Origin of the sequence: Nonomuraea sp. NPDC052129 (assembly GCF_040680095.1) — a bacterium.
Lineage (GTDB): Bacteria > Actinomycetota > Actinomycetes > Streptosporangiales > Streptosporangiaceae > Nonomuraea.
Window position 1 is genome coordinate 57,672 of sequence record NZ_JBFAVX010000034.1, and the last position, 57,671, is coordinate 115,342.

The 57,671-nt window shown below is 69.4% G+C and carries 41 protein-coding genes (2 of these 41 cut by a window edge); 25 read left to right on the forward strand and 16 right to left on the reverse strand.

Features of this window, described 5'->3' with window-relative positions:
• Positions 1–1,085 carry the 3' portion of an ROK family protein gene (locus AB0L53_RS46580; protein WP_364009340.1) on the forward strand. It extends 238 nt beyond the left edge of the window, so only the last 1,085 of its 1,323 coding nucleotides appear in the window; its start codon lies beyond the left edge, outside the window; the stop codon is at positions 1,083–1,085.
• On the opposite strand, the gene AB0L53_RS46585 is transcribed toward AB0L53_RS46580, so the two are convergent.
• Both AB0L53_RS46585 and AB0L53_RS46590 read right to left on the reverse strand, forming a co-directional pair.
• Positions 1,058–2,275 (reverse strand): ROK family transcriptional regulator, encoded by a 1,218-nt coding sequence (locus tag AB0L53_RS46585; protein WP_364009343.1) that lies wholly within the window; start codon positions 2,273–2,275, stop codon positions 1,058–1,060. The two genes, AB0L53_RS46580 and AB0L53_RS46585, sit on opposite strands and share 28 nt — an antisense overlap.
• Positions 2,276–2,398: 123 nt before the next feature.
• Entirely contained in the window at positions 2,399–4,393 is a 1,995-nt protein-coding gene (locus AB0L53_RS46590) for a hypothetical protein (protein WP_364009346.1), read from the reverse strand.
• Positions 4,394–4,643: 250 nt separating this feature from the next.
• Here AB0L53_RS46590 and AB0L53_RS46595 point away from each other — a divergent pair, with 250 nt between their 5' ends.
• The 4 genes from AB0L53_RS46595 (at position 4,644) to AB0L53_RS46610 (ending at position 7,649) form a co-directional block, all read left to right on the forward strand.
• Positions 4,644–5,183, forward strand: a complete 540-nt coding sequence (locus AB0L53_RS46595) for a hypothetical protein (RefSeq protein ID WP_364009348.1) — start codon at positions 4,644–4,646, stop codon at positions 5,181–5,183.
• A 74-nt stretch (positions 5,184–5,257) separates the two neighbouring features.
• Complete coding sequence (locus AB0L53_RS46600) at positions 5,258–5,353, forward strand: hypothetical protein (RefSeq protein WP_364009351.1); 96 nt, start codon at positions 5,258–5,260, stop codon at positions 5,351–5,353.
• A gap of 470 nt (positions 5,354–5,823) precedes the next feature.
• Positions 5,824–6,387, forward strand: a complete 564-nt coding sequence (locus AB0L53_RS46605; protein WP_364009353.1) for a GNAT family protein — start codon at positions 5,824–5,826, stop codon at positions 6,385–6,387.
• Between the two features lie 707 nt (positions 6,388–7,094).
• Positions 7,095–7,649 carry a hypothetical protein gene (locus AB0L53_RS46610; RefSeq protein ID WP_364009355.1) on the forward strand — a complete coding sequence of 185 codons (555 nt, stop codon included), beginning with the start codon at positions 7,095–7,097 and terminating at the stop codon, positions 7,647–7,649.
• Positions 7,650–8,607: 958 nt separating this feature from the next.
• On the opposite strand, the gene AB0L53_RS46615 is transcribed toward AB0L53_RS46610, so the two are convergent.
• Together AB0L53_RS46615 and AB0L53_RS46620 are read right to left on the reverse strand one after the other, a co-directional pair.
• Positions 8,608–9,024: an ATP-binding protein gene (locus AB0L53_RS46615; RefSeq protein ID WP_364009358.1), complete on the reverse strand. Its 417-nt coding sequence runs from the start codon at positions 9,022–9,024 to the stop codon at positions 8,608–8,610.
• Positions 9,025–9,139: 115 nt separating this feature from the next.
• Complete coding sequence (locus AB0L53_RS46620; protein ID WP_364009361.1) at positions 9,140–9,451, reverse strand: STAS domain-containing protein; 312 nt, start codon at positions 9,449–9,451, stop codon at positions 9,140–9,142.
• 192 nt (positions 9,452–9,643) lie between these two features.
• Between AB0L53_RS46620 and AB0L53_RS46625 the strand changes: the two genes are divergently transcribed.
• The 6 genes from AB0L53_RS46625 (at position 9,644) to AB0L53_RS46650 (ending at position 18,351) form a co-directional block, all read left to right on the forward strand.
• Positions 9,644–10,708 carry a LacI family DNA-binding transcriptional regulator gene (locus AB0L53_RS46625; protein ID WP_364009364.1) on the forward strand — a complete coding sequence of 355 codons (1,065 nt, stop codon included), beginning with the start codon at positions 9,644–9,646 and terminating at the stop codon, positions 10,706–10,708.
• Positions 10,709–10,913: 205 nt separating this feature from the next.
• Positions 10,914–13,079 carry a CBM35 domain-containing protein gene (locus AB0L53_RS46630; protein ID WP_364009367.1) on the forward strand — a complete coding sequence of 722 codons (2,166 nt, stop codon included), beginning with the start codon at positions 10,914–10,916 and terminating at the stop codon, positions 13,077–13,079.
• Between the two features lie 40 nt (positions 13,080–13,119).
• Positions 13,120–15,216 carry a glycoside hydrolase family 36 protein gene (locus AB0L53_RS46635; protein WP_364009370.1) on the forward strand — a complete coding sequence of 699 codons (2,097 nt, stop codon included), beginning with the start codon at positions 13,120–13,122 and terminating at the stop codon, positions 15,214–15,216.
• A gap of 28 nt (positions 15,217–15,244) precedes the next feature.
• On the forward strand, positions 15,245–16,567 hold the full coding sequence (locus AB0L53_RS46640; protein ID WP_364009373.1) for an ABC transporter substrate-binding protein: 1,323 nt from the start codon (positions 15,245–15,247) through the stop codon (positions 16,565–16,567).
• Positions 16,568–16,571: 4 nt separating this feature from the next.
• Positions 16,572–17,450: a sugar ABC transporter permease gene (locus AB0L53_RS46645; protein ID WP_364009376.1), complete on the forward strand. Its 879-nt coding sequence runs from the start codon at positions 16,572–16,574 to the stop codon at positions 17,448–17,450.
• A gap of 28 nt (positions 17,451–17,478) precedes the next feature.
• Positions 17,479–18,351: a carbohydrate ABC transporter permease gene (locus AB0L53_RS46650; RefSeq protein WP_364009379.1), complete on the forward strand. Its 873-nt coding sequence runs from the start codon at positions 17,479–17,481 to the stop codon at positions 18,349–18,351.
• A gap of 55 nt (positions 18,352–18,406) precedes the next feature.
• Here AB0L53_RS46650 and AB0L53_RS46655 read toward each other — a convergent pair whose 3' ends face one another.
• Together AB0L53_RS46655 and AB0L53_RS46660 are read right to left on the reverse strand one after the other, a co-directional pair.
• Complete coding sequence (locus AB0L53_RS46655) at positions 18,407–18,649, reverse strand: hypothetical protein (protein WP_364009381.1); 243 nt, start codon at positions 18,647–18,649, stop codon at positions 18,407–18,409.
• A gap of 230 nt (positions 18,650–18,879) precedes the next feature.
• Positions 18,880–21,402 (reverse strand): hypothetical protein, encoded by a 2,523-nt coding sequence (locus AB0L53_RS46660; RefSeq protein WP_364009384.1) that lies wholly within the window; start codon positions 21,400–21,402, stop codon positions 18,880–18,882.
• 242 nt (positions 21,403–21,644) lie between these two features.
• Here AB0L53_RS46660 and AB0L53_RS46665 point away from each other — a divergent pair, with 242 nt between their 5' ends.
• Positions 21,645–23,924 (forward strand): tetratricopeptide repeat protein, encoded by a 2,280-nt coding sequence (locus AB0L53_RS46665; RefSeq protein WP_364009387.1) that lies wholly within the window; start codon positions 21,645–21,647, stop codon positions 23,922–23,924.
• Here the strand turns inward: AB0L53_RS46665 and AB0L53_RS46670 are convergent.
• The 7 genes from AB0L53_RS46670 to AB0L53_RS46700 form a co-directional block, all read right to left on the reverse strand.
• Entirely contained in the window at positions 23,874–28,166 is a 4,293-nt protein-coding gene (locus AB0L53_RS46670) for a TIR domain-containing protein (protein WP_364009390.1), read from the reverse strand. The two genes, AB0L53_RS46665 and AB0L53_RS46670, sit on opposite strands and share 51 nt — an antisense overlap.
• 145 nt (positions 28,167–28,311) lie before the next feature.
• Positions 28,312–28,569 carry a hypothetical protein gene (locus AB0L53_RS46675; protein WP_364009393.1) on the reverse strand — a complete coding sequence of 86 codons (258 nt, stop codon included), beginning with the start codon at positions 28,567–28,569 and terminating at the stop codon, positions 28,312–28,314.
• Between the two features lie 23 nt (positions 28,570–28,592).
• Complete coding sequence (locus AB0L53_RS46680; protein WP_364009396.1) at positions 28,593–28,781, reverse strand: hypothetical protein; 189 nt, start codon at positions 28,779–28,781, stop codon at positions 28,593–28,595.
• 93 nt (positions 28,782–28,874) lie between these two features.
• Complete coding sequence (locus AB0L53_RS46685; protein WP_364009399.1) at positions 28,875–30,911, reverse strand: sugar-binding domain-containing protein; 2,037 nt, start codon at positions 30,909–30,911, stop codon at positions 28,875–28,877.
• A 36-nt stretch (positions 30,912–30,947) separates the two neighbouring features.
• Positions 30,948–31,790: a carbohydrate ABC transporter permease gene (locus tag AB0L53_RS46690; RefSeq protein WP_357952753.1), complete on the reverse strand. Its 843-nt coding sequence runs from the start codon at positions 31,788–31,790 to the stop codon at positions 30,948–30,950.
• Positions 31,787–32,701 (reverse strand): sugar ABC transporter permease, encoded by a 915-nt coding sequence (locus tag AB0L53_RS46695; protein ID WP_364009402.1) that lies wholly within the window; start codon positions 32,699–32,701, stop codon positions 31,787–31,789. Before AB0L53_RS46695 ends, AB0L53_RS46690 begins: the two co-directional genes overlap by 4 nt.
• The gene (locus tag AB0L53_RS46700; protein ID WP_364009405.1) at positions 32,701–34,062 is read right to left on the reverse strand and encodes an extracellular solute-binding protein; all 1,362 of its coding nucleotides are present in this window, start codon (positions 34,060–34,062) and stop codon (positions 32,701–32,703) included. Before AB0L53_RS46700 ends, AB0L53_RS46695 begins: the two co-directional genes overlap by 1 nt.
• 127 nt (positions 34,063–34,189) lie before the next feature.
• Here AB0L53_RS46700 and AB0L53_RS46705 point away from each other — a divergent pair, with 127 nt between their 5' ends.
• From AB0L53_RS46705 to AB0L53_RS46755, 11 genes are all read left to right on the forward strand, one after another.
• On the forward strand, positions 34,190–35,200 hold the full coding sequence (locus tag AB0L53_RS46705) for a LacI family DNA-binding transcriptional regulator (protein WP_364009408.1): 1,011 nt from the start codon (positions 34,190–34,192) through the stop codon (positions 35,198–35,200).
• A 483-nt stretch (positions 35,201–35,683) separates the two neighbouring features.
• A complete protein-coding gene (locus AB0L53_RS46710) occupies positions 35,684–36,046 on the forward strand; it encodes a hypothetical protein (RefSeq protein WP_364009411.1) in 363 nt (120 codons plus the stop codon).
• A 26-nt stretch (positions 36,047–36,072) separates the two neighbouring features.
• Entirely contained in the window at positions 36,073–37,767 is a 1,695-nt protein-coding gene (locus AB0L53_RS46715; protein WP_364009414.1) for a S8 family serine peptidase, read from the forward strand.
• 19 nt (positions 37,768–37,786) lie between these two features.
• The gene (locus tag AB0L53_RS46720) at positions 37,787–38,041 is read left to right on the forward strand and encodes a hypothetical protein (protein WP_364009417.1); all 255 of its coding nucleotides are present in this window, start codon (positions 37,787–37,789) and stop codon (positions 38,039–38,041) included.
• Positions 38,042–38,204: 163 nt separating this feature from the next.
• On the forward strand, positions 38,205–39,116 hold the full coding sequence (locus AB0L53_RS46725; RefSeq protein WP_364009420.1) for a hypothetical protein: 912 nt from the start codon (positions 38,205–38,207) through the stop codon (positions 39,114–39,116).
• 154 nt (positions 39,117–39,270) lie between these two features.
• Positions 39,271–41,568 carry a TIM-barrel domain-containing protein gene (locus AB0L53_RS46730; RefSeq protein WP_364009423.1) on the forward strand — a complete coding sequence of 766 codons (2,298 nt, stop codon included), beginning with the start codon at positions 39,271–39,273 and terminating at the stop codon, positions 41,566–41,568.
• Positions 41,565–42,872 (forward strand): extracellular solute-binding protein, encoded by a 1,308-nt coding sequence (locus tag AB0L53_RS46735; protein ID WP_364009426.1) that lies wholly within the window; start codon positions 41,565–41,567, stop codon positions 42,870–42,872. The genes AB0L53_RS46730 and AB0L53_RS46735 overlap by 4 nt, the downstream gene beginning before the upstream one ends.
• Positions 42,862–43,734: a sugar ABC transporter permease gene (locus AB0L53_RS46740; RefSeq protein WP_364009429.1), complete on the forward strand. Its 873-nt coding sequence runs from the start codon at positions 42,862–42,864 to the stop codon at positions 43,732–43,734. The genes AB0L53_RS46735 and AB0L53_RS46740 overlap by 11 nt, the downstream gene beginning before the upstream one ends.
• A complete protein-coding gene (locus AB0L53_RS46745) occupies positions 43,731–44,543 on the forward strand; it encodes a carbohydrate ABC transporter permease (protein ID WP_364009432.1) in 813 nt (270 codons plus the stop codon). Before AB0L53_RS46740 ends, AB0L53_RS46745 begins: the two co-directional genes overlap by 4 nt.
• 10 nt (positions 44,544–44,553) lie before the next feature.
• On the forward strand, positions 44,554–47,487 hold the full coding sequence (locus AB0L53_RS46750; protein ID WP_364009435.1) for a glycoside hydrolase family 3 C-terminal domain-containing protein: 2,934 nt from the start codon (positions 44,554–44,556) through the stop codon (positions 47,485–47,487).
• A gap of 177 nt (positions 47,488–47,664) precedes the next feature.
• The gene (locus tag AB0L53_RS46755) at positions 47,665–50,370 is read left to right on the forward strand and encodes a cellulose binding domain-containing protein (protein WP_364009438.1); all 2,706 of its coding nucleotides are present in this window, start codon (positions 47,665–47,667) and stop codon (positions 50,368–50,370) included.
• Positions 50,371–50,440: 70 nt separating this feature from the next.
• Here AB0L53_RS46755 and AB0L53_RS46760 read toward each other — a convergent pair whose 3' ends face one another.
• From AB0L53_RS46760 to AB0L53_RS46770, 3 genes are read right to left on the reverse strand one after another with little or no spacing between them, the layout of a single operon-like run.
• Positions 50,441–51,331: a carbohydrate ABC transporter permease gene (locus AB0L53_RS46760; protein ID WP_364009441.1), complete on the reverse strand. Its 891-nt coding sequence runs from the start codon at positions 51,329–51,331 to the stop codon at positions 50,441–50,443.
• 2 nt (positions 51,332–51,333) lie between these two features.
• Positions 51,334–52,356 carry an ABC transporter permease subunit gene (locus AB0L53_RS46765; protein ID WP_364009444.1) on the reverse strand — a complete coding sequence of 341 codons (1,023 nt, stop codon included), beginning with the start codon at positions 52,354–52,356 and terminating at the stop codon, positions 51,334–51,336.
• A complete protein-coding gene (locus tag AB0L53_RS46770; protein ID WP_364009447.1) occupies positions 52,343–53,998 on the reverse strand; it encodes an extracellular solute-binding protein in 1,656 nt (551 codons plus the stop codon). The genes AB0L53_RS46765 and AB0L53_RS46770 overlap by 14 nt, the downstream gene beginning before the upstream one ends.
• 294 nt (positions 53,999–54,292) lie before the next feature.
• Between AB0L53_RS46770 and AB0L53_RS46775 the strand changes: the two genes are divergently transcribed.
• Together AB0L53_RS46775 and AB0L53_RS46780 are read left to right on the forward strand one after the other, a co-directional pair.
• Positions 54,293–55,477 carry an ROK family transcriptional regulator gene (locus AB0L53_RS46775; RefSeq protein ID WP_357952772.1) on the forward strand — a complete coding sequence of 395 codons (1,185 nt, stop codon included), beginning with the start codon at positions 54,293–54,295 and terminating at the stop codon, positions 55,475–55,477.
• Between the two features lie 161 nt (positions 55,478–55,638).
• Positions 55,639–57,671: the 5' portion of a glycoside hydrolase family 3 C-terminal domain-containing protein gene (locus tag AB0L53_RS46780; RefSeq protein ID WP_364009451.1), read on the forward strand. 835 nt of this gene lie beyond the right edge of the window; the window shows 2,033 of its 2,868 coding nt (coding positions 1–2,033); it begins with the start codon at positions 55,639–55,641; its stop codon lies off the right edge, out of view.

Below are 57,671 nucleotides of genomic sequence, written 5' to 3' on the forward strand. Positions count from 1 at the left end.
GCGAGCTGGCCGTCATCACAGGAGGAGACACCGGCCGTCCACGAGTACCGGTCGCGCTCGACACCTCCTACCACCGCTTCATCGGCCTGCACATCGGACTGCGGCGGACCACCGGTGGCCTGCTCGATCTCGCGGGCAACGTCGTCATGGAACATGCCGTCACGCACCGCCGGCTGACCCGCTCCGGCATCCTCGCCGAGGCGCGGGACCTGCACACCGAGCTGGAAGCGGCCGCCGGAGGAGCCGACCGGATGCTCGGCACCGGCATCGTGACGGGTGGACGCGTCGACCCGGGCCGGGGCGTCGTCGTCGAGCACCCGCTGCTGGGCTGGAGAGACGTGCCGCTCGTGACCGAGATCGGGCCGGCCGGTCATCCCGTCCTGGTGGACGGCAGCGTTCGTGGCCTGGCCCTGGCCGAGACCTACCTCGGCGCCGCCCGCGACACGAGCTCCTCGGTCTTCCTCTTCATCGGCAACATCGTCGGTGCCGGGCTCATGATCGACGGCCGGCTGAGGAAGGGCCACGACGCCGCGGCCGGCACCATCGACCATCTGTCGCTCGGCACCGACACGCCCGGCGAGCGGTGCCGCTGCGGCCGTCACGACTGCCTCGCGGCCCTGGTCAGCGACGTCGCCGTCCTGGCGAAGGCGCGCGGTGCCGGTATCGTACGACCACACGCTTCGTTCGAGTCGCTGGTCAAGAAGTCACGGACCGGTGACCCGGCAGCGACCGACCTCCTCCGGACCCGCGCCGAACTGGCCGGAGTGGCCGCGGCCACGCTCCTCGACCTGCTCGACCCCGACCTCCTCGTGCTCGGCGGCGGCCTGCTCCAGACGCCGGAGCACCTCGGCGCCCTACGCTCCGCCGCTGCCCGCCGGCTCACCCGTCCGCACGCGGCGGACCGCATCGTACCGACCGGTCTGGGTGCGGGCTCCCTCGTACGTGGATCGGCCAGTCTCGTCCTGCACGCCTTCTTCACCGACCCGGTCGGCATGCTGCCGCCCGCTCATTCGGCCGGAGCCGGGCGGCCCTCCCGGACCGGCGCGGCGAGCGATGACTATGGCCGGGCAAGCGGATCGGCGTAGAAGGCGTCGAGCACCGGTGTAGCCGCGCCCTGGACGAGACCTGACGGCCCGACCAGGACCGCGGGCTGAATCGGGGTCGGCTCGCGCCCGCCGACCACTCGCTCGCGAGCCGTCGACACGACCTGCTCGAACCGTTCCGTGGACGAGACGACCTCGCCGCCGCCGATGATCGCGAGATCCGGATCATGGACATCGATCAGTGCGGCCACGGTCGTGCCGACACGCGCGGCGCGCAGTTCGAGCATCCGGCGTACCGTGCGTTCCTGGGAGATCTTGACGAGGTCGTCGATGGTGGTGCCGGCCGGCAACAGCCCGCGCTGCTGCGCCTCGAGCGTGAGCGCGGCGTCGCTGGCCACCGCCCACAAGCAGTCACGGCGCCCGCACGTGCATGGGACGGCGGACCGGGAACCGGAGCTGACGTGGTCGATGAGCCCAGCCGCGTCGTGCTGACCGCGCGCGATGTCCCCGTGCACCACGTGCGCGCACCCGATGACGTTGCCGACGAAGACATAAAGAACGTTCCGCGCGCCGGTGGCTGCCGCGAGCCGGGCCTCGGCCAGTGCCAGCGCCCGGACGGTGGACTCGACTCGTGGCACCGGAAGGCCGTCGACCCGGAGCCCCTCGGAAAAGGCCACATCGTGCCAGCCCAGCCCCTCGAAGGCGCGGACGGCGCCGGACTCGGGCGGCACCCAGCCACCCGTGCAGGCGCCGTAGCCCACCACGTCCTCACGTCGTACGCCGGACTGCTCGACCATCTCACACACCAGACGGGTGGCGGTCGACAGCACGGTCCGGGGCGCGGCGCTGCCGTGTTTGCGGGACCGCAGCGCGACCACCTGGCCGGCCAGATCGACGAGTCCGACGGTGACCCGCTGCAGCCCGACGTGCACGCCCACGAATCGATGACGGTGCAGATTGAGCGTGATGGGCCGGCGTGGCCGGCCCCGCCCCCGCGCCTGCGCCGACGCCGGCTCGGTCTGCGGGGCCTCCGCGATGTACTCGGCGCGCTCCAGCTCGATGATGATCTTGGTGATGGCGGCGGCGCTGAGTCCCACGCCGGACGCGATCTCCGAGCGAGACACCGCCCCGCGGGCCCGGATCTCGGACAGGACCGCGGCGGCGTTACCGCGTCGCAGGCTGTCGAGCTGCTGGCCCAGCTGGCGGCCCTGCAGCGCCGTTCGCGTCGTCACGAGGCTCCCTCCTGCGCCGGCCGCTGATTCCGTTGATCCTATGTGCGTGCCGGAGCCTGGGACACGGAGGTCCGGACGGCCGGCGCTCGGGCCGGCCGCCCTGATCTCAGGAACCGGACGAGTTCAGGAACCGCAGGTTCGCCCGTGCCCGGTGAACCGCAGCAGCGTCACGCTGTGCGGCTCGAACTCGTGGCTCAGCACGCCATGGCCGGCCTTTTCCCGTGAGGTGCGCACGCTGATGTCGTGCGGATGGTCGGGGGCGTTGTTCGACTCGACCGAGGCGCCGTTCACCGTCGAGACGCTCACCGGGCCGGTGACGCCCTCGCTGGGCAGCGCGACGTCGGCCGATACGGCGTGCTCGGCGTCACGGTTGACGACCATGGTCCGGATGACTCCGCCGGCGCACGCGGACACCACGCGAAGCGCGGGGTACGTCCCCGCCGGCGCCGTGAGGACCGGGTTGCCGGTCACGGTGCTCTTGACGACGTGGCCACCGGCCATCGTGGCGTACAGCCCCAGCATGTCGGCCCGGCCCGTCATGAGGAAGCCGGGCGGGCTTCCGAACAGATTGGCCGGGTCCGGCGATCCGTCGTCCGAAGGCAGGTCGGCGGTGTTGGAGTTGATCGACACCCTGACGTCGTTCTCCATCTGGCCGGCGACCTGCGCGGCCAGGTACAGGACGTGAGCGAGCCGTGCCTCGTAGGCGGGCGCGGGCGTGTTGAGCGTGCCGTACTCGGTGACGAGCAGGTCCGGCCGGGTGGCGGTGTCGGGGAAGTAGCGCGCCATCCGGTCGCGCAGGTCACGCAGGTCGGCGTCCCGCTTCGCGGTCGCGACCTGCAGATTGCCGTAGCGTGTGAGCGTGCCGTCCGCCGGGGGCGTGCTGTAGGAGTGCGTGCCCAGACAGTCGTACGGGCGCGATCCCATCGCCTCGACGAACTCCGGGCGGCCCCAGCCGGAGCAGACCTCGATCGAGGGATCGACCGACTTCATCGCCTTACGGAAAGCGACGTAGCCTTGGTGGACGCCGCTGGTGTACTCGATCGACAGGGATGCGCCCGCGGGTGGAACGGCTCCGTGGTTACCGTCGCCGAAGTGGATGATCCCGTCGACCTTGTCGACGGCGTAGACATGCGCGTCAGGTGCCTGCCCGGCGAGAGTCGCGACCCGCTGCCAGGGGCTGCCCGCGACGCGGAGCACGGGCTCGGTGATCGGCCCGTCGCCGACGCCCGCGGCTCCTTCGTCGTCACCGGGCAGTGCGATGGGAGCGAATCTGACCCGATACTCCTGGTTCGGCGCACCCGTGCCCTGGCGGCGGGTCGCCAGGTCGCAGCCGAGGAACAGACCGTCGTTGGCCTGGTAGGCGGCGTCCTTCGCGGTCTGCCGCTGCCAGCCGCCCTCGATGAACTGCTGAAGGCGCGCCGCCGCCTCCCCTGACCACCAGTAGTGCTGGCCGACGAGGTACGGCTCGTTCCCGAACTCCCAGTAGTGGATGCCGTAGGGCTTGGGGTGACCATTGCGTGCGCGTACGTCGCCCCAGTCCACGCCGCCGTTCGGGTTCGTCGCCTTGCCATCGGCGGGAGCGTTCATGTACTCGACGAAATCGGCGGCGCCGGCGGCGGACTGATTGATCGCCGAGACCATCATCATCGTCTCACCGCCGATGGAGTGGACGTACTTCTCGTTCTCATCGGGACCGAAGCGGCTGTCGGTCGAAGCGAAGCGGCCGTTCGCGAAGCCGCCTGACGTCTGGCACTTCCGCCGGCTCTGCGGGCCGATCGCCCGCCTGAAGTCGAAGAGGTTCGCGACCGTGCCACCGGGATAACGGAGCATGTCGAGGCCCGCCTGCTTGCTCAGCCGGACGATCCCGTCGGCCGGCCGCCCGGCGGCGGAGTTCCAGATCCCCTTGCCGTCGTCCGGCCACCGCTGGTTGGCGCCGACGATCGCCGCGGGGACCTTTCCGACCTGGCGGCCGTCCGTCGTCACGTAGCGCTCCTGGGAGACGGTGATCCTCGTCGGCGCCGCGCCCGCCTGAGAGGCCGGTCGCGCCAGAGCCGGGGACGGCGGAAGCCCGGCCACGCCGGCCAGCGCGATGAGCCCGGCCGTCGCCAACAGGCGCACCGATCGTTGTGGTCGCCCCTGAGGTCTCGCTCGTCTCACGGGACTGTCTCCGAGATGCCGGAACATGTATTTCTCCTCTTGCCGACTCTGCTGCACGGAGGCGGATCAGTCGACGTCAGCCTGGCACCGACGGTCCGACCTTAGAGTATTTATTCAATAGTGTGAAGTAAATAGATGCCGTAATCGCATCGCCGCCGATGAGGAGCGCACGGCGCGAGTTGCGCAGCTTGACCCCCGACCCCGGCAAGCAGTGCAGGGCGACGTCCTACTTGTACCGACAAACCGCAGACACCAGGCGGGCATCGGTGCCCTCTGCCTGGCCGCCCAGAGCTGGGTTGCCGCCGTCTGGATCACCCGCGACGGCCTGCACGCCGCCCCATCCAGCGGCTTGGACCTCAGCGACGCCCCACGCATGATCGGCTGGGCGACGCAAGCGGCCATGGCGGTGCTGGTGCTGCTGGTCGTCCTGCACGCCATACGGGACTGCGTACGCGCCCGCACCGTCACCGCCGCAGCCGCTCTGGCCGCCGGATACCTGCTCGCGGCCTGGACCGATGTGCTGGTCAACGGCCCGGCGGCGCTGCTGCTCTGCCGCCACCGCCAAGGTCACCTCACCATCCTCAGCCCTCACCCCGCACGGCACGGCATGGTGACCCTGCTGGCCGGTGTCGGCATCGTCACCGCCATGATCCTGGCCTTCTCCGCCGCCACAGCCGCCCTGTCGCTCCACGGCGGCCCTCCGCCACCTGACCTGCCCTCCTACCTGCGCCTGCCGACCGGCGGCGCCTGATGTGTGAATGCCGTACGACACCTTCGGCGGGCGGTGCATGCGCCGGCACGCTGTATCAGCGCTATGACAAAGGTATGGAGGACCAGCTCGGTGCGCTCGGCCTGGTGCTGAATTGCGTCACGCTGTGGAACACCTTCTACATGGACCGGCCCTGGAACGGCTCAGACTGAGGGCTACTCGCTGGCCGGCGAAGACATTGCCCGGCTGTCGCCGTTCGTCCGCCGGCACGGCAACGTGATTGGCACCTACTCCTTCGCCCCGCCCGACCTCGGTTTCAGCCGACGTCCGGCCGCTGCGTAACCCCGATGAGCCCGACTGGGAGGAGGACGTCCTGTAGATCACCCTTCGTCGGTGGCTTGGCGATCGTTAGAGCAGCAGCCGGTCGCCGGGCTCCAGCTGATATTGCGCAGCCGGGACCTCCGCGGCCGGACCGAACCCCATCGGCGGGTCCGGCGTGCTGGCGCCCAGGAGCACCTGGACTATCGGTGTGCGGCGTCGCCGACGCCGACAAGCTGACCAACTGGCTGGTGGTCAACGTCCCGCCATGATCTCTCAACGGGTCGGTGCTCGTCGTGGAGGTGGATGCTGATCACTCGAAAATCGTTGGACGTCTGTCGGGCATCCTGGGATCGTCCGCACCGTGACAGATGAAGCCGATCGCCAGACGTCGTTCCCCACCAGTTCGAAGCACGTGCGCTTCGTCGAGTTGTCAAGCACTGCGCTGTCCGCTCTGCTCGATGGGGATCTGCCCGCGGCCAGCAACGCGGCCGGGGTCGCGCTGACTGAGTACTTCGTGACAGACAGAGCACGGTGGCTGTGGCGGATTCGGATCGACCAGATGGCCGCCGATCCCCGCCACGCACCGTGGATAGCGCGGCAGGCGGTGACGGGGCCTGAAGGTGTCGTCGTCGGTCATGCCGGGTTTCACGGACCGCCCGATGAGGCGGGCATGGTAGAGATCGGCTACGCGGTTGCTCCTGACTTCCGTCGCCAGGGGTACGGCCGAGCTATCCTGATCGAGTTGCTGCGTCGGGCCGCGGCCGAACCGGCGGTCAAGACCGTACGTGCGACGATCAGTCCCGATAATGTGGCGTCCCTGGCCACGATCGCCGGCTTCGGCTTCGTCCAAGTCGGCGAAGACTGGGACGAAGAGGACGGTCTCGGACTCATCTTCGAAGTCCCTTCCAACCACCGTACTCATTGACCAACTGAGTCGCTGCTTGCCGTACCCGAGCCGCTCGTTGTTGGGTCGGACCGGGGCGCCCTGCCGTAATCGCTCACGGTGGGTTTCCCCGGCCCGCCCGCCGCACCCGGCGTGCGCGTCTCCACGCACCGGGCGCTCCACGTGTCGTTGCCGTGGTCAGCCGCTTTGGGCGGCTGCCGGTGTCGGGGTCCAGGGGGTTGGGATTCCGTGCCCCCGGTAGCGGTATCGGATTACTTTGACGCCGGCCGCGCCGGTGAACTCGACTCCGTCATGAACGATCTTCCAGGTGCCTGGCCGGCAGACCCTCCGCATCGGTTCTGGCAGCGGACACGAGTTTCGGGCACTCACAGGACAGAGCCGGCTGAGACAAAGTGCTGTTCGCACCGGCCGGAACACCGACGGCCGGGCAGGAAAACCAGCTTATCGCCTCTCGCTCAACTCGATTGAGCGACTGCACAACATTGCTTGAGCGCCCGCTTATGAGATGATCTTCGCGCATCAAAGGACTATGGGTGAGACCGTCGGATGCGATTCCCGGCACTCGCAGAGTCGACTATCGCCCGTACGATCTCATGTCGCAGTTGATTATCAGTTTACCCGGGCCAAAATGAACTTAGGGTGCATTCAGTGAAAATCAACTCCCTCCTGGCAGCATCCGATGGACAGGGCGCGATCGATGCGCCACCAAGATCGCAGAAAGCAGGGAAATGAACTTCAGGAATATCTTCCGCGCGTTCGGCATGACGTTAGCGGTGGGGACGGTCGTGCCGGCCACAACGCCTGCGGCGATCGCCGACGCGGCCTCCACCCCCGCTGCCGGCCAATGTGAGTGGGTAGGCATCATATCCCAGGAAAAAAGCCGTGCCTGGAGTACCAGAAACAGCGAAGTGGGATACAAGGAGGGCATGCTTACCGCTACGGCGGCGTTGCTGGGAAGCTGGGAGACTTTTAAGCTCTGCAACCTCGACAATACGAACTACACCATCGCTGCGTTGACGACAAAAAAGTATGTGAGCGCCGAGCTCGACTACTCAGGCGCCGACTACGGCATGCTCCGGGCGCGCTCGACCGGCGTCGGAGACTGGGAGAAGTTCCGTTTCGAGTGCACCGGAAGCCTCTGCGCCATCAAGTCTTCCAAGAACAACAAATACGTGAGTGCCGAGTATGCCTACGAGGGTAGCGGTTACGGCATGCTCCGGGCGCGCGCGGATACCGCCGGGGCGTGGGAGAAGTTCTACGTCCGACCGTCCCCAAACGCCTAACTCCTGGGGCGGCAAGTCATGAACCAGACGACCTGAGATACGGTTGCACAGAAGTCGAGTAAGGGGTGAGGCCTTCTCACCTCCTGCTCGCTGTGGGCGGACGGTGTGACGATGATCGCCGACGGGGTTCCGTCGCTGATCGTCTCGGACATGCCGGATTCGGGGCCGGAGAGTTGGAGCCGCACGCGGATTGTTCTGCGCTGGCCCGGCCAAGCCTGATACGGGCAGCCGGAGCGGCCCGGCCACGGACGACCGAAGCGTACGGACGGGCGCGGGACCGGACTGCGGCAGCCGGGCGATCATGTCGCTGATCAACGTCAGCTCGGCAAGCTGCTGCTGAGCGGTCTGGATGCCCGCGCGTAACAGTGCGCCCTGGCTGACCTGCTAGCCGATCAGCCGGTCGAAGTCGTCCAGCACCGAGCCGAGCAGGAAACGCACTCGCCGAAGTGCTCGGTCATCACCTGCAGGGCGTGGGCGAAGCCGTCGCGGTTCTCGGCCCGCATCGCCTCCAGCACCACACTGCCCGCGCGTCGATCTTCTCCAGCAGCTTGGCGATGTCCCCGCTCAACGCCGCATCTCCCGCCGTCATGTGAATGGCGGCACCGGCAGCCAGGCCGATCACCGCGACCACGACGTAGGTTGCCGGTGAGGAAGAGAAGGATGAGCGCCAGGAGCAACAAGAGGTCCTTCCTGCCCTCGCTCAGAGGCAAGCGAGAACAGTCAGTCAGGGGCTCCCAGGAGGGGCCGAAAGATGAGCGAACCGACCATGAGACTGCGACGGACGAGCAGGGCCGCGTCTTCCGCGAAGCATGGATCGCTGGGGTGAACAAGCACTACCCGGGCGAGCCCAAGTCTTCCTACGTTGCTCCATGGGAAGAGACGCCCGAGTGGGAACGCCAAGCTGCTGCCGCCGTCTACATCCAAGTGCGGACCTTCGTTGAGAGCTGAAGCGTCTTGCTCAGGGATGGTCCGGCTGCGGGGGCGCGGCCTCCAGGGTGACGGTGGTGCCGTTGGCGTCGCTCTCGATGGTCAGCCGGTTGACCCACTGCCTGGCCAGCCACAGGCCCCGGCCGCTGCTGCTGTCGGCGGGCACGGCGTGGTGGCCCTGTGAGTCCGGCCGTGCCAGCCCAGGGCCGTTGTCGGTGACCCGGCAGTAGAGCCGGCCGTCGGCCTGCCACAGGCTGAGGCGCCCGCCCCCGCCGGCATGGCGCACGGCGTTGGTGGTGATCTCGTTGACCGCCACCACGAACCGGTACAGGTCCCGCCCGGTGAGACCGTGTCGCGCGGCGTACCGCTCCACCAACCGGCGCAGCAGCACGAGCGTGCCGAAGTCGAAGTCGTACCGCGTTTCCAGGGTTTCGCCGGGCTCGCTCATCGGCGCGCTCCGGACGGGGCCGCGGCGTGGAGGGCACGGTGGCGCCCAGCCCGCCTCAGGCCAGCCCGCCTCAGGCCAGCCCGCCTGAGGCCGGACCTCCTCAGGCCGGACCTACTCAGGCCAGACCGAACGCGGGCAGTAGCCCCGTGATGCGCAGTTGGTCGAACACTCGGGACGTGGGATGCCGCACGCTGAAGGCCGCCTCGACCTCGGCGGACGCCTTCATCGCGTCCACGAGCACGCCGATCCCGGAGGAGTCGATGAAGGCCACCTCGCCCATCTCGATCCACACCACGGAAGGGCGCTGGTCGAGTACGGCGGCGGAGACCGTGCTCCGTACCCAGGCCGCGTTCGTGAAGTCGATGTCGCCGCGCAGCACCACTTCCAGCGTGCCGTCGGTCACGGTGCCTACCGACACCACCTCCATGCGCGTTCCTTCCTCTGCCGATGCCGAGCACGGCGAGTTTGCCCCCATGATGCGCTCCGGACTGCCGGTCGGCTGCCCGCACCTCAACATTGTCCGGTACATAGGGGTATTTATCACCCGCTCGACTGCCACGCCACCCGGCGACGGCTCTCGGCGGGCAGGTGAGCCGGGGCGGAGCCTTACGATGTGATCGTGAGTCCGAGCCCTCGGCGCGAGCCGCGCTCCGGCGCCCGCAGAGGGGCCGTGCCCAGCATCCGCGACGTCGCGGCCGCGGCGGGCGTCTCCTACCAGACCGTCTCGCGCGTGCTCAACGACTCGCCGCGGGTGCGCCCCGACACCAGGGCCGCGGTGCGCGCGGCCATCGAGACGCTGGGGTTCCGGCCCAACCGGGCCGCGCGGGCGCTCGGCCTGGGGCGCGCTCCGGGCATCACCGTGGTGACGTCCAACACCATGCTGTACGGCTACGCCTCCACGTTGCAGGGCATCGAGGAGGCCGCGCGGACCGAGGGCCTGGCCGTGGGGGTCAGGGTCGTGGAGTCGGACTCGCCCGCCGAGATCAAGCAGACCGTCGACTACGTGAGCGACCCGAGCGCGGGCGGGCTGGTCGTCATCGCGTTCGACCCGGTGGGTACGGCGGTGCTGGAGGCGCTGCCGGCGGACATACCGGCGATCGCCGCGACCGAGCCGGTGGCGCCCGACACGGGCCGGGTCACGATCGCGCTGGACGAGCGGGGTGCCGCCGCCGACGCCACCGAGCACCTGCTGGCCCTGGGTCACCGGACCGTGCACCACGTGGCGATCCCGTCCGAGGGACGCTCCAGTGGTCGGCAGGCCGGCTGGCGCGACGCCCTGTCGCGGGCGGGCGCCGAGATCCCCGAGGTGGTCGCCTCCGGCTGGGACATCCGGGCCGCCTACCTGGCCGGGCAACGGCTGGCCGGTGATCCGGACGTCACGGCGGTGCTGTGCGGCAACGACGACATCGCCCAGGGGGTGCGGCGCGCCCTCTACGACGCGGGCAGGGACGTGCCCGGTGACGTGAGCATCGTCGGGTTCGACGACATTCCCGGCTCGGCCTTCTGGATCCCCGCGCTGACCACCGTACGGATGGACTTCGTCGGGCTGGGGCGGGCGTGCTTCCTGGCGGCGGTGGCCGAGCTGACCGGCCAGCCGCAGCCCGAGACCGAGTTGACCCCGCCTCGCCTGATCGTGCGCGAGTCGACCGCACCCCCACGCACCGCCGCCGCTTCCTCCTCCTGAGACGGCCCCGCCGAGATCGCGCCCGCCGAGAGCGCACCTGCCGAATCCGCGCGTCCCGAGATCGCGACGCGTCCGAACCTGAGACCGCACCCGAAACCGGCGCGTAACAATCCGGCAAAGGGCCCTTCCGTTCCTGCCATGTGACCGCTCACACTCCATGTGACCGGTCACATGGCCGCTCCTCTCCCGGCAGGAGGTACTCCCGTTGACTTCGTTCCGGCTCCTGGGTGTCACGACCGTCGTCTCCGCGCTCGTCTCGGCCCTGCTCTGCGCCGCCGCTCCCGCGCAGGCCGCGTCCCCTGCCCTCGTCGTCGACCTCGCCTCGGACACGGGCCCGCTGAAGTACGGCGCCACCGGCTTCCTGTACGGCCTGGGCAACGACGGAATCCCCACCGACACCATGCTGGCGGCCCTCAAGCCCCAGGTCACCGCGCAGAAGGCGCCCGACGGCCTCCAGCATCCCAACGGCGACGCCCTCCAGATCGCGCCCATGTTCAAGCGCACCGGCGGCCGTGACATCCAGGTCTACATGCAGGACGTCTACCGCCAATGGCCGTACGAGAACCTCGGCATCGACGACTACCTGGCCAAGGTCGACACGATGACCCGCAAGATCGTCGCGGACCCGTACCGGACGTCGTACGTGTACGTGCCCTTCAACGAGCCCGACCAGATCTGGTACCAGGGCAACCTCAACGGCCTGCTCGACGCCTGGAAGCGCGTCTACCAGAAGATCCGCTCGATCGACCCCGGCGCCCGGATCGCGGGCCCCAACTTCGCCGGCTACCGCTCGGCCGACCACCGCGCGTTCCTCACCTACGCCAAGGCCAACAACGTGCTGCCCGACGTGTTCACCTGGCACGAGCTCGGCGACGACTTCTTTACCAGCTGGTACGACCACCACGCCGACTACCGGGCCATCGAGACGAGCCTCGGCATCAGCCCCCGGCCCATCGTGATCAACGAGTACGCCCGCTACTCCGGCGACCTGGGCGTGCCCGGCAACCTGGTCCAGTACGTGACCCGGTTCGAGAACAGCAAAGTCGACGCCTGCCTGGCTTTCTGGACCACGGCCGGAGCGCTCAACGACCTGGTGACCAGGAACAACCAGGCCACCGGCGGGTGGTGGCTCTACAAGTGGTACGGCGAGCTGACCGGCCACACGGTCACCGTCACCCCGCCCACCAGGAACGGCCCCCTGCAGGGGCTGGCAGCCCTGGACCCGGCCAGGAAGCAGGCCCGGGTGATCTTCGGCGGCTCGCTCAGCGTGAACGACACCTACGCCGCCGACGTCGTGGTCAAGGGCATCGCCTCGGCCCCCTATCTCGCTGGCTCGGTCCACGTGACGGTGTGGGGGGTGAACAGCACCGGCCTCAACGCCTCCCCGGGCCCGGCCCTGATCCACGAGGGCGACTACACCGTCTCGGGCGGCCAGATCACCGTCCCGCTCACCGGGCTGAACGGCGCCGCCGCGTACCAGGTCATCGTCACCCCGAACACCGACCTGACGCCCGCCGGGCCGGCCACCCGCTACCAGGCCGAGTACGCGGCGCTCGGCGGCACCGCCCGCGTCACCTTCGGCCCCAACACCGGCTACTCCGGCACCTCCTTCTCCGAGGGCTACGGCGCCAGCGACACGGCGGCGACCACGTTCGTGGTGAGCGCGCCCAATGACGGTTACTACAACCTGGGACTGCGTTACTCGGCGGGCCCGTACACCGGTGCGCCGCAGAACCGGGCCGCCCGCCTGGTGCTCAACGGCACCGCGTTAACCGACCTGACGCTGCCGGGAACCGCCGACTGGAACACCTGGAACATGGTGACGACCAAGGTGTTCCTCCAGGCCGGCGTCAACCGCGTCGGCGTGCACGCCTTCACCACCGACGACCGCGACGCCGTCAACCTCGACTACCTGGACGTTACGGCCACCACCGGCACCGTCACCGCCTACGAGGCCGAGAGCGGCGCCAACGTCCTCGGCGGCACGGCCGTGGTCGGCGCCAACGGCGCCGCGTCCGGCGGCTCGTACGTCGGCTACATCGGCAAGGGCGCCGCCAACATCCTGCGCTTCACCGGCGTCAACGCCCCGGACGCCGGCCGCTACCGCGTGGTGATCACGTACGCCAACGGCGAGCTGGGTGAGGGCGCGAGCAACTACAACACCAACATCGTGGACCGCTATGCCGACATCCGCGTCAACGGGGGCACGTCAACCCGGGTCTACTTCCGCAACACGCTGGGCTGGTCGAACTTCCGCACCACCGTGATGACCGCCGACCTCAGGGCCGGCGCCAACACGATCGAGTTCGGCAACGCCGCCGCGTACGGCCCTGACGTCGACCGGATCCAGATCGCCGCCGCCCTCGGCTGACACCTGTCGCACAACCACCGCACAACCGAAGGAGAGTTACGTGAAGCCTGCCGACGTGGTCGAGACCCTGCGCTGGGGACATGGCGCCCTGGCGGCGGTGGTGGAGATCCACCCGGACCGGCCGGTGGCCCTCCAGAGGCTGGGACCGCCCGGCGGCGAGCCGTCCCGTCTGTCGCAGCCGCTGGTCGAGGTGCTGATCCCCGGCGAGGGCCGGGCCAAGGCCTCGCAGCGGCTGTCGGAGACGGCGGTCGGCTGCCGGTTGCGGTACACCGGCGCCGAGCAGAGCCGCGACGGTGACTGGCACACGCTGCGCGTCGTGCTGCGCGACGAGGTGTCCGGGCTGGCGGCCGAGCTGACGCTGCGCTCCTTCGACGGCGTGGCCGCCTGCCAGGCCCAGGTACGGGTGACCAACCAGGGTACGGACCCGGTGCTCCTGCTCGCCGTGTCCTCCTTCGCCGGCGGGTTCCTCGGCCGCCCGGTGAGCGAGGTGGACGTCCTGTCCGCCGACAGCGAGTGGCTGGGCGAGAGCAGGTGGAGCAGGCGGCCGCTCGGCGACCACATCGCCGACCTCGGCCTGGCCGCGCACGGCCAGCACGGGCGCGGCCGGTACGCGCTGAGCAGCACCGGCACCTGGTCCAGCGGGCGGTACGTGCCGATGGGCGGCCTGGCCGACCGGCGCACCGGCCAGACCTGGCTGTGGCAGATCGAGCACAACGGCGCCTGGGGGTGGGAGACCGGTGAGCGGCTGGACGGCGTGTACGTGGTGGCCACCGGCCCCACCGACGCCGACCACCAGTGGAGCCAGACCCTGGCGGCGGGGGAGTCCTTCACCACGGTGCCGGTCTCGGTCGCCGTCTCGGACGACGGGCTCGAGGGCGCCGTCGCGGCGCTCACCGCGCACCGCCGCGCGCTGCTGCGCCCGCACCCCGACAGATCCGCGCTGCCCGTCGTGTTCAACGACTACATGAACACCCTGATGGGCGACCCGACGACGGCCAAACTGCTGCCGCTGGTGGACGCCGCCGCCGCGGCCGGGGCGGAGATCTTCTGCGTCGACGCGGGCTGGTACGACGACGACGGCGCCTGGTGGGACAGCGTCGGCGCGTGGGAGCCGTCCCGGACCCGCTTCCCCGGCGGCATCCAGGAGGTACTCGGCCACATCAGGGACCGCGGGATGACACCGGGGCTGTGGCTGGAGCCCGAGGTGATCGGCGTACGCAGCCCGATGGCGGACAAGCTGCCCCCCGAGGCGTTCCTGCAGCGCGGCGGCCGGCGCGTGGCCGAGCACGGCCGCTACCACCTGGACCTGCGCCACCCCGCGGCCACCGGGCACCTGGACCAGGTGGTGGACCGGCTGGTGGAGGAGCTCGGCGTCGGTTACTTCAAGCTCGACTACAACATCAACCCGGGCGCCGGCACCGACCTGCACGCCGACAGCGCCGGCGCCGGGCTGCTGGCCTGCAACCGGGCCCACCTCGCCTGGCTGGACGGTGTCCTGGACCGGCACCCCGGCCTCGTCCTGGAGAACTGCGCGTCGGGCGCGATGCGCATGGACTACGCGCTGCTGTCCCGGCTGAACCTGCAGTCGACCAGCGACCAGCAGGACTTCCTGCGCTACCCGCCGATAGCCGTGGCCGCGCCGCTGTCCATGCTGCCGGAACAGGCCGCCAACTGGGCGTACCCGCAACCGGAGATGACCGACGAGGAGCTCGTCTTCACCATGTGCACCGGCATGCTGGGGCGGCTCTATCTGTCGGGCAACCTGCCCGCGATGAGCGCCGCCCAGCTCGACCTGGTGCGGGCGGGCGTACGCGCGCACCGCGACCTGCGCGCCGACCTGGTGCGCGCGGTCCCGTGCTGGCCGCTCGGCCTGCCCGGCTGGGCCGACCACTGGCTCGCCCTCGGCCTGCGCGCCGGGGACACCACCCATCTCGGGCTGTGGCGCCGCCCCGGCGCCGCCGAGACCTCGGTCCTGTCGCTGCCCCACCTGGCCGGGCGCGCCGTTCAGGTCGAGACCGTCTACCCGGGCGATAAGGCAGGATGGGGCCACTCGTGGGACCCGCAGACCGCCGAGCTGTCCGTGACCAGCACCGTTACCGGACCGACCGCCCGAATCCTGAAGCTCCGCACCCTCTGACCCCCCACGGACCAAAAGGAAACACACCGTGAAACTCACCGCGATCACGGCCGCGGCCGCCACCGCGCTCCTGACCCTCACCGCGTGCAGCGACCCGGCCTCCGGACCCGCCGCCGCCCCGGCCGGGAGCGGGCAGCCCGCCGCCTGGGCCGCGCCCACCGGCCGGCTCGACGGCACCACGCTCACCATCTGGGCCGCCCAGAACAGCAACACCGTGCCCAAAGCCGTGACCGACGCCTTCACCCAGGCCACCGGCGCCAAGGTCGACGTGGTCACCATCCCGGACCCGTACGAGCAGGGCGTGCAGACCAAGGTGGCCACCGGCGACAAGCCCGACCTGGCCTTCTGGCAGCCGACCGCCTCCATGCTCACCGCCCTGAACGCCAGGACCAACCTCCAGCCGCTGGACGGCGCCCCCTGGATCGCCTCGATGACCCCCGAACTACGCGACATCACCGGCCTGCTGGACAAGACCCGCTACGCCGCCCTCGTCACCAGCCCGGCCGTCGAAGGCGTCTACTACAACAAGGAGGTCTTCGCCGCCAACGGCGTCACCGCGACGCCCAAGAACTTCGACGAGATGGTGGAGACGGCCCGCAAGCTCAAGGCCAAGGGCGTCACCCCGTTCTTCGAGATGGCCGGCGACAAGTGGGCCACCCAATGGTGGGTACAGGTGCAGCTCGCCGACGCCGCCCGCGACGGCCTGTGGGACCGGGTCAACACCGGCAAGGAGACCTTCTCCGACAAGACCATCCTGGACGCGATCAAGAAGTACAAGGCGCTGATCGGCGAGGGCCTGTTCAACTCCGACATCAAGACGGCGAAGTTCGAGGACCAGGGCGCGGCGCTGCTGTCGGGCAAGGCGGCGATGGCCGTGCAGGTGAACTCGTTCTTCGGCCAGCTTCAGGCCAAGGCCGACACCGCGACGCTGGACAAGAAGATCGGCTTCTTCCCCGTCTCGCCGTCCGGCAACGTGGGCACCTTCATCCCCGACCAGAGCAACGCGCTGGTGGCCTTCAGGACCGGCGACGCCAAGCGTGAGGCGGCGGCCCGCCAGCTGCTGTCGTACTGGATGGGCCCCGGCTACCAGGGCTTCGTCGCCGACCGGAAGACCGTGTCGCTGCGCGCCGACGTGCCGAGCCCGGCGGGCGTGCCGCAGGCGCTGCTCGACGTGCACAAGTCGCTCGGCGACGCGGTCGGCTCGATGCAGGCGCTCGCGGTGGCCAACCCCGACCTGTACCTCAACCTGGCCGACATGATCACCGGCAGCCTGACGCCCGAGCAGGTGGCCGCCGCGACCCAGAAGCAGTTCGCCCAGCTCGCGAAGGCGGCCGGCGCGTCCGGGTTCTGACCACATGACCGTTACCAGCGTGCGCCGCACGCATCCGATGTGGTTCCTGATCCCGGCCTTCGCGATCCTGTTCGTCTTCTTCTTCCTGCCGACCCTGTTCAACTTCATCTACGCCTTCACCGACTGGTCCAGCTTCAAGAGCGAGATCCGCCCCGTGGGGCTGGACAACCTCACCGATCTGCTGTCGGACGGCACGCTGTTCAGCGCGCTGCACATCACGGTGAGTTACGCCGTCCTGGTGGCGCTGTTCCAGAACCTGTTCGGGTTCGGCCTGGCCGTGCTGCTGGAGCGCGACACCTGGCTGAACCGGATCGCCCGGCTGTTCTTCCTCATCCCGGTGCTGATGTCGGCGCTGGCGGTCGGCTACGTCTTCCAGGCGCTGCTGAAACCCAGCGGCAGCCTGAACGGTCTGCTCGGCGGCCTGCTCGGGCACCCGGTGAGCGTCGCCTGGCTCGGCGACACCACCTGGACGCTGGTCGTGGTCTCGGTCATCCACGCCTGGAAGTGGATGGGGCTGTCCATGCTCATCTACCTGGCCGGGCTGAAGACCGTGCCGGAGGACGTCACCGAGGCCGCCAGGATGGACGGCGCCTCGCCCTGGCAGGCGTTCTGGTCGATCCGCTTCCCGCTCCTGGCGCCCGCGGTGACCTTCAACGTCGCCACCGCGCTGCTCGGCTCGATGAACGGCTTCGACATCGTCCAGGCCACCACCGGGGGCGGGCCGGCGCGCAGCACCGAGATTCTCAACATCTTCATCTACCGCACCTTCGGGCAGGGCCTGTTCGCGCAGGCCACGACCATGAGCCTGGTGCTGTTCCTGCTGGTCGGGCTGCTGGCCTTCCCCGTCATCCGGATTCTGCGCAAGCGGGAGGAGATCCTGTGACCGTTCGTATGGGCGGGAGTGCCCGCCCATGACCATCCCCGCCTACGGCGTCCGCGGCCGCCGGGTCCGGCCGCCCCGCGCGAGCGGCCTCGCGGCGCGGCTGCGTCCCTTCGCCGTCGTCGCGCTCGTCGCCACCGTGATGGGCGTGCCGCTGTGGCTGATCGTCTCGACGGCGGCCAAGTCCCAGTCCGAGGCGCTCTCGCCGGACCTGTCGCTCCCGTCGCGCTGGCTCCTGTGGGACAACCTCGCGCAGGTGTGGACCCAGGGCGACATCCCGGCCGCGTTCCTCGGCAGCGTACTGATCGTGGTCCCGGCCGTCGCCCTGGTCCTGACGTTCGGCTCCATGGCGGCCTGGATCCTGGCCCGCCGGGCCACCCGGCTCAACGCCGTCCTGTACGCGCTGGCCATCAGCGGCATCGTGCTGCCGCCCGCCGTGGTGACGATCGTGCTGCTGCTGCGCCAGCTCGGCCTGGCCGGGACCCTCACCGGCATGATCGGCGTCTACGTCGGCATCTACCTGTCGACCGTCGTCTTCTTCGTCACCGGCTTCGTCCGTACGGTGCCGCTGTCGATCGAGGAGGCCGCGCGCATGGACGGCGCGGGCCCCGTGCGGGTCTTCGTCTCGGTCATCCTGCCGATGTTGCGCCCGGTGCTGGCCACCGCCACGATCCTCATCTGCCTGTACGTGTGGAACGACGTCTTCTACGCGTTCTTCGTCATCGGCGGACGGATGGACACGTTGCCCCTGAACCTGTTCCAGGTGGCCAACGCCGGGCTCTACCTCAACAACTGGCACTTGATCTTCGCCTACATCATCCTCATGAGCCTGCCGCTGCTGGTCGTCTTCGCCGTGGCGCAGCGCAGGATCATCTCGGGGATCACCGGGGGCGCGGTGAAGTAGGGGCTACTGGGGGACGGTCCACTTCTGCGGGTCGAGGCCGGGCACGGCCGTCAGGTCACTCGACCATGATCTGATGGGTGGCCTTGGCCGGCCCGGCCGTGACCTCCCCTGACCACAACGCGAGGTAGCTGTACCTGCCGGCGATGGCGGGCGTGTCGGTGAACGTGTACGTGCCGTCGGCGTTCACGCTCACCGGCGGCAGCTTGACGCTTCCATCGCTGACGTTGTCGACGTGCACGCTGCGCTGCACGGTGAGCGTGGCCCACGGCGAGGGCGGCTTGCCACCCGCCGTCAGCACACCGGTCAGCTCCGTGGCCGTGCCGACGGCGAGCCGACATACGCTCGCGCCGGGGCCGTCACCGTCAGATTGGACGCCGGCAGAGGCCCGACTCCCAGAAGTACTAACTCCCGGAGCTGGGCAAGGCTTCGTCGGTGTGTGCCGGCAACGGCTCTCACGCTCGGGAGTGCTATCCCCGGTGCCGTTTCGGACGATGGCATCCAGCGCGTCCATCCCTGGGTCAATAGGCGTCAGGGGGCAGCCCCTGGTAAGCGGGAGCCAGCGAGATACTGCTCCAATTCGGAATGGCGGAACTGGTAACCCGCCCCGTCCTGCCGGAGGATTTCGAGCCTGTAGGCGTCTTCGAGGAAGGACATCAGTCGCAGCGGTGCACGCCCCTTGAGGAACGACATGAGCTTGACCGCGGCGAATGTCGGCCACGGAGTGAAGGACGTCGCCAGGACCAGGCCGATGCAGAACCCGAGGGCCGCTCCCTGGAAGGCGGTGGCGGAGACGCCGGTCTCAGCGTATCCGCCGTGGACGAGTCCGGCGCTCAGGGTTCCGAGTATGTCCATGCAGAACGCGGCCAGGACCGTGGGGACCGTGATGTAGGTCAAGGCGACGATCCGGGCGGTCCTCAGGGTGGACCTCGGGCTCTCCGCCCTTTTCGTCGGCGACGCTTCGCTCAGCCAGCGGACGGCGCCGCCGGTGAGGCCGATGGCCAGGCCTGCGGTGAGCCCATAGCTCACGCCGACCCGGGCGCCGTAGACGGCGCCTTCGTCCAGCCCGTACTCCGCCCAGGCTCGCAGGAACCCGATCAGGCCACCGCCGAGGCCGATCACCAGCCCGCTGACCGTGCCGACGACAAGGTGAAAGGCGAGCGTCCTGGTCCGGCCGGAGATGCCGAAATTGAGCCGGGTGGGCTGCCGCGGCGACTTCCCCGTGCCCAGCCACGAGGTGAGGACGGCTGAGAACTCAACGGAGATCGTCATGCCCAAAAAGGCAGTGAGCCCCTTCATCAGTCCGTAGACGAGGCCCTCGGAGAAGCCGTACCGGATCCCCATGAAGATGCCGACGGCCGCTCCGATCATCACGGAGACCCCATGCACCGCCCGCAGGCTGCTGGTCAGCCGGCGCATCAGCGCCACCGATCCACCGAGCGCGAGCCCCAGTTCGATCCCGTCCGTAATGGCCTGGGTGAGCCCCACCATCGGCAGCCCCACCAGCAGCACGCACCCGCCGATGGTTATCCCCGTGCGGACGCCGTCCGCGACGCCGCTGAGCCGTCCCCTGGTCAGTCCGATGAGCAGGCCCAGCGACATGCCGACGGCGATGCCGTGACGGAGCCCGTTGGGGAAGGAATCGGTCAGACCGTAGATCGCGGCGGAGACGACGCTCACGATCAGCGACCAGTCCCGCTCTTCCAGTGACCTGTGCTGAAGCCACCATGCGAACCGGTGTCCTCCCAGGCGTCGCGTGGTCGCCGCGAGGTCGCGGAGCCAGCCGTGGGTGGGGGAGTGCCGCCACCGCTCCGCGATACGTTCGCGCTCCTCATGCCCTGACCGCTGGAACGCGCGTACGACGAATTCGTTGAGGAGATGCGCCTTCAACGACTCGGGATTGGGGAATCGCGCGGTGTCGGTCATCTCGCGCGCCGCATCGGGCTGGTTCAGGTAGACATGCCGGGCGATCGAGACGTACAGCGGGATCGTCAGGACGGACTTGACCGGGGAGGGACTGTGCGCGGCCAGTCGCCGCAGGACCCGGTCCCATCCGCCGTCGTCGGTTTCGCGCCGCCGCTGCCGCCATGGGCCGTCGGGGCGGCCCGCGCCGTTGTCCAGCAGGTAGCGGGAGGCTTCTCCAGGGGTCAGCGGCACCAGCCGCCATTCCACCGCACCGGTGAAGGAGGTGCCCGCCTGTACGCTCTGGTCGTACTCGACGGTCCGGCAGGTCACGACCAGGGGTCGATCGACGGGAACGGCGTTGTCGATCTCGATGATCGCCTGGTGCCGGACGGCAGCGTCGATCTCGTCCAAGCCGTCGAGGATCAGGAGCAGGCGAGGCGACTGGACCAGGCTCCGCGCGGCCGTTCCGCCGTAGTTCTGGGTGTCCAGGAGGAAGGAATAGGTCTCTGTGAGCCGCCGCTCGACCCAATCGGTGAACTTCTCCACGCCCGGTTCCCACTGGGCCAGCGTGAGCAGGACAGGCACCTCGCGGTGGTGGTCGGCGAAGGACTCGTTTCTCTGGCGCCGGGCCAGCAAACCCAAGGTCAGCAGGAGCACGTAGATGGACTTCCCCGAGCCTCGGTCGCCTGTGATCACCAGGCGCCGGCCAGGAACTCTCTGGAAGTTCTGCAGAATCTCCTCCCGGTAGCGCTCGAACTTGCGCGGCCCGCCCTTGTTCGGCCGGCTGGACCGCCAGCCGCTTCCCTTCCCCCGCCGAGGGGGTTGCCCCTCCCAGCCGACGCGGGCGGGCACGATGTTGAGCGCGCCGCGCGCCACGGCCTCGTCGTTCCACTGCCGCAGGGCGGAGTCAGCCAGCGCCTGCTCGGCCTGAGCGAGCTGTTCGGGGCTTGTCGTCCTGGCTCCGGGCCTGGCCAGCGCGGTGGCGACGGCGAGTATCAGGCTGAGTGCGGCGAAGCCCCCGCTGAGCACGCTGGCCAGCGCATCCGCCTCATCCAGTCCCTTGACGAGAAACTGCCAGGCCAGGACGAGGACGGCGGCGGTTCCCAGACAGCCAGTGGTCCATAACAACCAACGGCGATGCTTGTACATCCGGACCAGTCCGTCCAGTTCCCTGTCGCAGCCGGTGCCCCCTGAGGCCTGACGCCAGCCAGGCTAGTGAGCCGCCCGATGGCGGACCGGCGTTGCTCGTTGCCTCCAGGAAGAGGAAACCGGCAAACCCGGGATAGGTCGTCAGCCTGCGTCGAGCCCGGAGACGTTGCCCAAGAGCTTGTAGTCGCCTGGCTGCGATGGCGCGTCTGATACTGAAAGCAGGTCAGATGAGGAGTTCGCGCGTGGACACGGTTCCCACCTTCGGCGAAGAGATACGGCGCCGACGTGTAGAGGCCGGGATGTCCCTCGCCGGGCTGGCCAAGCTGACCTTCTACAGCGCGGGTCACCTCAGCAAGATCGAGAATGGGCTGGTTTTTCCGCCCATGCGCCAGGCGTGGGGCATCGACTCCGTCCTCAGAGCCGGTGGCGCGGTGGCCGCCCTGCTGCCCGACAAGCGTCGACAGGCCGGCGGCCCAGAGCACCCCAGCGGCAGGCGGTTGGTGTCCGGCCTGCCGCACGACTCCATCCACTTCCGCGGCCGCGAGGCCGAGCTCGATGAGGTGATCGCGGGGCTGTGCGGCCGGGGCGCGGCTCCATTCTCGCCTGTCGTCGTCGTTGTTCATGGGATGGCCGGAATAGGGAAGACGGCTCTGGCTGTACGGGTCGCTCACAAGGTGGCCGGTCGGTTCCCTCAGGGGCGGCTGATGGTGGACCTGCACGGCCACACAGCCACCACCGCCCCTCTCACTGCCGCCGAGGTGCTGGACCGGTTGCTGCGTCGTCTGGGCGTGACCGGTGCGGAGATTCCCGCCCACCTCGACGAGCGGGCGGCGCTGTTCCGCGAACTGCTGATCGGCAAAGACATCCTCGTCGTGCTCGACAACGCCCACGACGCCGGGCAGGTGAGGTCATTGCTGCCGCCCACTTCGGACGCCAGATTTCTGATCACCAGCCGCCAGTCGCTGAGCTCACTCGACGATGCGCATCACCTGGAACTGGGCGGGCTCTCCGAGAGGGAAGCCGCCGCGGTCTTCAGCTCTGTGGTCCTCGCGGAAGTCGCCGACGAGGCGGCGCGGAGCGCGATTGTGACTGCCTGCGGCGGGCTGCCGCTCGCCGTCCGGATCGTCGCGGCCCGATGCAAGGAGGACCCGCGCCGCGTGGCACGTCTGGCCGCGCTGCTCGGAGACGAGTGGAACCGCCTCCCCGAGATGGACGACGGGGAGCGCAGCATCGCCGCAGCCTTCGGTATGAGCCTGCGCCAGCTCCCTGCGGACACGCGGAGGGTTTTCACGCTTCTCGGAGTGCACCCCGGCACCGACTGGACGGGGCACGCCGCGGCCGCCTTGGCGAATCTCGACCTACCCGACGTGGAACGCCACCTGAGCGTGCTCCGCCGGGCCCATCTCCTGCTCACCCCCCAGCAGGGCAGGTATCGTTTCCATGACCTGGTCGGAGCCTACGCGCGGCGTACGGCCAAGGACTCCCTGACGGGCCGGGAGCGTGCCGACGCGATCGAGCGACTGGCCGAGTGGTTTCTGGATACCCTCATCAGGGCCGACGAGATCGTCACCCCGCACCGGCACCGGATCAAGCTGCAGATGCGCATTGCCGAGTCGCTGCTCGTGGACCTGGGAGACTATCAGAGCGCGTTCTCGTGGCTCACCGCTGAACAGCACAATCTGGTCGCGCTCTGCCGCGCGGTCGACGAATATCGTTTCGACACGCTCGTCTGGCAGTTGGCGTACGCGATGCGGGGCTACTACTTCCTGTCCAAGCGATGGGACGACTGGATCACGACGCACGGCTACGCCCTGGAGGCGGCCATGCGGCAGGGCGACGCGCTGGCCGAGGCGAACACGCGCAACAACCTCGGCCTGGCATTGATGGAGCGCGGCGAGTCCGAGCGGAGCGAACCGCACTTCCAGCGCGCGCTCGATCTGTTCCGCCAGGTGGGCGACGAGCACGGCGCGACCAACGCCACCGCGAATCACGCCTGGGTGCTGTTCCATCGAGGAGACTATGGGGGCGCTCTGAATGCGGGCGAGCGGGCGTTCGAGTCGTACCACCGGCGCGGAGAACTCAGGAACGAGGCGATCGCGCTGCGCAGCATCGCCCTCGCGAAGATCGAGCTGTCGCGGTACGCCGAGGCCGTCGAGCATTTGCGCGAAGCGCTACGGATCCTGGCCGAACTGCGGTTGCCATTGGACGTGGCGATGGCGCTGAACTGTCTCGGTGAGGCCCATCATCGCGCGGGGGAACTCGACGACGCGGAACGCGAGCTTCGCAAGGCGATCGAGTGGAGCAGGGCGTGCGGCAGCACGTTCGAGGAGGCACGCGGATACCGCACGCTGGGGCAGGTGGCGGCCGACCGCAAGAACCCGCGCGAGGCGGAACGCCTGTGGAATCTGGCGCTGAGCCGTTTCCGGCCACTGGGCGCACCTGACGCCCTACCTGTCGAGCGGGCGCTTCAGTCATCCGGTCCGCCCCCCGTCGGCGCCCCGCCTGAGCGCGACCAGCGCTGATCCCTGCGCGCCGACCAACCATCGTGTGCCCGGTATCCAGGCCGGATCCGTGAGGTCGCAGTTGAGTCTGGCGACGACGGCGTCCCTGTCGCGTACTCCGGCGAAGAGCACGGAGCCCGCCGCGAACGAGCACGCCACCTGCCCGTCCGACCCGACGGCGAGATGGCGCACGCGGCCTCCAGGGCCGTCGAACTGCTGGGGAAAGCGCTGATCGCACGGGTCGAACACGTTCACCAGGCGTACCGGGCCGTTCGGTTCCGCGATGACGAGGATAGGATCGCCATCGCCGTTGCCCCTGTCGTCGGTCCAGGCCACCTGGACGCCGGGGATCTGCAACGGAAGGGCTCCCATTCGGGCTTCTTCGGCTTCGGCTTCGGCGTCCCAGATGATGATCTGGCCGTCTCGACGTACGCTCGCGAGCAGGTGCCGGCCGTCCGCCGTCGCCGTCGCGACGACCTGCTCCACCGCTTCCCCCTGGTCGAGAACGGTACGCCGCACACGGGCGGAATGATCTACCGTCACGAGGTGGATCGGGCCGTCCTCTGTTGCGGCCACGATGGTCGCTTCGCCGTCCGATCGTTCGAACCAGATCAGGTCGCTGACCGGGATGTCCGGCTCAGCGAACAGCGGCTCCACCGATCGGTCCCCGACGGCGTCCCACAGGGTGAGGGACTCGGGACCGGCCGCGCAGACGAGTCGCAGCCCGCCGACGGCTATGACGGCGAGCCGTTCCAGCGGGTTCCCGTTCGTCGGCCAGGACCGGAGAACCGCCCCGCGGAGGCCGTCTCTCACCTGCCACAGCGTGACCCGTTCGGCCCCGGCCGCGCACACCATGGGGATGCCGCCGGGGTCGGTGGTGATCGCGATGCACTCAATCGGCTCGCCGTGTCGCAAGGTCACCGCCGGGTGCGGCGCGTCGGGGGTGGCATGCCAGACGCGAACCTCGGAACCGTTCTCGGTGGTGGTCGCCAGCACACCCTCGTCCTCCTGGTACCGCGCGCACCTCATCTGATCGATAGGCGCGCTTACGTGCGCGTCGGATGGTGGGTCGACCTGCCAGAACTTGGTCATCCCCGCGATCGCCCTGGTCGCGAGCAGCGGACCCTGCGCGCTCATGCCGAGTACGAGCAGGTTCGTGGCGTTCTCGCCAGTCGGGATGCTGGTGATCAGGCGCGGCGTCGCGGGGTCGTCGAGGGCATAGATATGGATCACGCCATTCCAGTCAGTCGCGGCGAGTAGCGTGCCGGCGTCATCCAGGAACGACAGCTGCCTGATCACGTGCCTGGTGTCCAGCCGGCTGACGACGCGCGGGGATTCGGCGGGGCGCAGCACGCTGATGGCGACATTGCCGTAGCCGCCTTCTGTCATCGCCACGCGTGCTCCAGCACCGATCCAGGTGATCGCAACCCTGGTCGGCGCGCCGCCCTCGCCGAGTTGGTGGCCGGAGTCGACGAGCGGACCGGTGTCGGAGAACCAGAGGATTCGGTGGCTACTCCCGTCGTCCACGAGGACGCAGCCCCCCTGAGCCGTCCCCGTGGCGGCCAGGCCGCGAAGTCCCTCGCCGATGGTAAGTGACTGTGCCTCCGGTGCGGCGTTCGGCGGGAAGCGCCATAGCCGCACCATGCCGATGGCCGCCGCGGTGACCAGCGCGCCCAGATCGGCCGTGGCCGCGACCGGGGCCAGAAAACCACCGTGGTCGCCGGGCGTCGCCAATGGCACGGTGCGCCCGATCGGCCATACGGTAAGCCCGCCCGTGTCGCCGCCTGACGCGCACAGCAGCCGGAGCCCGCGCGGCCCGCCGATCACCTCGAGCCGTTCGGGCGGGGTCGCCGGGTGTATCGACTCGCTGCGGCGTCCTGACGCGGTCGGGCCGGCGGCCGTCCAGATACTGATCTCACCGCTCTGTTCCAGTACGGCGATCCGGACGTCCCCTGACTCCTCAGCCCAGGCCTTGACGATGTCCGGCGGCTCCGCGCCGGGTCCGGTCAGTGCGAGGGTCGGACCGAGCCGTGACTGGGTCGCGGCGTCCACGAGAACGCATCTGCCGTTCGGACGGACGAGCAACGCGGCGGGCTCGCCGTGTGGTCCCGGTACCGGCAGTACCCACGAGGCCGTTTCCGCGTTGCCCAGAGGGATGGTGCTGGGCATGCCGCCGGCGCGCCAGGGGGTGGACCAGGGTTGTTGTGGATCAAGGAGCTCCAGTGCCTCCGCCATCTCGTCCGCAGCGATCAGTTGCGAGTGGAATCGCAACGCGGCGACCCGCTCGCCGAACTGGCCGTCCAGGGCGTAGGCCGCACGCCGGTAGACCATGGTCGCCTGACGTGCTCGTGGCGACTGCAGCCCGGTCAGTGGCACGATCGCGGTGTCGGGGTCGACCGCGGCTAGGCAGGCCGGCTCCTCCGCGATCAGCGTCTCGATCCGACCCGCCCGCTGGGCGTGCGTCAGCAGGTTGACGCGTACGTAGTCGGAGACCTGCTGCCACTGGCGGGCACCCTCTTCGGTGGGGACGCTGGCGAGCAGGGTCTCGAAGAACAGTTCCACGCGCCGCTCCGGCCACCGACCGGCAAAGAACCGGGCGAAGGACGCGTGCCGCATGGAGAATCGGGGCACGCTCCCGCCGGCCTCGCCCACAAAGAATGTGAAGAGCTCCAGCGCGTGACGCAAGTCCCGTTCCGTGATTTCCCGCGGTCGTTCGAAGGCCTGCGCGAGCTTCAACCAGAGGTCCATGGGCAGTCCGCCCTGCTGCGCGAGCGCGATGGGCACGAGCAATTCCCGCACCCAGGACTCCTTACCGCCCAAGCGCCGGTCGATGTCGCGGGCCAGCCAGTCCTCCAGCCTGTCCGGCCAGCGCATCTGCTCGCTCCATCCACTTTCGGCGCCAGTGAGGGGAGCCGTGGCCAGCAGCTCCTCGGCGATGAACTGGGCGATCAGGAAATTGCCCTTGGTCTTCCCCGTGGCTTCGCGAGCGATCCGCATAACGGTTCCCACGTCGGTCCATTTCGCTGGGTCGGCCGGGTCGTCGTAGCCGTAGCCCCCCGGCCGCCGGTCGGTGCGCAGCAGGCCGGCGATGTACTCGGCCACGTCGTCGTCACTGAGGTATCGGTCGGTGTCGTTGAGGTCGATGACCCGGGTCACCTGACTTCGAAGACCAGCCGGGAGCGCGGCCCGGGGATCGCCGGGGCCTGATAGTTCGCTTCGGACGCCGATGATCAGCCGCACTCGCCAGGCGAGCTCGCTGAGCAGATCCAGCAGGTCGAATCCAGCGCGGTCGTCCGCCGATGGCAGCGCCGCCTCGTCCAGGGCGTCGATCACCACTGTGTGCCGCCCGGACTGCGCGTCCAGCCAGGACATCAGCGACTCGACGGGGCTGTCCCAGTCGAGGCGCGGCACGCCCAGGGTGTCGGCGAGCCGGGTCACGAGTTCGCGGGGGCTTTTCCCGCCGGCGAAGAGGGCCACGTCGATGTCGCAGTCGGGGATCTCCTTGCGCAGGTTCGGTGGCAGGTCGGTTTGCCGCAGGCTGCGGAGCACCAGGGCGGCCAGCAGGGCGGACTTCCCGACGCCCGGCATGCCCGTCACGGCGCAGAGGCCCTGCTCTGCTGTGTTCGTGAAATCCTTGATCTCTGCCATGGCATGCTTGCGACCCGTGAAGTACCAGTTCCGCGTGGTCGTGGTCGTTCCCCGGGCTGCGGGCCACCAGTGCCGCTCCAGCTCGCTGATGGGGGAGCTCCAGCGAGGAGCGTCGCCGTCGCCGGGCGGGCAGGTCATCGCCGCGAGCAGGTCGGCGGCGTCTTCCGTGGTGAAGGCCGAGACGATGAAGTATCCGGTGGATCTGGGGAACAGGAAGTCGGGGATGTGCTCGGGACTGCCGTTGGGCAGCACGACGGGCAGAATGCGCGGGGTCCATGCCCGGCGGTCGCGGGTTAGGAGTTCGTCGAGGAAGTGGATCTCGTTCTGGATTCCGAGATGCCCTTCGGGAGCTGTCTCCGTGGCCGAGCCCGCCTGCCGGTACTTCGGGGACGCGATGGCGATGGTGAAATCGGAGGTGGCGATCTGCCTTCGTGCCCAGAATCCCCAAGCGATGCGTGGTTTGACCTGGAAGTCGGCGATAACCGTTATCCCGGGTTGACTGCTAAGGAAGGCGCAGAACTCCCGGACCGCTGCCTTATGCGGCTCGTTGTCGTGCGTGTAGGAGACGAAAACCCGGCACTGCCGCTCCTGTGGCGCAGGGATGTCGACCGTCACGGGCACCTCCGAGTGGGGACACTGGAGATATCGCGTGCAGGGCACGCGGTATTTCAGAGATGAGTGGCGTATGCCCGCTTCAATGCCTCCATCTCAACGGCCCGACTGGGTCGTGATGCCGGACACCGCAGGCCTCGGCGAGCTCCTACAGCGGGAAGGCCGGGACCTCGTTCCCCAGGATCTGCGCCGCGACCGATGGCTTCGGCGATAGCCTGCTCCGCGTGAGCGCGTAGGCTGTGCCGCCGCGGCTGCCGGTCAGCGGGCTGGCGAGCATCGCCAGGACCAGGGCGCGGTCGTTGGAGGATGGATTCGAGGCGCGGGTCGGTATCAACGAGTTCGGCCCCTTGCAGGCGACGCTGATGACTACAGCACCGCACTCGGTCCACCGCACTCCCAAGCTCATTCGCCAAGCCGATCCCGAAGTATTCAGCTGGGCTGCATGGTGCGCGGTGGCGGCGTGCTGGCCCTCACCTCCAGCCGAGGTCGCCCCTTGTCGGGGGTGAGGGCGCGAGCGATGCGCGTGTCAGCGTCGAGCAGGCCGAGAGTTCGGGCCCGCAGCCACCGCCACGACCGGCCCTCCAGCGACGCGGGGCGCTCCAGGGCGATTTTGTACACCTGAGGCAGGTCGCACTCGGGCCCGGTGAGCGGATCTCACCGGGACGTTCGAAAGCCGATTCCGGGTGTGCCCAGGGGTGGCCCGGGGGACGTTCAAGCGCGGGCCTGGGGGTCATCGCCGATGACCGGGGCGATGGAGGTGTCCACGTCCACGGCGGAGCGGGCCAGGACGGCGCCGCCGGACACGAGGGCGATGTGCAGTCGGCCGCTGGTCCAGCCCGCGGGCAGTTCGGCGTGCACCTCGGCGGGCGCGCCGAGCAGGAACGGCTTGGCCTCGGCCCGCTCCCCGGCCGTCCCCGGTCGCGCGGGCGCGGGCCCGAAGACGGGGGACCAGGCGGTGTGCAGGTGACCGCTGATGGAGTCTGCGCCGTGATGGGAGATCCGGACCGGGACCGTGACCCGACCGGTCTCGCTGAGCAGGTCACGGCCGGGGGCGACGGGGACCACGTCCAGGACGAGCGTCGTCGTGGCGTTGACGTGCGCCGGGTCCACCCCGGCCAGGTCCTTGGCGCGGCGCTCGAAGTCCAGCAGCCCGGCCGACTCGTGTTCGATGTCGTACATCTCGGTGTAGACGTAGCCGGCCAGCCGGTCGTGGCGGCGCATCTCCTGGGTCTGCCAGCGCAACTGCCAGCCCCGCTGCACGCTGGTGAAGCCGGTCCCGTACTCGCTGTTCAGATTGGGCAGACCGCGCAGCGGCTGCGACGGCGACCCGGTCAGCTTCTTGCGGACCACGTAGTCGGGGCCGAGCGGGACGGGGAAGTCGTCCTGGTCGCCGTTCAGCAGCGCGGCGATCGTCCGGCCCCAGGAGGCGGCCGACTCGTCGTAGTAGTGCCAGTCGAGCAGGTCCGTCTTCACGTGCGCCCAGCCGGAGTTGTCGACCGCGGGCCGGGTCGGGTCGAGGGCCTTGAGCAGGTCGTACGCGCGGGCCGCGGCCTCCTGCTTGGCCGGGTCGCCAGGGATGTCCCAGTCCAGGCCCCACTCCTCGTTGTACAGGCCCCAGATGACGATCGCGGGGGAGTTGCCGTCGCGCTCGGCCATCGGGGCGATCTGCGCCTCGAAGGCGGCGACCGACTCCGCCGAGAACCGGCCGGTGGCGGCGGGTTCGGCCCAGAGGAGCATGCCGAGCGTGTCGGCATGGTGAACGAAGCGCGGATCCTCCAGCTTGAGATGCTTGCGCACCAGGTTGTAGCCCGCCGCGGCGGCCAGCTCGAGGTCGCGGCGCAGCGCGGCGTCGTCGGGCGCCGTGATGCCGGTACGCGGCCAGTAGCCCTGGTCGAGGACGCCGCGTACGAACAGGCGGTGGCCGTTGAGGTACAGGTCCTCGCCGGACACCTCGATCCGGCGCAGCCCGGTGTAGCCGGTGACCCGGTCGGTGCCATCGGCCGAGACCAGTTCGGCGTCCACGTGGTACAGGTGCGGGTCCTCAGGAGACCACAGGCGCGGCTCGGCGATCGGCAGCACCCCTCGCACGACACCATCGGAGATCGCCAAGTCCGCCGTCGTTCCGTGGCCGCGCACGGTCAGTCGCAGCGTCGCCGGAGCCGGGCCCTCGACGCGGGCCTCGACCTCGATGCCGTCCAGCCCCTCGGCCGGGCGCAACTTCAGCGCGGCCACGTGGGTGGCGGGCCGCGCCTCCAGCCAGACGCTCTGCCAGATGCCCGACGAAGGAGTGAAGCACACGCCGTCGAAGTCGTCGCGCGGGATGCTGCGCTGCTTGCCGTGCGCGATCTCCCGCTTGTCGGCGGGGGAGGAGACCCGTACCAGGATCTCCTGCTCGCCCTCGCGCAGCGCGTCGGTGATGTCCGCCTCGAACGGCGTGTAGCCGCCCACGTGGCGGGCCACCTCGGTGTCGTTGACCCAGACGGTGGCCTCGTGGTGCACGGCCCCGAAGTGCAGGACGATCCGCTGCCCCGCCCAGCCGGTGGGGACGGTGATCCGGCGGCGGTACCAGGCGACCGGAAGCCAGTGGGCCTCGATGCCGGAGGCCGGGGTCTCCCAGGCGAAAGGCACGGTGATGGTCCGGTCCCAGCCCTGGTCGGCGTCGGCCCGGAAGTCCCAGTCGCCGTTCAGGCTCGACCAGGTGTGCGACCGGTCGAAGTGGGGGCGCGGGTATTCCGCACGCGGCGTCATTGGAAGGGTGCTCCGATCATGAGAAGGTGTGCGCGGTCAGCCCTTGACGCTGCCGGCGAGGATTCCGCTGATGAAGTGGCGCTGCAGCAGGATGAAGATCACCAGCAGCGGCAGCATGGCGATGCTGCCGGCGGCGAGCAGCTCACCCCAGACGGTGGCGAAGTCGGCGCCGACGCGGTTGCCGGTGACGTTCTGCGCCAGGGTCGACAGCACCACCTGGACCGTCTGGTGCGCGGTGTCGTTGACGGCGACGACCGGCCAGACGAAGTCGTTGTAGATGTTCATGGTGGTCAGCACGGCCAGCGCGGCCAGGCCGGGCCGGATCACCGGGATGACGACCCGGGCGAAGACCCCGAACTCGCTCGCGCCGTCCACCCGCCCGGCGTCGAGCAGTTCGTCCGGGATGGCGGCGATGACCTGGCGCATCCAGAAGATGCTGAAGGCGTCGACGCTGCCCGGCAGGATCAGCGCCTGGTAGGTGTTGACCCAGCCCAGCGAGCTCATCTCCAGCAGCAGCGGGATGATCAGCACCAGGGTCGGCAGCATCAGCGTGAGCATCACCACCCCGAACAGCGCGTTCTTGCCGGGGAAGGTGTACTTGGCGAAGGCGTAGCCGGCCAGCGGGCAGAACACCATCGTCATCGCGCCCTTGACCGCCAGGACCAGCGCGGTGTTCACGAAGCCGGTGCCGATCGGCACGTCGGCGAACATCGCCCGATAGTTGTCCAGCGTCGGGCCGCCCACCGACAGCGGGCTGGTGATGATCTCGGCGGCGGGCTTGAGCGAGGAGCTGAGCGCCCACCAGATCGGGTACAGGAACGCGACGGCGAGCAGCGCAAGCACCACGTACTGCACCGGACCGGGCCTGGCCTGCTTCATAACACCTCGTCTTTCGGGCGCAGCAGCCGGACCGCGCCCAGCGACAGGCCGAACACCAGCAGCACCAGCAGGAAGGAGTTGGCGGCACCGGTGCCCAGGTCGGATGCCGAGATGTGGTCGTAGAGGTAGAGGCCGGCCGTGGTGGTGGAGCCGTAGGGGCCGCCCTCGGTGACCACGTACGGCTCGGCGAACATCTGGAAGACCGCCAGCGTCTGCACGACCAGCAGGAAGGCGATGCTGCGTCGGACGAGCGGCACGGTCAGCGACCAGAACTGCCGCCACCGCGAGGCGCCGTCGATCGAGGCGGCCTCGTACACGGCACCCGGTACGGCCTGCAGCCCGGCGAGCAGGATGATGATCGCGAATCCGGTGGTCTTCCACAGGAACAGCAGCGCGAGCGTCGGCTTGGCCCAGGCGGTGGAGGTCAGCCAGCCGACGGCGGGCAGGCCCACCAGCCCGAGCGCGTGGTTGACCAGCCCGTAGTCCTCGTCGAACACCACGATCCACACCTGCGCCATGGCCACCAGCGGCGTGACGAACGGCGCGATGAAGGCGACCCTGAACAGCCCGCGCAGCCGCAGTCGCGCGTTGGCCAGCAGCACCGCCGCGCCCAGCCCGGCGATGACCTGGACCGGCACGATCAGCAGCCACATCACCGCGCTGTTGCCGAGCGAGGCCCAGAAGTCGGGGTTGGTCAGCAGGTAGACGTAGTTGCCCACGCCGACCCAGGTGGCCTCGCCCGCGCCGCGCCAGCGGGTGAAACTGAGGCGCAGCGCGTAGATCAGCGGGTAGACGCCGAAGGCCGCGAAGACCGCGAAGAACGGCGCGATGAACAGGTACGGCGAGAGCCGGGGCAGGCGCCGTGAGCCGGTGGCGGCCCGCCCGGCCGTCGTGGCGGTGAGAGTCGACATCAGGCCCGGTCGATCAGGTTGCGCTGGATCTTCTTGGCCGACTCGGCGATCACGTCGTCGGGGGACATCTTCCCCTCGATCAGGCGCTGGGTGTTGTCACCGAGATAGTCCACGGACTGGGCCCACCACACGGGGATCGGCGCGGCGGCCGGGATGGTGGCGGCGGCCTCGACGGCGACCTTCCACAGGTCCTGGCCGCCGAGCGCGTCGATCGGCTTGAACAGCGGCTTGTCCGGCTTGAGCGCCGGGGTGAAGGAGGGTACGGAGGTGGACAGGCCACCGGGGTAGATGCTGTTGGGGCCGTAGACGGCGGTGCAGCCGGGCTCGGTGAAGCACAGGAACTCGTACAGCAGCCAGGCCAGGTCGGGGTTCTTCGCCTTGGCGGGGATGATGAAGCTGCTGCCGCCCATGGCGCCGCTGCGGGCGCCGCCGGGCGTCCACGCGGGCAGGGGCGCGGCCCGCCACTTGCCCTTGGTGGCCTTGAGCAGTTGCTGCGGCGCGAACGACCACCAGATCGCCCACGGGACGAACACCTGCTGCCCGCTGTCGAGGGTGTTGATGTCGGCCGCTTCCAGGTAGGGAGCGTGGGTGACCAGGTCGCCCTTGACCGCGTCCTGGATCCAGGTCAGGGTCCGCCGGTACTCGGCCGACTCCAGCCGGAGCTTGCCCTGCGCGTCGGCGAGGCTCGTGCCCTGCTGGTTGGCCAGCATCTCCAGCCAGAGCTGGCCGAGGAACGGGTTCTTGTCCAGGTGGATGGGCTTGGTCTTCGGGTCCTTCTCCTTGATCGTCCGGGCCGCGGTCAGCAGGTCGTCGTAGGTGCCGATCCCGGCCGGGTCGACGCCGGCGTCCTGGAGGATGTCCTCGCGGTACCAGAGCAGGCCGGGGTCCAGGTCCCACGGCACGCCGAAGATCTTGCCGCCGACGGTGTTGACGGACAGCTTGTACGGGGCGACCTTGTCGCGGTAGGGGGCGATCAGGTCGGTCAGGTCGTACAGGTGCTCGGACTGGCCGCCGATCTTGGCGTCGTCCCAGAAGCTGCCGTCCGGCACATCGGTGCCGCTGATCAGGGTGTTGGCCAGCTTGGCGTCGATGTCGACGGCCAGGTGGTTCACCTTGACCCCGGGATAGGCCTCCCGGAACTTGCCGATCGCCGCGTCGAATACCTTGAACAAGTCACCGGACCGGTTCCAGATCGTGATCTCGCCCTTGGCGGACGTGGACGCCGTGACGGTGGGCTTGGCCAGCTTGCTCGGTGCCGCGCTGGTGCTGCCGCCGGGAGCGCAGGCGCCGGCCGCGGCCAGCGCGCCGATTCCGAGCGCTCCCTTGAGGAAGCCGCGGCGGGCCATGGCGGGTGTGGACATCTCTACTCCTCGGGCGGGGGTACGGCGCGGCTTTCGGAAATCGCTCTGCAACGATGCAGACATCATGCATACTCCTCTGCAACGATGCAAGAGTGAGTTATGATCACACCAACCGCAGAGGAGGAACATGGCCCGTCCAACGTTGCGTGACGTCGCCAAGCGGGCGAACGTCTCGATCCGCACGGTGTCCAACGTGGTCAACGGCTACGCGCCGGTCTCCGACGAGCTGCGGGCCCGGGTGCAGGTCGTGCTGGACGAGGTGGGTTACCGGCCCAACCTGATCGCCCGCAACCTCAAGCAGGGCCGCACCGGGATGATCGGCCTGGTCGTTCCCGAGCTGGACGTCCCCTACTTCGCCGAGCTGGTGCGCGAGGTGATCACCGCGGCCCGGGCGCACGGCTACGTCGTGATGGTCGACCAGACCGACGGCGACGCCGAGCGGGAGCGTGAGCTGCTGGCCCGTGACTCGCGGGCCAGCATGTTCGACGGCCTGCTGCTGAGCCCGCTGGCCATCTCCGCCGAGGAGCTGCGCGGCCGGGGCAACCGGGTCCCGATCGTGCTGCTCGGCGAGCACATCTTCAACGGCAGCTTCCACCACGTCGCCATCGACAACGTCGCCGCCGCCCGTACGGCCACCGGGCACCTGCTGGAGCAGGGCCGCCGCCGCGTCGCCGCCATAGGCGATCAGCCGTACGCGACCGGCGAGACCGCGCAGCTGCGCACGTCCGGCTACCGGCAGGCGCACGCCCGGATGGGGCTGGACGTCGACGAGCGGCTCATCGTCCCGACTCCGCGCTTCCACCGGCGTCTGGGCCTGGAGGCGATGGAGCGCCTGCTCGCGCTGCCCGACCCGCCCGACGCCGTCTTCTGCTACAACGACCTGCTCGCCCTCGGCGCTATGCGCGCCCTGAACAGGGCCGGGCGCCGCATTCCTGACGACGTCGCGGTGGTCGGCATCGACGACATCGAGGAGGGCCAGTACAGCACGCCCAGCCTCACCACGGTCGCCCCGGACAAGGCGGAGATCGCCCGGCTGGCGGTGGGCGTCCTCATCGAGTCGATCAACGGCTCGGGCGCCGCACCGTCGGAGATCGTCGTCCCCCACCGCCTCATCGTCCGGGAGAGCACCGCTCTCTGACCGGGCCTAGTCTTTCCTATCGGGGTCGGAACGCCACAACGACATCCTCGCGGCGCAAAGCGCGGTGGACGGTGCCGAGACTAGGGTCTCAGCATGGGCGCGGGAGATGAAAATCCAGGTCACAAGCCCTTTCGGCGGGCAGGATATGGACGCTCGGGGTGTTCTAACGTGGAGAGCGGGGGCAGCACCCGCCCCCGCTGACACCAGAATCCCACGGAGAACACCATGTCTATTCTGTGCTTCTTCGGCATGATCCGCCCGCCCTATCCTGCGCCTCCGGATCTGTCCAGTGACAGCAGTGGTGCGGCGCTCGCGCGCCGCCGTCGCCGCCACCGCCGTTGAGCTCAACGCTCCACCCAAAAAGATAGACGCTCGGCAGGGAAAGCCCCTCGCCGGGCGTCTCGCTGTGCTTCCCCCAGACGGCACGGAATTTTGTGATCGGGAAGATGAATGCGCCAGGCGCCGCCTCAGCAGGAGAACGGGGTGACCCTGATCACCGGTGACCGGGTCGTGGTCACCGGGCCGGGGCACCGTGTGGAGCCCGGTCCCGGCAGGCAGGCGGACTTCACGAGCCAGGTGCTCGGAGGCCACCTGTACGTGATACCCGCCGACGCCACGCCGCTGATCGCCCAGGGTGTGCTGGACCGTCGGCTGTTCGATGTCACCCAGCTCCTGGTCTGGAAGTACGGCGACGCCGACACCCCCGACATACCCGTGATCTCGCAGGGGATCGCTGGGCAGGCCGTCGCACCGCAGGGCGCCCAGCGGGTCCGGCAGTTATCCAGCCTCGGGATGAGCGCGGCGCGCGTGCCGAGGCGAACGCCGCCCAGACCTGGAAGGACCTGACGGGCGGCGGCGCCCGCGCCCTGACGGTGGGCCGTACCAAGCTGTGGCTGGACGGCCGCAGGTCGTTCTCGCTGGACGAGAGCGTCAAGCAGATCGGTGCCCCGCAGGCGTGGCAGCAGGGCATGACGGGCAAGGGTGTCACTGTCGCGGTCCTTGACTCCGGCTACGACCCCGACCATCCGGACCTGAAGGACGCGGTACAGCAGGAGCGCAACTTCAGCGACGACCCCGACATCCGCGACTCCATCGGCCACGGCACTCATGTCGCCTCGATCGTGGCGGGAAGGGATCAGAAGTATCGGGGCGTGGCGCCCGAGGCGAAGCTGGCCATCGGGAAGGTGGGCGGCGCTGCGGGCCCGACCGATTCGGCCATCCTCGCCGGTATGGAGTGGGCGGCCGTCGAGATCAAGGCCAAAGTCGTCAACATGAGCTTCGGCGACGTGGACGCTCCCGATCTGGACCCGCTGGAGCAGGCCGTCAACACCCTTTCTGAGCGGACCGGCACGCTGTTCGTCGCGGCGGCGGGAAATGACGGCGCCCGCGGTAGGGTGCTCAGCCCCGGTAGCGCTGAGGCGGCGCTGACTGTGGGCGCGGTGGACAAAAAGGGTATCCTTGCCGAGTTCTCCAGCCCCGGGCGGCGAGTGAGTGATCACGCGATCAAACCCGAGGTGACCGCGCCGGGCGTGAACATCGTCGCCGCGGCCGCCGCGGGCACCGCCGACGGCCTCCACCGGTCGTTCAGCGGCACCTCCATGGCCAGCCCGCACGTGGCGGGAGCGGCGGCGATCCTGGCTCAGCGCCACCCGGAGTGGACGGGCGCGCAGCTCAAGGCCGCGCTGATCGGCAGCGCCGCGCCCGCTCAGGGCCCGACGCTCTATCAGCAGGGAGCCGGGCTGATCGACCTGGAACGCGTGCTGAAGCAGCAGGTCACGGTCGCGCAGGGCAACCTCTGGGCGGCCTTCCCCTGGAACGCCGCCGGCGAGCGGGTCACCACCAAAACGATCACATACACCAATGCGAGCGACGCTTCGGTCACCCTCGACCTGTCGGCTCAGGGCGAGGTGCTGAAGCTGCCGGCCGATCAGGTCACGGTCCCGGCCAAGGGCGAGGCCTCGGTCACGCTCACCATCGACGCCGGCGGCAAGGCGCCGGGCGACTATCCGGGAACGGTCACCGCCAAGTCGGGTGAGACGGTGGTCCGCACGCTGGCCGGCGCCTACGTCGAGCCCGAGTCCTACGACGTCACGCTCACCGTCGTCGGCAAGCAGGGCCAGCCCATCAACCCCATGCAGAGCCAGATCTACGACGCGAAGACCGGAGCCGTCCACCAGCCGGCCTTCCGGGACGGCGTGGCCAAGGTAAGACTGCCCGAGGGCGACTGGAGCCTCTACACCGAGATCGCGGAGAGGATCGACGGAAAGCGGATCATAACGATTGCCGACCCCGCGCTGAAGATCGACGGCGGCGACCAGAAGCTGACAGTGGACGCGCGCCAGGGCAAGGCGGCCAAGATCATGCTTGACGATCCGAGCGCCGAGATTCAGCGCGGTTACGCCCTCGGGGTGACCCACGGCGCATGGAACGCGCAGGCAGGTCCCGCACTCGGCGCTGTCCACCGGCGTGGAGTCCGTTTGGACGTTCCCGTCCGCGACCACCGCCAAGGCGCAGCCGCTGCCGCTGACCGCGGTCCGGTACAACCCCGAGGGCCTGGACGCGTCTAACCCCGCCAAGCCGGGCAGCGTGACCCGCCTGCCCCTCCGGATCGAGCGCAACGCCGGGTCCGCGCCGGTGAAGGCGAAGTCGGTCGGGCTGGAGATGTCCGTCGACGACGGCGCGAACTGGCGCAAGATCCCGGTCGTCCGCACCGGCTCGGGCTGGTCCGCCAGCGTGCCGAACCCGGGTGAGGCCGGGTTCGGCACGCTCCGCGCGGTGGTGACCGACGCGGAGGGCATCGGACTGACCCAGACGATCACCCGCGCCTACGCCATCGGCTGACCGGCGACCACACCACCCAGGCTCGGCCCCTCATCGGCCGGGCCTGGGAACCCCCCTGCCGCTTCGGCGGGGTCGGCCGCGGCGGGCCGCCGTCGGTGTCTTGTCAGGTGGTGGGTCGTGGATGAAGATCTGCGCGACGGCTCTCTGGCGGGGGTGGCGGGACGTGAGCGGCAGGTTATGGACGGTGACGGCCCTGGTGGTGGCGGTCATCGTGACCGTCTCGTCTTGCGACGCTGACGCCCCGCCGAAGAACACGCCCAAGCCCTCCGCCGCAGGCTCGCTCGCGCCGAATTCGCCGCCTTCCCCCAGCCAGCCGAGCAGCCGGCCGACCAGCCAGCCGACCCCCTGGGCGGCCGGGCGCTGCCTTGACGTTCAGGCGCCCAAGCCGGACAGCCAGGTCCCCGCGCTGGTCGACTGCGCCTTCGTGACGGCCGGGGCCCAGATCACCAAGCTCGTCTACCAGGGCAACGGGCCGGTGGAGTGCCCGAAGGACAGCGACGGACTGCTGGACACCCCGGCCGGTCAGGAGCCGCGCACGGCCTGCCTGCGCAACCGCCGCGCCCCGCATCCGGGGGACGTCGGCAAGGGCGGCGGGCTCCTGCGCGTCGGCGACTGCACGCTCATCGAGGACGATCCCGTCGTCACCGTCGAGGAGCGGGCCTGCTACGACGCCCACGGCCCCGGCCGGATCAGGTCCTTCACCAAGACGAAGAAGGCGTGCACGCGCAAGATCTGGTCCTACGCCTACAAATGGCAGGGCTCTTACGTGTGCGTCGGTCCGGGTGAGGACGCCAAGGAGGTCGGTCCGCAGTACGCGCTCGCGAGCTGTCTGACCGCGCCCAAGACCAAGAAGCGCAAGACGGTCTTCGGCACCGAGAACTCCATCGTCGGCGGGCTGAAGAAGGTGTCCTGCAAGCTCAAGAAGGCGTGGGGGAAGGTCGTCGGGCACGTCAGCATCGAGTTCGAGTGTCGGCGGCCGGCCGACTACTCGGTGACGAGCTCGACCACCACGCTGTACGGGCTGGCCCACGGCCCCGATCCCTACCCGGCGATCACCTGCATCCGGAGACTCTGACCGCGTCTGAGGCGAGGCCCAGCGCTCTCCCCGGCACCGCCACGCCATCTTCCTTTGTTTGGCTGGCATCTAAACTAATGAACGACCGTTGACGTTTGTTGGTTGGGACGGAAAACTAACTCGCGAGCCGTGCCGGTCACTTGAAGGAGCCTTCATGCCCTACCGCCCGCCCCTGGTCGCGCACGAGTACTTTGTCGCCGACCCGCCGGAGCTGCCGGTCCGCATACGGGGCGAACAGGGCCTGTCCGCGTTGACCGCCGCCGAGCCGGTGGCCGTGGACGACTCCGGAGTGACGCTGAAGGGCATCACCTCGGCGGAGGAGAGCCTGGTCGTACAGGTGCGGGTGGCGGGCGAAGGGGTGATCCGGGTCCGGCTCGGCCAGGACGTGGACGCCCGCACCCGCTCGGCCCGGGCGACCTCCCTGGTGACACCGGGCACTTACGCGGGAGCCCGGGTGGAGACCTGGCCCGGCGGGCTGACCATCGACGCGGGCTCGTTGCGCGCGGAGATCACCCTGGACCCGTGGCGGCTGCGGTTCACCGACGCGGCGGGCGCCACGCTGGTGGAGCAGGACCGGGGGCACACCGACATCAGCGGGCGGCTGCGTACGCTGCCGTTCGGCCGCTCCCACGCCGACGGCGTCACGGTGGCCTACCACGAGAGCTTCGCCGCGCCGGCCGACGAGGCGTTCACCGGGTTCGGGGAGTCGTTCACCCCGCTCGACAAGCGCGGCCAGCGGCCCGTCATGTGGAACTTCGACGCCTTCGGCGCCGAGTCGCAGCGCGCCTACAAGAACGTGCCCTTCTACCAGTCGAGCAGGGGATACGGCATCGTCGTCGACAGCGGGGCGCCGACGGAGTTCGACGTCTGCCAGTCCACGCACAGCGTCGTGCAGATCGTCGTCCCCGACGACCTGATCGACTACTACGTGATCGCCGGGCCGACGCCGCCGGAGATCCTCGACCGCTACGACCGGCTGACCTGCCGTCCGGCGCTGCCGCCGAAGTGGGCGTTCGGCACCTGGATCTCCTCGGGCTTCTTCGTGGACAGCCAGGAGCGGGTCATGACGCGGGCCCGGAAGATCCGCGAGCGCGGCATCCCGTGCGACGTGCTGCACCTGGACACCTATTGGCAGACCGACGGCCACTGGTCGGACCTGCGCTGGGACGAGGCGCGTTTCCCCGACCCGGCCGGGATGCTCGCCGAGCTCGACGGGATGGGCTTCAAGGTCTGCCTCTGGATGAACCCCTACATCTCCCACCTGAGCCCAGCTTTCCCCCAAGCCGCCGAAGCCGGATATTTCCTGAAAAATCAGGAGGGGGAGGCGTACGTCGCCGACTGCTGGCACGGCTCCTATCCGGCCTGCGGCATCGTCGACTTCACCAACCCGGCCGCCGTCGAATGGTTCCAGGGGCTGCTGCGCCCCCTGCTCCAGCAGGGCGCGCAGGCGTTCAAGACCGACTTCGCCGAGGGCGTGCCGCACGACGCGACGGCCTTCAACGGCATGACCGGCACCGACCTGCACAACGTCTACACGCTGCTGTTCAACGACGCCGTCGCCGAGGTGACCCGCGAGGTCAAGGGACACGGCCTGGTCTGGGCCCGCTCGTCGTTCCTGGGCGGCCAGCGGCACTCGGCCCAGTGGAGCGGCGACACCTTCACCAGCTACCCGGCGATGGGCAGCACGCTGCGCGGCGGCCTGGCCCACGGCCTGTCGGGCGTGCCGTTCTGGAGCCACGACGCGGGCGGCTTCACCGGCCGCCCGGCCGACGACCTCTACGTCCGCTGGACCCAGTTCGGCGCGCTGTCCCCGCTGCTGCGACTGCACGGCACCACCAGCCGTGAGCCGTGGGAGTTTCCCGAGGTGGAGGCCGAGGCGGTGGCCGCGCTGCGGCTGAGGTACCGGCTCATGCCGTACCTCTACTCGGCGGCCGTGGACGCCGCGCGGACCGGCGCGCCGATGATGCGGGCGCTGTGCGTCGACCATCCGGGCGACCCCGTCGCCTGGCGGGCCGACCTGGAGTATCTGCTCGGCCGCGACCTGCTGGTCGCGCCCATGACCACGCCCGACGGCACCCGGCAGGTGTACCTGCCCGAGGGCCGGTGGGTCGACTACTGGACCGGGGAGCTGATGGAGGGCGGGCGCTACCGCGCCGTCTCGGCGCCGCTGGAGCGGATCCCGCTGTTCGTCCGGTACGGCGCGCTCATCCCGGTCACCACGCCTGGGGACACCGTGGACGTCCCCTCGGAGATCACCCTTGTCGCCTTCGGGGGCGGCGACAGCCGTAGCACGGTCCACGATCTCGACGGCGAGACCGTCGTCGAGGCCACCCGCGACGGCGACACCCTGCACGTCACCGTCACCGGTCCGAAGCGGGTCGCCGGGGTCGAGTTCGCCCCGGTGGCGGGCGCCCCGGTCCGGGCGGTCATCACCTCCCAGGAGACACCATGATCAAGCTGAGAAGTGCCGCGGCGGCGCTCGCCGTCGCGGCATTGACCCTGACCGCCTGCGGCTCCGGCTCCGACGGGCAGCAGCCCGCCGCCAGCGGCCAGCCGCGCGTGCTCAAACTGTGGCACTACGAGAGCGCCGAAGGCGCGATGGGCAAGGCCTGGGCGGCGGCGATCAAGAAGTTCGAGTCGACCCACCCGGGCGTGACGGTGAAGTTCGAGGAGAAGGGCTTCGAGCAGATCCAGAAGACGGCCAGCATGGTGCTCAACTCCGACGAGGCGCCCGACGTCATGGAGTACAACAAGGGCAACGCCACCGCCGGATTGCTGTCGAAGCAGGGCCTGCTGACGGACCTGTCGGAGCAGGCGACCAAGCGCGGCTGGGACAAGCTGCTGTCGGCCAGCCTGCAGACCACGGCCAAGTATGACGACCGGGGCATCATGGGCTCCGGCAAGTGGTTCGGCGTGCCGAACTACGGCGAATACGTGATGGTCTACTACAACAAGGACCTGTTCAAGAAGAACGGCGTCACGGTGCCGACCACGTTCGAGGAGTTCACCGCCGCGCTGGACAAGTTCGCCAAGGCCGGCGTCACGCCCATCTCCACCGCCGGGGCCGAATATCCCGCCCAGCAGATCTTCTACCTGCTCGCGCTGAGCAAGGCCAACCGGGCCTGGGTCGACTCCTACGAGCTCTACAAGGGCAAGGTCAACTTCCACGGCCCCGAGCTCACCTATGCCGCCGACACGCTGGCCGACTGGGTGAAGAAGGGCTACATCGCCAAGGACTCGGCCGGCATCAAGGCCGAGGACATGGCCACCGCGTTCATCGGCGGCAAGTTCCCGATCATGGTGTCCGGCAGCTGGTGGTACGGCCGGTTCCAGACGGAGATCAAGAAGTTCGAGTGGGGCTCGTTCCTGTGGCCCGGCAACCAGCTCGCCCCCGGCTCCAGCGGCAACATCTGGGTCGTCCCCGAGAAGTCCAAGAACAAGGACCTGGCCTACGACTTCATCGACATCACGATGAGCAAGGAGATCCAGAACCTGCTCGGCAACTCCGGCGGCGTCCCCGTCGCGGCCGACCCGGCCGCCATCACCGACCCCAAGAGCAAGGAGCTCATCGACAACTTCAACAAGCTCACCTCGCAGGACCAGCTGGCCTTCTACCCCGACTGGCCGGCCCCCGGCTACTACGACGTCCTCGTGGCCGGCGTCCAGAACCTCATCAACGGCAGCAAGCCCCCGGCGAAGGTCCTCGACGAGATCGCCCAGCCGTACAACGAGAACCTCGCCGACCTTGGCAACTAGAACCCGAGCGGAGCGCGGCTACTGGCCGTACCTGATCCCCAGCGCGGTGCTGTTCACCGCGGTCATCGTCGTGCCGTTCGTGATGAATGTCGCGACGAGCTTCACCCGCTGGTCGGGGGTGGGCACACCCACCTGGATCGGTACGCAGAACTACGTCCGGCTGTTCGCGGACGAGCGGTTCTGGACGTCGTTCCGCAACAACGTGGGGCTGATCGTCGCGATGGCGATCATCCCCACGGTGATCGGGCTGGTGCTGGCCGCCGCGCTGTTCGACTACATCGGCAAGAGGTTCGGCCCCCGCACGGCCTCGGCTCTGCGGGCGGCCTACTACCTGCCGCAGGTGCTGCCCGTCGCGGTGGCCGGGGTGGTGTGGGGCTGGATGCTGCACCCGACCTACGGCGCGGTCAACCAGATCTTCGGGCTGAAGGTCAACTGGCTCGGCGATCCCGACTTCGCGCTGGCCACCGTGATGGCGGTGATGGTGTGGTTCCAGCTCGGCTACCCGGTCGTCATCTTCATGGCCGGGCTGCAGCGGGCCGACCCGGCCCTGCACGAGGCGGCGGAGATCGACGGGGCCTCGTGGTGGCGCAGGTTCTGGCACATCACGATCCCGCAGATCCGTCCTGAGATCTTCGTCGTCCTGCTGACCTGCACGATCGCCGCGCTCAAGGTGTTCGGGCCGATCTTCGTGCTCACCAGGGGAGGGCCGGGCAACGCCACGATGGTGCCCTCGTACTTCTCCTACCTGAACTTCTTCCAGAAGGCCAACATCGGCTACGGCTCGGCCATCGCCACCGTCCTGGCGCTGATCATCGTCGTGGTGACCTCGGCCTTCCTGTTCCTCCAGGAGCGGAAGCCGTGAGACGCTACCCGATCCTGGCCGCGCTGACGGTGCTCGCCGTCGTCATGCTGTTCCCGTTCGTCATCGTCACCTTCAACGCCTTCAAGACGCCCGCCGAGTATTCGGCGGGCAGCCCGCTGAGCCCGCCGCAGGGCCTGAACCTGGACGGGATCATCGCGTTCTGGACCCGGGTCGACTTCGGCGAGAAGCTCCTCAACAGCCTGGTGATCAGCGGCTCCGTCGCCGTGCTCGCCGTGCTGCTGTCGGTGCTCAACGCCTACGCCCTCGGCATCGGCCGGGTACGCGGCCGGCTGTGGATCCTCGTGCTGTTCCTGGTGGCCAACACGCTGCCGCAGGAGGCGCTGGCCTACCCGCTCTACTACCTGGCCAAGGCGGCCGGCCTGTACGACTCCAAGCTGTCGGTGATCATCGTGTTCACCGTCATCCAGGCCGCCTTCGGCACCTACCTGCTCAGCGCCGTGCTCGGCCAGTTCCCGAAGGAGATCCTCGAGGCGGCGCGGATGGACGGCGCGGGGCGCTTCCTGGCGCTGTGGCGGATCGTCGTCCCGATCAGCAGGCCCACGCTGTCGGTCCTGGTGATCTTCTTCTTCATCTGGACCTGGAACGAGTTCTTCCTTCCGCTCATCTTCCTGGTCTCCAACGACACCCAGACGGTGCCGGTCGCCCTCGGCGTGCTGCAGGGCGAGAAGTACATGGACGCCACCATGTCCAGCGCCTCGGCGCTGCTCGGCATCGTCCCGGCCGTCGCGTTCTTCCTCATCTTCCAGCGGACGCTGACCAGGGGCATCACGGTCGGCGCCATCAAGTAGGAGCTTCCGAATGAAGCGATTCCTGGCGGCCGCCCTATTAGCGGTCACCATGGGCGCGGCGCCCGTCAACGCCGTGCCCGTCCATGCCGCGGCGACCCTGCCGTACCAGGACCCGGCCGTGCCGCTCGACCAGCGCGTCGGCGACCTCCTGGGCCGGCTCACCCTCGACGAGAAGATCTCGCTGCTGCACCAGTCGCAGCCGGCGATCCCCAGGCTCGGCCTGCCGTACTTCAAGGCCGGGACCGAGGCGCTGCACGGCGTCGCCTGGTCCAACGACCACAACGACGCCTGGAACCAGAAGCTGGCCAGCGGCACCGTCTTCCCGCAGGCCGTCGGCCTGGCCAGCACCTGGGACCCGGAGCTGATCAAGCGGGTCGGCTCGGCCGTGGGCGACGAGGTGCGCGGCTACAACGCCATCGACCCGGTCCTGTGGGGCACCCAGGTGTGGGCGCCGGTGGTCAACCTGCTGCGCGACCCGCGCTGGGGCCGCAACGAGGAAGGCTACTCGGAGGACCCGCTGCTGACCGGCGCCATCTCCACCGCCTATGGCAAGGGCCTGTCCGGCGACGACCCCGTCTACCTCAAGACCGCGCCGGTGCTCAAGCACTACCTGGCCAACAACAACGAGTATCTGCGCGGCCTGACCTCCTCCAACCTGCGGCCGAGGATCAAGCACGAGTACGACGAGGCCGCGTTCAAGCCGGCCATCTCCAACGACGCCGCCACCGGCGTGATGGCCTCCTACAACCTGGTCAACGGACGGCCGAACACCGTCAACCCCGACCTCGACGCGGTCGTCCGCTCGTGGACGGCCAAGGACCTCTACAACGTGAGCGACGCCTGGGCGCCGGACGCGCTGCAGGAGTACGAGCACTACTACGACACCAAGCCCGAGGCCGTCGCCGCGACGCTCAAGGCGGGCCTGGACAGCTTCACGGTCAACAACGACGACCCCTCCCTCATGACCGCGAACATCAAGTCCGCCCTCTCCCAAGGGCTGATCACCGAGGCCGACATCGACCGGGCCGTGCGGCACGTGCTGTCGATCAGGATCCGGCTCGGCCAGCTCGACCCCGACGGCGGACCGTACGCGAAGATCACCAAGGATGTGATCAACTCGGCGGCGAACCAGCGGCTCAACCGGCAGACCGCGGGCGAGGCGATGGTCCTGCTGGAGAACTCCGGCAAGACGCTGCCGCTCTCGCCTGGCCTGAAGAAGGTCGCGGTGCTCGGGCCGTTGCAGGACACTCTCTTCAGCGACTGGTACGGCGGCACCATGCCGTACCAGGTGACCCCGCTGGCCGGCATCAAGGAGCGGCTCGGCGCGAGGGCGGCCGTGACCGGCGCCGACGCGCTCGACCGGATCGCGCTCAAGGACCTGGCCAGCGGCAAGTACGTCACCGCGACCGGCACCACGGGCCAGAGCGTCGTCGTCTCCGACACCGCGCCCGGCGGCGCCTCGACCTGGGACCAGACCGACTGGACCGGCGACGTCTCGACCCTGCGCAACGTGGGCAACGGCAAGCTGCTGACCGGCAACTTCGGGCCGTACGTCACCAACTCCGACGTCCCGGGCGGCTGGTTCGTCCAGCAGCAGTTCCGGCTGGAGGCTCAGGCGGACGGCACGTACCTGATCCAGTACGTCGGCTACGAGGTCAACGAGGGCTGGTGGCCCTTCCCCGAGCACTACGTGACCGTCGGCGCGGACGGCACGCTCGGCACCGGGACGAAGGCCGCCGCGGCGCACTTCGCCAGGGAGGTCGTCCAGAGCGGCGCCAAGACCGCGGCGGCGGCGGCCAAGGGCGCCGACGCGGCGGTGGTCGTGGTCGGCAGCAACCCGTTCGTCTACGGCCGCGAGAACCACGACCGCTCCAGCCTCGCGCTCGGCCAGGGCCAGCAGGAGCTGATCAAGGCCGTCCGGGCGGCCAACCCCAACACCGTGGTCGTCCTGGAGGACAGCTACCCGACCACGATGAACGTGGACACCCCGGCCCTGCTCTGGACCACCCACGCGGGCGCCGAGACCGGGCACGCCGTGGCCGACGTGCTCTTCGGCGACCGCAACCCGGCGGGCCGGCTCACCCAGACGTGGTATCGCTCCGACGACCTGCCGGACATCCTGGACTACGACCTCACCAAGACCGGGATGACCTACCTCTATCACCGGGGCGACCCGCGCTACGCCTTCGGCCACGGCCTCAGCTACACCACCTTCGGCTACCGGGGCCTGAAGGTGACCCCGCGCGGCGACTCCTACGACGTCACCGTCAAGGTCACCAACACCGGGTCGCGGGCCGGTGACGAGGTCGTCCAGCTCTACACCCACCAGCAGAGCTCGCGCGTCACCCAGCCGGTCAAGCAGCTGCGCGGCTTCACCCGCCTCACGCTGCGCCCCGGCGAGAGCCGTACGGTGAAGCTGACCGTCAAGAAGGCCGACCTGGCCCTGTGGGACGTCACCCGCGGCAAGTGGACCGTGGAGACGGCCACCCACGACGTCCTGGTCGGCGGCTCCTCCTCGGCCATCAGGCAGCGCGCGACCCTCCAGGTGAGCGGCGAGCGGATCCCGCCCCGCGACCTGACCAGGAGCACCCGGGCGATCGACTTCGACGACTACTCCGGCGTGGACCTGGTCGACACCTCGAAGGCGAGCGGCGAAGCGATCGGGGCGGTCACGGGCGACTGGCTGAAGTTCGCCGACGCCGACCTGCGTGGCGGGCTCACCGGCATCACCGCGGGCGTGTCCTCGGTGGCGGGCGGCTCCTTCGAGGTTCGCGCGGGCTCCCCGTCGGGCGCGCTGCTGGCCACCGTCGCGGTCCCGGCCACCGGCGGGATCTACCAGTACGGCACCGCGTCCGCGACGCTGTCCGGCGCCGGCGGGATCCGGGACCTCTACCTGGTCTTCAAGGGCGACCTGCGGATCAAGGACCTGACCCTCACCAAGTAAGTTTGGTTAATAACCAAACTATTGACCTCACTCGGAGGCTGTGTGAGCCTCTGAGTGAGGGTTCGGGGACCTCGCGACCATGTGCGCTGGAGCGGCGACGGCAGGGTCCTGTACCCGGTCGTGCATGGCGGTCATCTGCTGCTGTGGGGCGCTTGGCCCCGGAGAGGGAAACCGCTCATGCGAAGAAGGTTGTTCAGCCTGCTCGCGGTGGCCGTCGTCGTCGTGGCGATGGTGGTGGTGCGGATGGCGCCGGTCGGCGCCGTCGCCGCGGATCCGTACGCCTTCAAGGGAGTGAAGATCGGCGGCGGCGGCTTCGTCCCCGGCATCGTCTTCAACCAGAAGGAGAAGGACCTCATCTACGCCCGGACCGACATCGGTGGCGTCTACCGCTGGGACAAGACCAAGTGGACGCCGCTGCTCGACGGCATCGGCTGGGACAAATGGAGCTGGGTCGGCGGCGTCAGCGTCGCCACCGACCCCGTCGACCCGAACCGGGTCTACGTCGCCACCGGCATGTACACCAACGACTGGGACGCCAACAACGGCGCCATCCTGCGCTCCACCGACCGGGGCAACACCTGGGCCGCCACCGAGCTGCCGTTCAAGGGCTTCGGCAACATGCCGGGCCGCGGCATGGGCGAGCGCCTGGTCATCGACCCGAACAAGAACAACATCCTCTTCTACGGCACCGCCAACAAGAACGGCCTGTGGAAGAGCACCGACTACGGCGTCACCTGGGCCAAGGTCACGAGCTTCCCGAACGTCGGCAACTTCGCCCAGGACCCGAACGACACCCAGAACAACTACAACACGATGACCCAGGGCATCCCCTGGATCACCTTCGACCCGCGCACCGGTTCGGCCGGCACCGCCACCAAGACGATCTACGCCGGGGTGGCGGACAAGGACAACAACGTCTACCGCTCCACCGACGGCGGCGCGACCTGGAGCCGGGTGGCCGGTCAGCCGACCGGCTACATCCCGCACAAGGGCGTGCTCGACCCCGTCAACGGCTACCTCTACCTGGCCACCGGCAACACCGGCGGGCCGTACGTGGGCGAGGACGGCGAGGTGTGGCGCTACGCCACCGCCACCGGCACCTGGACAGAGATCACCCCGACCCCCGACGCCGACCGCTACTACGGCTTCAGCGGCATGACCATCGACCGCCAGAACCCGAGCACGATCATGGTCGCCAGCCAGGTGTCGTGGTGGCCGGACAACATCATGTTCCGCAGCACCGACAGCGGCGCCACCTGGACGCGGATCTGGGACTGGAACGGCTACCCCAACCGGACCTTCCGCTACACCCAGGACGTCTCCTCCCATCCGTGGCTGGCCATGGGCAACCCGCAGCCCCCCGAGATCACGCCCAAGCTCGGCTGGATGACCGAGGCGATGGAGATCGACCCGTTCGACTCCAACCGGCTGCTGTACGGCACCGGCGCCACCATCTACGGCACCTCCAACCTCAAGCAGTGGGACGCCGCCGGCGGCAAGATCACGATCAAGCCGTTCATCGAGGGGCTGGAGGAGACCGCGGTCCTCGACCTGATCAGCCCGCCGACCGGGGCGCCCCTGCTCTCGGCGGTCGGCGACATCGGCGGCTTCGTGCACAGCAACCTCGACGCCGTGCCGCCGATGATGTACACCCAGCCCAACCTCGTCACCACCCGGAGCATGGACTACGCCGAGCTCAGCCCGTCGAACATGGTCCGCGCCGGCGACAACGACACGGCCGGGGTGACCCGCATCGGGTTCTCCTCCAACGGCGGCGCCAACTGGTGGCAGGCCAGCAGCGAGCCGGGCGGGGTCACCCAGGGCGGCAGCGTCGCGATCTCGGCCAACGCCGGCACGACGGTGTGGTCGCCGACCGGAGGGGCGGTGAGCCGCTCGACGGACTCGGGCAGCTCGTGGACCGCCTCCACCGGCATCCCGGCCCAGGCGCAAGTGCGCTCAGACCGGGTCAACCCAAACAAGTTCTACGGCTACTCCGGCGGCAAGTTCTACGTCAGCACCAACGCGGGCGCCACCTTCACCCAGTCCGCCGCCACCGGGCTGCCCACCGGCACCGCCACCGTCAAGTTCAAGGTCGTACCCGGCAAGGAGGGCCACATCTGGCTCGTCGGCGGCGCCCCGTCGACCGGCAAGTACGACCCCGCGGGCACCTACGGCCTGTGGCGCTCGACCGACTCCGGCGCCACCTTCACCAAGCTCGGCAACGTCACCGCGGCCGAGAACGTCGGCTTCGGCAAGGCGGCTCCCGGCGGCTCGTACATGGCGATCTACCTGGTGGGCCAGATCGACGGCGTGCACGGGTTGTTCCGCTCCGACGACGCGGGCGCCTCGTGGGTGCGGATCAACGACGACCGGCACCAGTACGCCAACATGGGCGAGGCGCTCACCGGTGACCCCCGCGTGTACGGCCGCGTCTACCTCGGCACCAACGGCCGCGGCATCATCTACGGCGACCGTACCGGCCCCAACCCGACCCCCACCCCGACCCCCACCCCGACTCCGACGCCCACCCCGACCCCCACTCCCACCCCGACGCCCACGCCGACGCCGGTTCCGGGCAAGGCGTGCGCGGCGACCTACGCGTCCACCGGTCAGTGGCAGGGCGGCTTCCAGGCCGGGGTGACGGTGAAGAACTCCGGCACCGTCGCCATCACCGGGTGGACGGTCGGCTGGACCTTCCCGGGCGGCCAGACCATCACCCAGCTCTGGAACGGCGCCCACACCCAGACCGGCGCCGCCGTCAAGGTCACCAACGTCAGCTACAACGGCGCGCTGGATCCGGGCGCGAGCACCACGTTCGGCTTCACCGGCAACTGGACGAGCAGCAACGACCCGCCCGCCACGGTTACCTGCACCCCCGCCTGACGACAGAAGGACTGACCGAGGGAGTGGCCCCTCCCTCGGTCAGCCCTTGACGGCCCTTGGCGGTCCTTCGTCAGCCCTTGACGGCGCCGATGATGACGCCCTTCGTGAAGTGCTTCTGCACGAACGGGTAGATCACCAGCACCGGGATCAGCGCCAGCGTCACGATGGCCATCTGGATAGCCAGGCTCGGCGGCAGCGCGTGCCCGCCGACCGCGGTGTCGCCCGTCTGCCCGACGAACATCGACTGCCCCTGAAGCACGAACTGCCGCAGGACCACCTGCAGCGGCCACTTGGTGCTGTCGTTGAGGTAGAGGGTGGCGTTGAAGAAGGCGTTCCAGTAGCCGACCGCGTAGAACAGCCCGATCACCGCCGTGACGCCCTTGGACATGGGCAGTACGATCCGCCACAGGATGCGGAACTCGCTCGCCCCGTCGATCCGCGCGCTGTCGGTGACCTCCTCCGGGATGTTCATGAAGAAGGCCCGCATGACGACCAGGTTGAACGCGGTGACGGCGGTCGGCAGGATCAGCGCCCAGTACGAGTCGATCAGCCCCAGCGAGCTGACCAGCAGATAACTCGGGATCATGCCCGGCCCGAACAGGAAGGTCAGCAGCACGAGGAACAGCATCGGCCGGTGCAGCAGCGAGCCGGGCCGCGACAGCCCGTAGGCCGCCAGGACGGTGACCGCGAGGCTCAGCAGGGTCCCGACGGCGGTCACCCCGAGGCTCACCCCGATCGACCGGGTCACCACCCCGCCCGCGAACAGCTGCTCGTAGGCGGCGAAGGACAGCTCGCCCGGCACGGTGACCAGGCCACCCGCCTTCGACACCGCCTCCTGCGTGGACAGGCTGGTCAGCACGACCATGTAGATCGGGAACAGCACGGCGGCCACGATGAGGGCCAGCACCAGCCCCTTGACGCTCGCGCCGAACCGGGTGGGCCGCTCGGCCCAGACAGGCATAGTCATGATCGTTTGTAGATTCCCTGCTCGCCGAAACGGTGGGCGACCTTGTTGGCAATGAGGATGAGGATCAGCCCGGCCACGCCCTTGACCAGGCCCGCCGCCGCGCCGTAGCTCCACTCGCCGGTCAGCAGCGTGCGCCAGTACATGAACGTGTCGAGCACCTCGGCGGCGTCGCGGCCGACGGCGTCGCGCTGCAGGAAGAACTGCTCGAAGCCGACGTTGAGCGCGTCGCCCAGCCGCAGGATCAGCAGCAGCACGAACACCGGGCGCAGGCCGGGCAGCGTGATGTGCCACAGCCGCCGCCAGCGGGAGGCGCCGTCCACGGCGGCGGCCTCGTAGAGGTGGGGGTTGATGGCCGCCAGCGCCGCCAGGAAGATGATCGTCCCCCAGCCGGCGTCCTTCCAGACCGTCTCCGCGGTGACCAGCAGAATAAACGTGTCCGGATTTGTCATGATGTCCACGCCCGCGAAGCCATGGTCGCGCAGGATCTGCGCGAGCAGTCCCGCGCCGCCGAACATCTGCTGGAACAGGGTGACGACCAGGACCCAGGAGAAGAAGTGCGGCATGTACACGATGCCCTGGATGAACAGCCGCAGGCGGGGCCGTACGACGCTGTCGAGCAGGATGGCCAGCAGGATCGGCAGCGGGAAGTAGAAGATCAGCTGGAACGTGGTGATCGACAGCGTGTTGATCGTCGCGTCCCAGAAGCTCTGGTCGAACATCAGCCACTGGAAGTTCGACATCCCCACCCACGGGCTGTCCTTGACGCCGACGTAGGGGGAGTAGTCCTGGAAGGCGATCACGTTGCCGAGCAGCGGCACGTAGTGGAACAGGAGCAGCAGCCCGATCGCCGGCACGGTCATGAGCAGCAGCTGCCAGTCGCGCCGGAACCGGGCCCGCAGCGAGCCCTGCTTGATCCGGACCCGTGTCCGGGTGATGCCCGGGCCGGCGGGAGAGGGCAGGTCTCCCGCCGGCCCGGCGTCCGTTGCCCGCTCGACCGCGATGTGGTCAGGCGCGGCCATTGTCCCGAAGGACTTTCATGTAGAACTCGCGCGCCTCGTCGCCGCCGTCGCGCCGCCACTCCGCCGCGATCTGCTTGGCGTCACTTACCGGGCGGCGGCCGCGCATGATGTCGGTGAACTTGTCCTCGGTGGGCACCTGCAGGCCCGAGTACTTCGACGGCCGCTGGATCCTGATCCCGTCGAACGGCGTCTTCTCGATGTACTTGAAGGAGGCGTTCTGCCAGTCGATGTTGGCCTTGGCCGCCTCCGGGAAAGGCCAGTCCACGTAGAGGGGACGGCCGCCCAGGAAGCCGTAGGTGTAGGCGACCTCCTTGCGGCCCAGGTCGGTGCTCTGCGGGATGCCCTTGGCGTCGAGGGTGAAGTGCTTGCCCTTGATCCCGAAGTTGGAGAGCTCGTACTCCCTGGTCCCGTACGGGGCGGCGCACCAGTTGAGGATGGACAGGATCTCCTCCATCTTCTCCTTCGGCAGCCCCTTCTTGATGAAGGTGAACATGCCCGCCGCGTTGTTGTGATACATGATCGGCGTGCCGCCGTCATGCGCGAACAGCGGGAAGACGCCCAGCGCGAAGTCGGGGTTCTTGCCGGTGTGCTGCTGGAGCAGTTCCTTCCAGGCGCCGATGCCGTCCCGGTAGATGGTGATCTGGCCCGCGCCGATCAGGTCCTTCTCGTTGGCGCCCTTGCTGCCGGCGATGCTCGGATGGATGAGCTCCTCGGTGAAGAGCCTGCGCATCCACGCGAGCATCTCCTCGAACTCCGGCGTCTCGTACTTGTGCGTCAGCTTGCCGCCGGCGTAGCGCCAGTCCTGCGGGACGCCGAAGATGGTCCAGGCCATCTCGTGGATGTCGCCGAACGCCCAGCGCTTGGCCTTCGCGTCGGTGATCGTCTTGCCGAGCTGGTAGAGCTCGTCGGCGGTCTTGGGGTTCTGGTTCCAGCCGTTCTTGTCGAACAGGTCCTTGCGGTAGAGCAGGCAGAACGGGAAGGGCTCGGTGGGATAGGGGATGGCCATCAGCTTGCCGTTCCACACCGACCACTCCCACGCGGCGGTCGGCAGGTTGGCCAGCAGCGCGTACGGCTTCACCTTGTCGCCCTGCAGATACGGCGTGAGGTCCTCGAACGCCTTGTCCACGGCGGTGTTGAAGTCCGCCATCTTGTCGATCTCCCAGCTCGGCAGGGCGAAGATGTCGGGCAGGTCGCCGGAGGCCAGCCGGGCGATCGCCTTGTCGGCGTAGGTGTTGCCGTCGGCGATCTGGAACTCGACCGTCGCGCCGATGTCGGCGTTGACCGCCTGGAAGTAGGTGTTGCCCGGCAACCCGGGCGGCGGCGGGCCCCACAGCGGGGTCATCGCCTTGTAGGTGCCGCCCTTGCCCGCCTTCTGGGTGAGCGCCGCGGTGGGGGCGGCCGGGTAGGTGGTGAAGCCGCCGGCGATGCCCGGCACGCCCGGCAGGTTGGAGACCGTGCCGGCCAGGTCGGGCTTGACGCCGGCGAACTCGACGTACGCCGGCGTGAGCTGGGTCAGTTTGTCCGCGGCGGCCGCGGTCGCGCCGCTCGAGCCGGGCCGGGTCCCGGTCGGGGCGGAGCAGGCGGCGAGGGTGGTCAGACCGGCCAGGCCGAGAAATCCTCGGCGAGTCATCGACGGTGTCACGACGGCTCCCTTCGTTGGTCGGAGCATGGTGAGGGGTGTCGGAAGGGGAGGTCTACGGGCTAGAATTAGTTCGTCTAATGACCAAACAAACTAAACCCGAGGCGATGCTGACCACAAGGTGTGGCACCGGTCACAGATTGATGTCGGGAGTGATATGAGATTCGCTGACGGCTCCCTCCCCGCCGTTCCTGGGGGCCCGCGCGGCTCTCGGCGACGGCAGGGGAACACTGGGGGACAGCGCACACTGGTATGGCGGCATGACCACCCGCGACGGCCTGACGGACGGGACAGACTTTGATCACCTCATCGACCGACCCGCAGCCGGCCGACTTCGCCGACGTGCGGGCCACCAACCTGGCCGTCGTGCTGCGTTTCGTCCGCGAGCACGCGCCCTGCTCGCGGGCCGACATCGCGGCCTCCACGGGCCTGAACAAGGCGACCGTGTCGAGCCTGGTCGCCGACCTGATCGACAGGCGGCTCGTCCGGGAGACCGGCCTGACCGAGAACCGGGTGGGGAGGCCGGCCACGATGCTGGTGCTGGACGGCTCGCCGTACGCGGCGATCGGGCTGGAGATCAACGTCGACTACGTGACGGCCGTCGCCGTCGACCTGGCGGGGGAGCGGTTGCTGTCCTGGCGGCGAGCCTTCCCCGGCTCGGTGGCCGCCGTCGCCGCGATCGTCAGGCGGGTGGTCAACCGCATGGCCAAGGAGGACAAACAGATCCTCGGCCTGACCGTGGCCGTGCCGGGCCTGGTCGACGGGCAGGGCGTCGTGCGGGTCGCGCCCAACCTGGGCTGGCTCGACACCGACGTCAGCGGCGACCTCGCCAAGGCGCTGCGCGACCCCGGCTTCCCCATCCAGGCCGACAACGACGCCAACCTCGGCGCCCTGGCCGAGCACCGGTTCGGCCCCCATGGGGCGGTCACCGACCTGGTCTACCTCACCGGCGAGATGGGCGTGGGCGCCGGCGTGATCCTGGACGGGCGGCTGCGCCGGGGCGGGCGCGGCTACAGCGGCGAGATCGGCCACATCCAGATCGACCCGCTGGGGCCGGAGTGCCGGTGCGGCCGGACCGGCTGCCTGGAAGCGGTGGCCGGCATCGGCGCGGTCCTGGAGCACGTCTCGCCCTCGCCGGTCGAGGTGGAGCTGGAGATCGAGGAGGTCGTCCGGCGGGCCCGCGCGGGCGACGCCCACACCCTGGGCCTGCTCCGCGGCGTGGGCCGCGACCTCGGCCGCGGAGTGGCCATCCTGGCCAACCTGCTCAACCCCCAGGTGGTGATCCTCGGGGGCTACTACGTGCCGCTGGCGCCCTGGCTGCTGCCCGCCGTGGAGGCCGAGGTACGCGAGCGCACCATCGCGCCGGAGGCCGGCGGCTGCCAGGTGGTGATCTCGTCCCTCGGCTACGACGCGGCCGCGCTCGGTGGAGCCGCCCGGGTGCTCGACTCCATCGATTCAGGAAGATTGCCGCGAATCTCTTGACCCCGCTCGCACACGCGTGCACCCTTCAGAAGAACTCCGTTCGAAACACTCGTGTAACGGGCGGGGTTTTTCTGGACCGGCTATCGAAGCGCTTCGACAGAGACCCGAAGCGCGCTCCCCCCGCTAGTCGAAGCGTTTCGACGCTCTCAGAAGGTGGCTCCATGAACGAACCGTTCCGCGACCCGGACCTCCCCCTCGCCGAGCGGATCGCCGATCTGCAGGCCCGGCTGACCGTGACCGAGAAGCTCGCACTGCTCCACCAGTACCAGGCGCCGGTCGAGCGGCTCGGCGTGGGCGCCTTCCGCACGGGCACCGAGGCCCTGCACGGCCTGGCCTGGCTGGGTCCGGCGACGGTGTTCCCGCAGGCCGTGGGGCTGGCCTCGACCTGGGACCCGGAGCTGGTCCGCAGGGTGGGGGAGGCGGCGGGCGAGGAGGTCCTGGCCTTCCACCACAAGGACCCGTCGGGCGCCGGGCGCAACGTGTGGGCTCCCGTGGTCAACCTGCTGCGCGATCCGCGCTGGGGCCGCAACGAGGAGGGCTACTCCGAAGATCCGTTGCTGACCGGCGTCATGGCCACGGCCTACGCGCGCGGGCTTCGTGGGAGCGCTCCCGTGATGCGGACCGCGCCCACCCTCAAGCACTTCCTCGGCTACAACAACGAGACCTACCGCTGCGTCACCTCCAGCAACCTGCCGCCGCGAGTCCTGCACGAGTACGAGCTGCCCGCCTACCGGCCCGCCCTGGAGAGCGGCGCCGCCGTCGCGGTCATGCCCTCCTACAACCTGGTCAACGGCCGCCCGGCGCACCTCAGCCCGCTGATCGGGCAGGTGCTGCGGGCCTGGGCGCCGGACGACCTCCTCGTGGTCAGCGACGCCTACGCCCCCGGCAACCTCACCGGGCTGCAGGGGTACTACGACGACCCGGCCGAGGCGTACGCGCACGCCGTACGGGCCGGGCTCGACAGCTTCACCCAGGACGACGACCGGGCCGAAGCCACTCTCGGCCACCTGCGTGAGGCGCTGGAACGCGGCCTGGTGACCGAGGCCGACCTCGACACCGCCGTACGCCACACGCTGTCGATCCGCTTCCGGCTCGGCGAGTTCGACCCCGCCACGCCGTACGACGACATCACCGAGGCGGTCGTCAACTGCCCCGAGCACCAGGCGCTGGCCCGCGAGGCGGCCGCCCGCTCGATCGTGCTGCTGAAGAACGACGGCCTGCTGCCCCTGGCGCCGGCCGCCTGCCGCCGGATCGCGGTGCTCGGCCAGCTCGGCGACACCCTGCTGGAGGACTGGTACAGCGGCACGCTGCCGTACGAGGTGACCGCCCGCGCCGGTCTGGCCGAGCGCTGCGAGACGGTCTTCTGCGAGGCCGTCGACCGCGTCACGCTGACCGCCGACGCGGGCCCGGTGGTGGCCGGGCTCGACGGCGGACCCCTGGGCATCGGGACGTCGGGTGGCCGCTTCGACCTGTTCGACTGGGGCGGCGGGGCCTTCGCCTTCCGCGCGGTCGCCACCGGCCGCTTCCTGTCCGTGGACGACGACGGCGTCCTGGTCAACGACCAGCCCGGCCCGAACGGCTGGGAGGTGCGCCAGACCTTCCGGCTGGAGCAACGCACCCGCGGCGCCGTCGTCCTGCGCCACATCTCCACGGGCCGCTACATCGGCCTGTCCCCCGACGGGGTCTTCAGGCTGGTGGACGACGCCGACGCCGCCACGTGGCTGACGGTGGAGGTCGTCGAGAGCGGCGCCGCGGCGGCGGCCGCACTGGCGGCCACCGCGGACGTGGCGGTCGTGGTGGTGGGCGACCATCCGCTGGTCAACGGCCGCGAGACCGAGGACCGTACGGACCTGGCCCTGGCCCCCGCCCAGGACGCGGTCGTCCGGGCGGTACGGGCGGCCAACCCGCGCACGGTCATGGTGATCACCAGCGGCTACCCCGTCACCTGGTCGGACCCGGACGTGCCCGCGGTGCTGTGGTCCTCGCACGGCGGCCAGGAGTACGGCCACGCGCTGGCCGACGTGCTGTTCGGCGACGCCGACCCGCAGGGGCGGCTCACCCAGACCTGGTACCGCTCGGCCAGCGAGCTGCCCGACCTGCTCGACTACGACATCATCGCCACGGATGCCACCTATCTCTATTACCGGGGCACTCCGCTGTACCCCTTCGGCCACGGCCTCGGCTACACCACCTA

Coding starts and splice junctions, on each gene's coding strand:
- AB0L53_RS46620 (WP_364009361.1), bottom strand. CDS start 9,451: ATGGAGGTGGTGTCGGTAGGCACCGTGACCGACGGCACGCTGGAAGTG.
- AB0L53_RS46610 (WP_364009355.1), top strand. CDS start 7,095: ATGAACTTCAGGAATATCTTCCGCGCGTTCGGCATGACGTTAGCGGTG.
- AB0L53_RS46650 (WP_364009379.1), top strand. CDS start 17,479: ATGACCATCCCCGCCTACGGCGTCCGCGGCCGCCGGGTCCGGCCGCCC.
- AB0L53_RS46695 (WP_364009402.1), bottom strand. CDS start 32,701: ATGTCGACTCTCACCGCCACGACGGCCGGGCGGGCCGCCACCGGCTCA.
- AB0L53_RS46765 (WP_364009444.1), bottom strand. CDS start 52,356: ATGGCCGCGCCTGACCACATCGCGGTCGAGCGGGCAACGGACGCCGGG.
- AB0L53_RS46685 (WP_364009399.1), bottom strand. CDS start 30,911: ATGACGCCGCGTGCGGAATACCCGCGCCCCCACTTCGACCGGTCGCAC.
- AB0L53_RS46690 (WP_357952753.1), bottom strand. CDS start 31,790: ATGAAGCAGGCCAGGCCCGGTCCGGTGCAGTACGTGGTGCTTGCGCTG.
- AB0L53_RS46675 (WP_364009393.1), bottom strand. CDS start 28,569: ATGAGCTTGGGAGTGCGGTGGACCGAGTGCGGTGCTGTAGTCATCAGC.
- AB0L53_RS46600 (WP_364009351.1), top strand. CDS start 5,258: ATGGAGGACCAGCTCGGTGCGCTCGGCCTGGTGCTGAATTGCGTCACG.
- AB0L53_RS46660 (WP_364009384.1), bottom strand. CDS start 21,402: ATGTACAAGCATCGCCGTTGGTTGTTATGGACCACTGGCTGTCTGGGA.
- AB0L53_RS46700 (WP_364009405.1), bottom strand. CDS start 34,062: ATGTCCACACCCGCCATGGCCCGCCGCGGCTTCCTCAAGGGAGCGCTC.
- AB0L53_RS46705 (WP_364009408.1), top strand. CDS start 34,190: ATGGCCCGTCCAACGTTGCGTGACGTCGCCAAGCGGGCGAACGTCTCG.
- AB0L53_RS46730 (WP_364009423.1), top strand. CDS start 39,271: ATGCCCTACCGCCCGCCCCTGGTCGCGCACGAGTACTTTGTCGCCGAC.
- AB0L53_RS46755 (WP_364009438.1), top strand. CDS start 47,665: ATGCGAAGAAGGTTGTTCAGCCTGCTCGCGGTGGCCGTCGTCGTCGTG.
- AB0L53_RS46645 (WP_364009376.1), top strand. CDS start 16,572: ATGACCGTTACCAGCGTGCGCCGCACGCATCCGATGTGGTTCCTGATC.
- AB0L53_RS46735 (WP_364009426.1), top strand. CDS start 41,565: ATGATCAAGCTGAGAAGTGCCGCGGCGGCGCTCGCCGTCGCGGCATTG.
- AB0L53_RS46750 (WP_364009435.1), top strand. CDS start 44,554: ATGAAGCGATTCCTGGCGGCCGCCCTATTAGCGGTCACCATGGGCGCG.
- AB0L53_RS46615 (WP_364009358.1), bottom strand. CDS start 9,024: ATGAGCGAGCCCGGCGAAACCCTGGAAACGCGGTACGACTTCGACTTC.
- AB0L53_RS46760 (WP_364009441.1), bottom strand. CDS start 51,331: ATGCCTGTCTGGGCCGAGCGGCCCACCCGGTTCGGCGCGAGCGTCAAG.